Genomic DNA, 55,790 nt, shown 5'->3' on the forward strand with positions numbered 1-55,790 from the left:
CTCGGTGGTGCGGCGCTGTTCGCGATGGGGCTGGGGCTCGGCGTGCCGCTGCTCGTGGTCGGCATCGGTGCGGGTACGGTGCTGCCGCGCGCGAGATCGCGTCGAGCACGCGCCCGACGTCGGACAGCGCGGTCTGCGTGGAAGCTTGCGGCGCGGCGGGCGGGCCGCCGGCCGGTGGCGAGGACGACGCGCCGGTGCCCGGCGTGCCGACCTGCGAGGTCGCGCCGCCGCCGGCGGGCGCCGATACGGTGCCGGTCAGCAGGCTGTCGAGGCGGCTCGCCAGCAGCGCGGCCGCAACGGAATCGATACCGGTCATGATCGGAGCCTGCTCACCTCAGCCACATCGTTGCGAATCCGGGAGCGGCACGCCGGTGCCGCCCGCGGGAACGGCGCGCGTGCCGCGTGCGGTAACGGGCACGGGCGCCCCGCGCCCCGTCTCCCCGAAAAGCGGGCCCTACCCGCGCGCGCGGTAGAGATCGGTCAATACCTTGGTCGAGCGCCGCGCCTCGAACAGCGCGGACAGCCGCGCGACGTCCGGGCTCGCGAGATCGCGGATCGCGGCGTCGTCGGCCAGGATGCGGCGAATCAGGTCCAGCTTGCGGCCGAGATCCGATTCGTCGAGCGCGACGCCCGGATCGGCTTCCTTCAGCCCGTCGACGAGCTGCATGAATTCGGCCTGCAACCCCGGCAACGCGGCCCAGTCGGCGTCGCGCGCGGCGCACAGCATCCGGCCCGACACGGCTGCGAGTGCCTCGTAACGTTCGAAGTATTCGGCCTTGAGATTCATCGTGCTGCTTCCACTGCCTGTTGCGCGGCCATCCGCGCGACTTCCGGGGCGATGCCCGTCCATGCTTCCTCGAGCGTTGCGAGCAGCCCGTCGACCTCGACCAGCATCGCGTCGCTCGCCTGTGCGTTCGCTTCCAGCAGGCGCCGGCCGATATACGCATACAGCGCGTCGAGCCGGCCCGCGATCTCGCCGCCCGCGTCGCGGTTCAGCGACGCCTGCAGGCCGCTCTCGACGATCCGGATCGCCTTGCCGATCGCTTCGCCGCGCGCGGACACGTTGCCCTGCTGCAGGTGCATGCGCGCCAGCGCGATCGCCTGCCGCGCGCCCTGGTACAGCATCGCGATCAGCCGGTGCGGGGAGGCGCCCATCACCCCTGTCTCGACGCCGACACGCGCGTATGCACTGGCTCCAGCGTGTCCTGGGGAAAACATGCGCTTCTCCTTGTCATGCCTTGGCTATACGGGAGCCGCCGCCGTGCATCGCACGACGCGGCCTTCTCCGGAGTTATCGGAAGGGAATTGAAAAGCTTTAGGCGCGCGGGGCCGCCGCCGGGCGCGGGATGCCGGCCCGCCGGCCCCGGCCGGCAAGGGCGGAGGGCCGTCGCCGGGATGCCCGTCCCCGGATGGCCGCCCCGTCACACCGACATCTGCATGATGTCGTTGTAAGCGCTCACCAACTTGTTGCGGACCTGAAGCCCGAACTGGAAGCCGACGTTGGCTTTCTGCATGTCGACCATCACGTCGTTCAGCGACACGTTCGGCGCGCCGACCTCGAACGCCTGCGCCTCGCCGAGCGCGTGCTGCTGGTCGCCGCTGATCTTGTCGAGCGACGCCTTCATCGCGCTCGCGAACGTGCCGGCCGTCGCCGCGCCCGAGCCGGCAAGCGCCGCCGTCGGGCTCGCGACGCCGCCCGACGCCTGCGCGGCCATCGACTGCATCTGTTGCAACACCGAACCGATTCCGCTGACGTTCGCAGCCATGCTGTCCCCAGACCATAAGAGAAGAGACCCGGACGCACCGGGCGTTTCCGTCGGCGCCGCACCACGCGCACCATGCCGGATCGCAAAAAAGGATAGCAGCGCGCCGCGCGGCAAAGCCGAGAAAGTACGGGGGAAACCCCGCTCTTTTCGGTCGATCGGAGTACGGCCCGGATCACGATAATCGCATCGTGTCATTGTCCGCCCGCTCGCCCGAGCGAGCTCAGTCGTCCCGCTCCGGAGAAACTCGACGCATGGATTCGCAGGCCAACTCGCTGATCAACCCCGACGCCCGCGCGGGCCTCGCCAGCCCGGCGCCCGGCGCCGCCGCGGCCGCCGCGTTGCCGGGCGCGGGCGTCGCCGGCGCGGACTTCGGGCTCGGCGGCTTCGCGGAGCGCATTCCCGGCATCTCGCGGATGAAGGGCAACCCGAAGCTGCCGTTCCTGATCGCCGCCGCGCTCGCGATCGCCGCGATTACCGCGCTCGTGCTGTGGAGCCGGACGCCCGACTACCGCGTGCTGTACAGCAACCTGTCGGACCGCGACGGCGGCGCGATCATCACCGCGCTCCAGCAGGCAAACGTTCCCTACAAGTTCGCCGATGCCGGCGGCGCGATCCTCGTGCCGTCGAGCCAGGTACATGAAACGCGCCTGAAGCTCGCCGCGATGGGCCTGCCGAAAGGCGGCTCGGTCGGCTTCGAGCTGATGGACAACCAGAAATTCGGCATCAGCCAGTTCGCCGAACAGATCAACTACCAGCGCGCGCTCGAAGGCGAACTGCAGCGCACCATCGAATCGATCAACGCCGTGCGCGGCGCGCGCGTGCATCTCGCGATCCCGAAACCGTCGGTATTCGTGCGCGACAAGGAAGCGCCGAGCGCGTCGGTGTTCGTCGACCTCTACCCGGGCCGCGTGCTCGACGAGGGCCAGGTCCAGGCGATCACGCGGATGGTGTCGTCCGGCGTGCCCGACATGCCCGCGAAGAACGTGACGATCGTCGACCAGGACGGCAACCTGCTGACCCAGCCGGCATCGGCGTCCGGCCTCGACGCGAGCCAGCTCAAGTACGTGCAGCAGGTCGAGCACAACACGCAGAAGCGCATCGACGCGATCCTCGCGCCGATCTTCGGCGCCGGCAATGCGCGCTCGCAGGTCAGCGCGGACCTCGATTTCTCGAAGATCGAACAGACGTCGGAAAGCTACGGCCCGAACGGCGTGCCGCAGCAGGCCGCGATCCGCAGCCAGCAGACCAGCAGCGCAACCGAACTCGCGCAGGGCGGCGCGTCGGGCGTGCCTGGCGCGCTGTCGAACACGCCGCCGCAGCCGGCTTCCGCGCCGATCGTCGCCGGCAACGGCCAGAACGCGCCGCAGACGACGCCGGTCAGCGACCGCAAGGACCAGACGACCAACTACGAGCTCGACAAGACGATCCGCCATCTCGAACAGCCGATGGGCAGCGTGAAGCGGCTGTCGGTCGCGGTCGTCGTCAACTACCAGCCGGTCGCCGACGCGAAGGGCCACGTGACGATGCAGCCGCTGCCGCCCGCGAAGCTCGCGCAGGTCGAGCAGCTCGTGAAGGACGCGATGGGCTACGACGAGAAGCGCGGCGACTCGGTGAACGTCGTGAACAGCGCGTTCTCGACCGCGAGCGATCCGTACGCCGACCTGCCGTGGTGGCGCCAGCCCGACATGATCGCGATGGCGAAGGAAGCCGCGAAGTGGCTCGGCATCGCGGCGGCCGCGGCGGCGCTCTACTTCATGTTCGTGCGCCCGGCCATGCGCCGCGCGTTCCCGCCGCCCGAGCCGGCCGCGCCGGCGCTCGCGGCGCCGGAAGATCCGGTCGTGCTCGACGGCCTGCCGGCGCCTGTCAAGGCCGACGACGAGCCCGATCCGCTGCTGCTCGGCTTCGAATCCGAGAAGAACCGCTACGAACGCAACCTCGACTACGCGCGCACGATCGCCCGCCAGGATCCGAAGATCGTCGCCACCGTCGTGAAGAACTGGGTGTCCGATGAACGCTGAAGGCTTGACCAAGAGCGCGCTGCTGCTGATGTCGATCGGCGAGGAAGAGGCCGCTGAGGTATTCAAGTTCCTCGCGCCGCGCGAGGTGCAGAAGATCGGCGCCGCGATGGCCGCGCTGAAGAACGTCACGCGCGAGCAGGTCGAGAGCGTGCTGCAGGACTTCGTGAAGGAAGCCGAGGAGCACACCGCGCTGTCGCTCGATTCGAGCGAATACATCCGCTCGGTGCTGACCAAGGCACTCGGCGAGGACAAGGCCGGCGTGCTGATCGACCGCATCCTGCAGGGCAGCGACACGAGCGGCATCGAGGGCCTGAAGTGGATGGACTCGGGCGCGGTGGCCGAACTGATCAAGAACGAGCATCCGCAGATCATCGCGACGATCCTCGTGCACCTCGACCGTGACCAGGCGTCCGAGATCGCGTCGTGCTTCACCGAGCGGCTGCGCAACGACGTGCTGCTGCGGATCGCGACGCTCGACGGCATCCAGCCGGCCGCGCTGCGCGAGCTCGACGACGTGCTGACCGGCCTGCTGTCCGGCAGCGACAACCTGAAGCGCAGCCCGATGGGCGGCATCCGCACCGCGGCCGAGATCCTGAACTTCATGACGAGCGTGCATGAGGAAGGCGTGCTCGAAAGCGTGCGCCAGTACGACGCCGATCTCGCGCAGAAGATCATCGACCAGATGTTCGTGTTCGAGAACCTGCTCGACCTCGAGGATCGCGCGATCCAGATGGTGCTGAAGGAAGTCGAATCGGAAACGCTGATCATCGCGCTGAAGGGCGCGCCGCCCGCGCTGCGCCAGAAGTTCCTCGCGAACATGTCGCAGCGCGCGGCCGAACTGCTCGCCGAGGATCTCGACGCGCGCGGCCCGGTGCGCGTGTCCGATGTCGAGACGCAGCAGCGCCGCATCCTGCAGATCGTGCGCAACCTCGCCGAGAGCGGCCAGATCGCGATCGGCGGCAAGGCGGAAGACGCGTATGTCTGATTCGGCGAGCGATCGCGCGGGCACCCTCACCGCCTACCAGCGGTGGGAGATGGCGTCGTTCGACCCGCCGCCGCCCCCGCCGCCGCCCGACGACGCGGCAGCGGCCGCCGCCGCGCTCGCCGAGGAACTGCAGCGCGTGCGCGACGCCGCGCACGCCGAAGGCCATGCGGCCGGCCACGTCGAAGGCCAGGCGCTCGGCTACCGGGCCGGTTTCGAACAGGGCCGCGAACAGGGCTTCGAGGCCGGCCAGGCCGATGCGCGCGAACAGGCCGCGCAGCTCGCGGCGCTCGCCGCGTCGTTCCGCGAGGCCGTGTCGAGCGCCGAGCACGACCTCGCCTCCGACATCGCGCAACTCGCGCTCGATATCGCGCAGCAGGTCGTGCGCCAGCACGTGAAGCACGACCCGGCCGCGCTCGTCGCGGCCGTGCGCGACGTGCTCGCGGCCGAACCCGCGTTGTCCGGCGCGCCGCATCTCGCGGTGAATCCGGCCGACCTGCCCGTCGTCGAAGCCTATCTGCAGGACGATCTCGATACGCTCGGCTGGAACGTGCGCACCGATGCGTCGATCGAGCGCGGCGGCTGCCGCGCGCACGCCGCGACCGGCGAGGTCGACGCGACGCTGCCCACGCGCTGGCAGCGCGTCGCCGCCGCGATCGGCAAGGTGAGCACGTGGTGACGCGGTCGCCCGAATCGCTCGCGCATGACGGCATGACGCCGCTCGAGCGCGAACTCGCGCTCGCGTCGTTCGGCCCCGCTGGCGCGCACGACACCGCACACGACACGAAACCGCATGCGGCCGCTTCAACGGCTGCCGCACCCGACGCCGCGCCGCGCGCGCCGCACAATCCGCATCTCGCGCACTGGCGCACGCACCTGAACGGGCTCGCGGCGCGCAGCCACCGCGCGCTGCCGCTGCGGCCGTGCGGGCGCCTCACGCGCGCGGCGGGCCTCGTGCTCGAGGCGATCGGGCTGCGCCTGTCGGTCGGCGCCGAATGCACGATCGAATTGCCGCCCGGCAGCACGCTGCCGCACGCGGAAGCGGAAGTCGTCGGCTTTGCCGGCGACCGCCTGTTCCTGATGCCGACCACCGACGTTGCCGGCGTGCTGCCCGGCGCGCGCGTGTGGCCGCTCGAAAGCGCGCCCGTCGCCGATCCGCTCGCGGGCGCGAAGCGGCTGCCGGTCGGCTGGGAGATGCTCGGGCGCGTCGTCGACGCGTCGGGCCGCCCGCTCGATGGCCTCGGCCCGCTCGCATCGAAGGTCGATGCGCCGCTGTCGGCGCCGTCGATCAACCCGCTCGAACGCGAACCGATCCACCACGTGCTCGACGTCGGCGTGCGCGCGATCAACGCGCTGCTCACCGTCGGCCGCGGGCAGCGAATGGGCCTGTTCGCGGGCTCCGGCGTCGGCAAGTCGGTGCTGCTCGGCACGATGGCGCGCTATACGAGCGCGGAAGTGATCGTGATCGGGTTGATCGGCGAACGCGGCCGCGAAGTGAAGGAATTCATCGAACAGATCCTCGGCGAGGACGGGCTCGCGCGCTCGGTCGTCGTCGCGGCGCCGGCCGACGTGTCGCCGCTGCTGCGGATGCAGGGCGCGGCCTACGCGACGTCGCTCGCCGAATATTTCCGCGACCAGGGCAAGCACGTGCTGCTGCTGATGGATTCGCTGACGCGCTACGCGATGGCGCAGCGCGAGATCGCGCTGGCAATCGGCGAGCCGCCCGCGACCAAGGGCTATCCGCCGTCGGTGTTCGCGAAGCTGCCCGCGCTCGTCGAACGCACCGGCAACGGGCCGGAGGGCGGCGGCTCGATCACCGCGTTCTACACGGTGCTGACCGAAGGCGACGACCAGCAGGACCCGATCGCCGATTCGGCGCGCGCGATCCTCGATGGCCACATCGTGCTGTCGCGCACGCTCGCCGAGGCCGGCCACTATCCGGCAATCGACATCGAGGCGTCGATCAGCCGCGCGATGACCGCGCTGATCGACGAAACGCATCTCGACCACGTGCGGCAGTTCAAGCAGATGCTGTCGCGCTACCAGCGCAATCGCGACCTGATCGCGGTCGGCGCGTACGCACCCGGACGCGACGCGCAGCTCGACCGTGCGATCGCGCTCTATCCGCGCATCGAGGCGTTCCTGCAGCAGGGCTTTCGCGAATGCGCGCCGTTCGCGTCGAGCCTCGCCGGGCTCGATGCGCTGTTCGACGCTTACGGAGGCTGATCAAGATGGCTCACGGCTTTCCCCTTCAACTGCTGCTCGACCGCGCGCAGGAAGACCTCGACTCGGCCGCGAAGCAGCTCGGCACCGCGCAGCGCGACCGCACCGCGGCTACCGAGCAGCTCGATGCGCTGCTGCGCTATCGCGACGAATACCACGCGCGCTTCGCGCAATCCGCGCAGCACGGGATGCCGGCCGGCAACTGGCGCAATTTCCAGGCGTTCATCGACACGCTCGACGCCGCGATCGCGCAGCAGCGCAACGTGCTGGCCGCGGCCGAAGTCCGCATCGACGAGGCACGCCCGAACTGGCAACAGAAGAAACGCACCGTCGGCTCGTATGAAATCCTGCAGGCGCGCGGCGTCGCGCAGGAAGCGCGGCTCGACGCCCGGCGCGAACAGCGCGACGCCGACGAACACGCCGCGAAGATCCTGCGCATGCGGGCCGACGCGGCCCGCTCGTCGTAACCGACCACCGCATTCGAACGAGAGAACCGCCATGCCTCCCCTGCCCCTGCTCGGCGCGCTGATCGACACCGCCGGCGCCGCACTCAAGGCCGCCCGCGGCGCGGGTTCGTCCGGCACCGCCGCCGGCAACGACGCCGCGACCGCCACGGCCGCCGTGCCGTTCGCGCAGACGCTGAAGCAAAGCGTCGCCACGCGGCGCGACGCGGCGAATCCCGCCACGCCGGATGCTTCTACGACGCAGGCTTCGTCGAAGCCGGCTGCCGGCACGAAGCCGTCCGGCACCGACGACGATCAATCGACCGACGCCGCGACCGCCACCACCAACCCCGACGCCGGCGCGCTCGCGGCCGCCGCGGCCGTGCAGGCACAACTGCAGGCGCGCACGGACAATGCGACGCCGGCCGATGCCGCCGCTATCGCTACGGCTACGGCTACCGCTACCGCCGCCACTACCGTGCAAAAGACGGCCGTGTCCGGCCAACCCGATGCGACGGCCGCGCTGGCGGACCACGCGGCCGGGGATGCGGCCGCCCAGCCGGCCACGCCGGCGTCGAGCCGCGACGCGCTGCAAGCGGCGCTCGCCAAGCTGACCGGCGGCTCGGGCGCGATCGCGACGCCCGCAAGCGGCACGACGGCTTCGACATCGGTACCGGCATCGTCTGCATCCTCTGCATCGACCGCCGCCGCACCGCTGACGCCGAAGGTGCCGACGTTCGACCGCACGCTCGCCGACGCGAAAGGGGCGCTCGCCACGCAGCAGACGCCGACGCAGGCCACCGCGCAGGCGCTGCAGGCCGACGCGAACGCGCAGACCGGCGCGCAGCATGCGCTCGCGGCCGCCAGCGACGCAACGGACCCGGCCGCCAGCGCGACGCTCGCGGCCGGCGCATCGGCTGCGGCCGCGGCGCAGGCGAACCTGCAGTTGTCGCCGGCGGCGAGCGCGATCGCCGCGGCCAACACGCACGTGCTCGCCCCGCACGTCGGCACCGCCGACTGGACGGACGCGCTGAGCCAGAAGGTCGTGTTCCTGTCGAACGCGCACCAGCAGAGCGCCGAGCTGACGCTCAACCCGCCCGATCTCGGGCCGCTGCAGGTGGTGCTGCGCGTCGCGGACAACCACGCGCACGCGCTGTTCGTGTCGCAGCATGCGCAGGTGCGCGACGCGGTCGAAGCCGCGCTGCCGAAGCTGCGTGAAGCGATGGAAGCGGGCGGGCTCGGGCTCGGCAGCGCGACCGTCAGCGACGGCGGCTTCGCATCGCAGCAGCAGAACCCGCAACAGACCTTCGCCGGCGGCCAGTCGCCGCGCCGCGGGCACGGCGGATCGTCAGCCGTCGATGCACCCGCCGACGCTGCGCAATCCGCACCGGCCGCCGCGAGCGTGAGCCGCGCCGGCCTCGTCGATACGTTTGCATAGGGCCTGTTCCCGCTAATAACGGGCTTGCGAGCGTGCGTTGCCGGTCGTCCCCCAAGGGGGTTTCCTTCGGGCGCATGCAAGAGGTGAGGAGCACCGTTTGGCCGGTCCGAACGCGCCGACGGAAGTCCCCTTGCCGCCGCGCGGCCCGGTGCACGCTCAGCGGCCGTGCACCGCCGCGGCCGCCTCGCCGCGCGGCACGCCGCCCCTGCGCGCCGCGACGATGAAGTCCGCCGCGCGTTCGCCGATCATCACCGACGGCGCATTCGTGTTCCCGCCGACCAGCGTCGGCATCACCGACGCATCCACCACGCGCAGCCCTTCGACGCCGCGCACGCGCAGTTGCGGATCGACGACCGCGCGCGCATCGGAGCCCATCCGGCACGTGCCGACCGGGTGATAGATCGTGTCGGCATGCGCGACGATCGTCGCGCGCAGCTCGGCTTCGCTCTGGTCCGCCCGCGTGTACAGCTCGCGCCCGCCCTGCGATGCGAGCGGCGCCTGCGACAGGATGCGGCGCATCGCCTGCGTGCCGCGCACGAGCAGGTCGAGATCGCGCGTATCGCTGAAGAAACGCGGATCGATCAGCGGCGCGTCGCGCGCATCGCCGCTCGCGAGCGCCACCGTGCCGCGGCTGAACGGCCGCAGCGCGCATACGTGCAGCGAATAGCCGAAGCCCCAGTGCATCTTGCGGTTGTGGTCGTCGACGAGCGCCGTGCAGAAATGCAGCTGCAGGTCGGGACGCTCGAGCGACGGATCGCTCTTGATGAAGCCGCCGGCCTCCGCGACGTTGCTCGTCATCATCCCCGTTCGGCTCGAGAAATAGCGCGCGAGCGCGGGTGTCATCTTCGCGATCCCGCGCAGGCACACACCGACCAGTTCAGACGAATTCACGCGCGTGTTGATGATGAAGTCGATGTGGTCGATCAGGTTCGTGCCGACGTCCGGCGCATCCTGCACGACCGCGATCCCGTGCCGGCGCAATTGCTCGGCCGGGCCGATCCCCGAGCACATCAGCAGTTGCGGCGAATTGAACGCACCGGCCGACAGGATCACTTCCGCGCGCGCGCCGAGCGTCTCGACGCGGCCGTTGCGCGATATCGCGACGCCGACCGCGCGCTTGCCGTCAAAGCCGACGCGCAGCACCGTCGCGTCGGTGATCACGTGCAGGTTCGGCCGGTTGCGGCCATAGATGTAAGCGCGCGCGACGCTGCAGCGCGAACCGTCGCGGTGCGTGACCTGGTAGAAGCCGACGCCTTCCTGCGTCGCGCCGTTGAAGTCGTCGTTCAGCGGATAGCCGGCCGCGTGCGCGGCCTGGATGAATCGTTCGGAGAACGGATTGCGAAAGCGCAGATCCGACACCGACAGCGGGCCGTCCGCACCGTGCCACGCATCGGCGCCGCGCTCGTTGCCTTCCGCGCGGCGGAAATACGGCAGCACGTCCTGCCAGCCCCAGCCCGTTGCGCCGAGTTGCGCCCACTCGTCGTAGTCGCCCGGGTGGCCGCGCGTATAGATCATCGCGTTGATCGCGCTCGAGCCGCCCATCCCGCGCCCGCGCGGCTGGTAGCCGCGCCGCCCGCCGAGGCCCGGCTGCGGCACCGTCTCGTAGCCGTAGTTCGTGCCGAGCTTGAACGGCACCAGCGCCGCGATGCCGACCGGCATGTTGACGAGCAGGTTGCGCTCCGTATGCGAGCCGGCTTCGATCAGCGCGATCGTCGCGTCGGGGCAGGCATCGGCGAGACGGCCTGCCAGGCTCGAGCCGCCCGAACCGCCGCCGACGATGATGTAGTCGTATTGCATGTCACGTCTCCGTCGTGTCATGGAAGGCGCCCGGCACTGCCGCGCGACCGCGTCCCCTCTTGTAGTGTTCGGGCATTGTAGGAATGGCCGACATGCGCGCGGCGCGCGGATTCAAGAGCGATTCCTCTAAACGCCCGCGTGAACTAAATTTAAGATGTATCGATTCGCTTCGCGCGACGCGCCGGCCACGAGAAGCCGATCCGTCGCGAAACGGGAGAGACGACGATGCAGCGCCAGGTTCTGCAGGCCGTGTGTCGACCGGGTTGTCCGGATACACCGCACGCGGCCCGCATTTCATTTCAAACGACTGCCCGCGCGGGGACCTGCAGCGACATGCGCGCGGCCGATCGAAATCGAACGGCACGCGTGGTCGCCGACCGTTTGGACGGCTGTCCGCCGCAGCGGCGCGATGCGCTGCGACCCGCATTGGCGTGCGCGTTGCACTGCCCCGCTTCGCTGCACCGGCAAGCGCTCGCGCTGCAGCGTCGTGCGCCCGGCAACAGTCGTATCGCGCGGCGCGCGAACACGCCGCTGCGCGGTTTTCGGATGCGGATACCGTCGCGCGGATACGACGCCCGCCCCACGCTGCAACCGGTTTTCGAGCATGCGTCGCATCAGGCCCCGCGCCGCGCGACGCGCACCACCCCGATCCGCGTCGCCGCGCTCGCCGAGCGCTCGCGTGCGGCGTGACGGCTGGCCGACAAGCCAGACCCAACTGGAGGAGACAACATGAAGAACGACCTGCCCGAACTGGCCCCGCAAGCACTGTCGTCGGCCGACGCGCTGACGTCGCTGCTGCGCGACCAGCGCGCGGCCTACCTGCGCGCACCGTACCCGGCATGGGAAACGCGCGCGCAGCACCTGCGCGCGCTGCGCACGATGCTGATCGACAACGCGGACGCGCTCGCCGAAGCGATCAGCGCCGATTTCGGCCATCGCGCGAAGCAGGAAGTGCTGCTGTCGGAAATCTGGATGGCGAAGGAAGAGATCGACGACGCGCTCAAGCACGGCAAGCGCTGGATGAAACCGATCCGCAAGCCGATGAACAAGTGGCTGCGCCCGGCGCGCGCGAAGGTGATTCCGCAGCCGCTCGGCGTGGTCGGCATCGTCGTGCCATGGAACTACCCGGTGCTGCTCGCGGCCGGCCCGCTGATCTGCGCGCTCGCGGCCGGCAACCGCGCGATCGTCAAGATGTCCGAACTGACGCCGCGCACGTCGGCGCTGTTCGAGCAATTGATCGCGAAGACCTTCACGCGCGACCACGTCGCGGTCGTGAACGGCGATGCGGAGGTCGGCGCCGCGTTCAGCGGGCTGCCGTTCGATCATCTGCTGTTCACCGGCTCGACGCAGGTCGGCCGCCATGTGATGCGCGCGGCCGCCGACAACCTCACGCCCGTCACGCTCGAACTCGGCGGCAAGTCGCCGGCGATCGTCGGACCGAATGCACGCTTCGACGCGGCCGTCGACGCGATCGTCGCGGGCAAGACGCTGAACGCGGGCCAGACCTGCATCGCGCCCGACTACGTGTTGCTGCCGCGCGGCATGGAAGCCGCGTTCATCGAGCGGGCGCGAGCACGATTCGCGAAGATGTATCCCGACCTGTCGGCCAACGGCGACTACACGACGATCGTGTCGCCGCGCCATTACGCGCGGCTGCAGCAACTCGCGAGCGATGCGCAGGCGGCCGGCGCGCAACTGCACCCGCTGTCCGACGCGCAGTCCGACCCGGCGTCGCGCCGCTTCGTGCCGTGCGCGATCACGCAGGTGCCGGCCGCGTCGCAACTGATGCAGGAGGAAATATTCGGGCCGCTGCTGCCGCTCGTGCCGTACGAGCGGCTCGACGAGGCGATCGCATACGTGAATGCGCGCCCGCGTCCGCTCGCGCTCTATCTGTTCGACGAGGACGGCGGCACGATCGACCGCGTGATGCACGAAACGATCTCGGGTGGCGTGTCGGTCAACGAAACGCTGATGCACATTGCGTGCGGCAGCCTGCCGTTCGGCGGCGTCGGTGCGAGCGGCATGGGCGCGTACCACGGCTACGACGGCTTCGTGACGTTCTCGAAGATGAAGCCCGTGCTCACGCAGGCGCGCCTGAACGCGCGCAACCTGCTCGCGCCGCCGTACGGCAAGCGCTTCGCCGCGCTGATCAAGCTGATGCTGAAGTTCTGAACCGGACGGGCCGCGCACATCGCGCCGCGGCCCGCACACGCCTGCCGCGCGGTGCCGGTGCCGCGCGCGCCGTCACACGGGCCAGAGCGGCCCTTCCTGCATCGCGCCGATCTGCTCGCGCAGTTCGAGCACACGCGCTTCCCAGTAACGATGCGTGTTGAACCACGGAAACGCGGCCGGGAACGCGGGATCGTCCCAGCGCCGTGCGAGCCATGCCGCGTAGTGGATCAGCCGCAGCGTGCGCAGCGCTTCGACGAGATGCAGCTCGCGCGGCTCGAATTCGCAGAAATCCTCGTAGCCGGCCAGCAGGTCCGCCAGCGCGCGCGACGCGCCTTCGCGATCGCCCGGCAGCAGCAGCCACAGATCCTGGATCGCGGGCGCCATCCGGCTGTCGTCGAAATCGACGAAATGCGGGCCGCCATCGGTCCACAGCACGTTGCTCGGATGACAGTCGCCGTGCGTGCGCAGCAGGCGAATCTCGCCCGCACGTTCGAACGCGGCCTCGACACCTTCGAGCGCGAGCGTGACCGCCGTCTCGTACGCGGGTCGTACGTCATCCGGAATGAAATCGTGCGAGAGCAGGTAATCGCGCGGCTCATGGCCGAACGTCTTGATGTCGAGCACGGGACGCGCGACATACGGCTGCGTCGCGCCGACCGCATGAATCCGGCCGATGAAGCGGCCGAGCCATTCGAGCGTGTCGCTGCGGTCGAGATCGGGTGCGCGGCCGCCGCGCCGCTCGAAGATCGAGAAACGAAAACCGTCGAACGCGTGAAGCGTGCGGCCGTCGAAAGTGCGCGCAGGCACCGCCGGAATCTCGCGCTCGGCGAGTTCGGCGACGAACGCGTGCTCTTCGAGGATCGCATCGTCCGACCAGCGCGCCGGGCGGTAGAACTTCGCGACGACCGGCGGGCCGTCTTCGATGCCGACCTGGTAGACGCGGTTTTCGTAGCTATTGAGGGCGAGCAGGCGCCCGTCGGTGCGCAGGCCGGCCGGCATCAGCACGCTGTCGAGCGCGTCGAGCACGCACTCGGGCGTGAGGCCGGCGAACGGCGGGCCGGCGGGAGAAGCGGGAGCGGAAGTGGCGTCTGTCATGCCCCGCATTGTGCCGCCAGCCGGGCCGAAAGACGAGCGTCCGGTGCGGTGTTCGCTTAGTGGAGCGCCGCGCCGGCCGGCAGCACGGATTCGCCGGTGTCGATCAGATCCTCGAGAAAGAACGGCTCGGTGTTGAGTTCTTTCGACTCACCCGGCACGCCCGCGTACCAGGTCACCATGGCCATGTCGCCCAGGATGCGCTGGACGATGCCGCGCGCGCCCTTCGGCACCGCGATATGGGTAGTGCAGACAATCGACCCGACATGCATGATGGTTCCCCACTCTTGAATCTTGAAACCCGGCCCGCTGGCGAGCCGGCAAATGCGCGATCCGCGCCGCTCTCGACGGAGCGTTGCGCGTAATCCCATTGTTCACGGTTTATCGAAGCGCGAAAAGAAGAAGAAGCAGGCGAAGTGCCGCGAATTCGTCGAATGTCTCCAATCAACCACTGCGCCGCGCGTGCGCTTGCACGGGCGGACACCCCCATCATACCCTGTCGAATGTGACTGCCCGCCGAATCCGCCCGGCGCCGCGGCGCGCACGCGATCGACGCAATGCGCACATCGTTTGCCGCGTGCCGGGCCGCCAGGAGATTTCGCGTGACCGAGCCTGCCGGAACCGCGCCGCTTGCCTCGCACGCTACAGCCTCCTTCCCCCGTCTCGAACACGGCTCGCGCAGCCACCGCGCACAAGCGTCGCCCGGCATCGCTGCAACGCGTCTTTCGCCATGCGGGGCCGCCGACAGTTGTTGCGCCGGATGCCGACCTTGCAGTACCTTTGACGTTCATTCGCGTTCAACCGCATTCCGACACGATGCATCCGCTCACGTCCGCCCTCGCAAAATCCCGGCCGCAGTTCGACGCGCGGCCGCAGGCGTGCGCGCATCCGTCGGTCCTCCCGCCTCCTGTCGCACCGCCGCTCGTCGGCGCCGCGCCGCCCCCTCCGGCGGCACGCGCCGGCTGACCAGCCGGCTTCCGTTTCGTCTTTCATTCGCCCGTCGGCTTCGTTCGTGCGTCGTGACGCACGGCTCCCTGCTGCACGCGCGGATGGAACGTTCCGATCCGTTCGACAGGTGGATTCACATGGTTTCGTTCAAACGCGCGCTTGCCGCGCATGGAGCGACGTCGCTCTTCGTGCTGCTGTGGAGCAGCGGCGCGATCTTCGCTGAACTCGGTCTGCGTCACGCATCCGCGTTCGTCTTTCTCACCGCGCGTTTCGCGCTCGCGTCGCTCGTGCTGCTCGCACTGGCCTTCATGCGCAAACGCTGGCTGCCGCCGCACAGCGAGCGGCGCATGGCCGCGCTGACCGGCTTGCTGATGATGGGCGGCTATTCGATCTTCTACCTGCTCGCGCTCGAGCGCGGGATCGCGCCGGGCGTGCTCGCAACGATCCTCGGCGTGCAGCCGATCCTCACGCTGGCGATCGTCGAGCGACACTGGCAGCCCGTACGCGTCGCGGGGCTCGCGCTGTCGCTGGCCGGTCTCGCGCTCGTCGTATGCCGCGGCGTGGGCGATGCCGGCCTGCCGCTCGCGGGCATCGCGTGCGCGCTCACGGCGCTCGTCGCACTGACCGTCGGCTCGCTGCTGCAAAAACGCGTACGCGCGGCACCCGCCGACGTGCTGCCGCTGCAGAATGCGATCGGTCTCGCGCTATGCGTGGCGATCGTGCCGTTCCGGCCGATTTCGTTCGACCTGAGCTGGGCGTTCGTCGTGCCGCTCCTGTGGCTCGGCATCGTGATTTCGGTAATCGCGCAACTGCTGTTCTACCGGTTGATGCAGCGCGGCGATCTCGTCAACGTGACGAGCCTGTTCTATCTCGTGCCCGTCGTCACCACGCTGATGGATGCCGTGTGGCTCGGCAACCGGCCCGAACCGGTCGCGCTCGCCGGTATGGGCGCGATCATCGCGGGGCTCGCGCTCGTGTTCCGCGCACCGGCCGCACGCACGCAACCCGACCGCACGTAAACAAGTGGCGGGTCGCCGCGCCCGCAGGTGCGGCGGCCCGCATCGGACACATACGGCAATTCCGCGGGAATCGAAAGGAACGGGAAAGATACACGCAAGGCGTTCGTCGAGCTTGCGGGAAAAATGCGCGACGCCCGAGACTTTCCGCTGATTTTTAATGGTTCGGATAGCGAAAACATCGCCGGGTTGCCTATACTCGAATTGACCGCCCCGCTCGCAATCGGGTCGGACCAATACTAGAAATACCCGGCATGGGGCCGGAGTAACCGCTAAAGCGCTAACTCCGGCCGACACTGGAGACACGCATGACAACCTATTTCACGATCGGCGACTTCATTCTGTTGATCCCGATGGCGCTGGCCGGAGCGCTATTTCTCGGCGCGGTACCGTGCGCAACCGAATTCCGCCACAACCTGCTGCGCGTGCTGGGCGTCATCCTCGGCGTCGGCGTCGCGGTATTGCTCGTCGAAGGCCTGCCTGCACTGCTCTAGCAGCACACCGCGTGCCTGACGCGCATCGCTGCGCCGCAGCGATGCGACCTGCTGCCTGCAAGCCCGCGATACCGGCACGCGATGTTTCGCATGCCGTATCGACTGCCGGTCAGATCGCCTGATCGGTGGACGGTTTTTCCCACAGATTGATGCCGCCTTCCGTCGCGTAACGATCGATCTCCGCGAGTTCCTCCGACGAGAATTCGAGGTTCTTCAGCGCACCGACGTTTTCACGCACCTGCTCGGCACGGCTCGCGCCGATCAGCGCGGACGTCACGCGGCCATTGCGCAGCACCCACGCAAGCGCCATCTGCGCGAGGCTCTGGCCGCGCCGTTCGGCGATCGCGTTGAGCTTGCGCACATGCTCGAGGTTGTCCGCGCTCAGGTGATCCTGCTTCAGCGAACCGCCGCCCGGCTTGTTCACGCGCGCGTCGGCCGGCACGCCGTTCAGGTACTTCGACGTGAGCAGCCCCTGCGCAAGCGGCGTGAACGCGATGCTGCCCGCGCCGACGTCGTCCAGCGCGCCGAGCAGGTCGCTCTCGATCCAGCGGTTCAGCATGTTGTACGAAGGCTGGTGGATCAGCAGCGGCACCTTGTACTGCGCGAGCAACTCGGCCATCTCGCGCGTCTTCGCCGCCGAATACGACGAAATGCCGATGTAGAGCGCCTTGCCCTGCTGCACGGCCGACGCGAGCGCGCCCGCCGTTTCCTCGAGCGGCGTGTGCGCGTCGAAGCGGTGCGAATAGAAGATGTCGACGTAGTCGAGCCCCATCCGCTGCAGGCTCTGGTCGAGACTCGCGAGCACGTACTTGCGAGACCCGCCGCCGCTGCCGTACGGCCCCGGCCACATGTCCCAGCCGGCTTTCGTCGAGATCAGCAGTTCGTCGCGATACGGCAGGAAATCCTCCTTCAGCAGCCGGCCGAAGTTGGTTTCGGCGCTGCCGTACGGCGGCCCGTAGTTGTTCGCGAGATCGAAGTGGTTGATGCCGAGGTCGAACGCGGTGCGCAGGATCTCGCGCTGCGTCGAGATCGGCGTCGAGTCGCCGAAGTTGTGCCACAGGCCGAGCGACAGCGCGGGCAGTTTGAGCCCGGATTTGCCGCAGGTGCGGTATTGCATGTCCACATAACGTTCGGAAGCTGCTTCGTAGGCCATGAGTATTTCCCGTCAGGACGTCGGAGGGAGGGGCGCGCGCCGGCCGCGCACAGGGCGCGACGGCGGCGAAGAAAACGCTCGACGGCTATGGTAACGAAGGCGGCCGATGCGCGCACGGCGATGGACGCGGCCGCGGTCGTCGCCTACACTGCGGCGTCTCGAATCACCGTTTCAGCGAGGTTGGTATGTCCCGCGTCATCTCGGTTGCGCTGCTCGTCGGTGGCGTCGTGCTGCTGTATTTCGGCGGCCAGTCGTTCCATTCGATCAACGACAACATGTCGCGCCTCTTCACCGGCTCGCCCGCCACGAAGACGATCCTGCTGATCGTGGGCGGCGCCGTCGCTTCGTTCGTCGGCCTGATCGGCCTCGCGATGCCGGGCGGCAAGCGCTGATCGCGCAGCCGCGCGAACGGCCCGCGTCACCCTGATCGGGCCGCGCAAAACGAAACGGGCGGCCAGGCCGCCCGTTGCTTCATTCGCCCGCGATGCGCCGCATCGCGTGATCGTCGCGGCCTCGCCGCGCCGACCGGTCCGCACCTAGAACTGCACTTCCGGCTTCGCCGCCGAGCGCGTGCCGGGCACCGGCCGGTTTCTCGCGCCGTGGTACGTGTACACGAGCGAGAACTTCACCTGGTCGGAACGGTTCTGCCCGGCCGAGTGCAGTGTGTTGCTGTGGAAAAACACGACGTCGCCCGCCTGGAGCGACGGGCACGTGGCCGCGTCGATCATCTTCCGGTTCTCCGGCAGGTCGCTGCGGAAGAACTTCGCATCGTCGAACGCTTCAGGCCCGAATTCGGCCGTATGCGAACCCGGCACGAGCCACAACGCACCGTTCTCGTTCGTTTCCGGCCCCAGCGCGAGCCATACCGACACCATGTCCGAACGCTCGAACGCCCAGTAGCGGAAGTCTCGATGCCAGCCCGTCAGGCTGCCGTACGCGGGGTGCTTCGTCATCATGCAGTTGTGATGCGCGCGCGACAGCACGGGCTCTTCGCCGAAATACTCGCGCATCCACGCGCCGATTTCGGGTGCGACCGCGCGCTCGGCAAATGCCGGGTCGCGCGAGTACGCATCGAGCAGCCGCCGCACCGTGTGCCCGCCCGGCGCATGCTTCGACTCGGGTGCGCCCGGGTAGCGCAGGTCCGCCTCGAATTCGATCGGCTCGGCAGCCTCCTGCAACTGCCGCGCTGCAATCCGTTTAAGCGCCGCGCATTGCTGCTCGCCGACGAGGCCACGCGCGACGACGAACCCGCGTTCGCGCAATTCCGCGACTTGCGCGCGGATCGATTCCGACTGCAATGGAGACGACATGGGATGCCAGACGTTTATTGTGTGAATGTGACGATTGTAAATCGGCGCCGGATGCCGCGAACAGCGCCATTGTCGTACGCAGGGGCATGCCAATCGCCGATTTGATCTGGCGCAAGGGAACTGTGCGGCACGGCGTTGGCCTCACCGACAGGCGGTATGCGGCACACGCCTTGCGGCACAAGGGTTTATCGCGACTTTTGCCCGTCATGAATCCCCTGTAGCCTGTCGCGGCCTGTCAATTCTGGCGGGCGCGGCGCGCAGCGGCTTTCGATATGATCCGTTGCGTCATCCGAGGCCGTTCATACCAGTGCGCTCTTCAAGGGCGCCATCCATACAAGCGAAGCATCGTTCACATGCCATTCCGTCTGACTTCCCGTCTCAACCGCGCTGCGAAGCGCGTCGCGCCGTCCGCTCCTGCCCGCCCGCTGCGCCATCACCGCGCACGCACGCAGGCGCTGGCCGAGCGCGCGCCCGCGCATGGCCGGCTCGACGGCATCCGCGCGTGGTTCCACGCGTTTTTCTCGATGATGAGCGCGCAGACGTTCGCACGCCGTGCCGGCCTGCGCTCGCTGCTGCAGAAGCCGTCGTCGCTGCGCGCGCTCGCGCTGCGCCGCGCGCTCGGCCCGCAACGCCGCGTCAACCGCCCGCGCCGCCTCGCGGCCAGCAACGGCTGGTTCGGGTTCGGCGCGCGCTGAAGCAGCGCCGGCGGGCACAGCCCGCCATGATCGCCGCCGTTGCGCCGGCGATCGGAATCCATAAAAAACCCCGGCAATGCCGGGGTTTTTCGTTTCGGGCGAACGACGCTTACGCGACGCGTGCCGTCGGCTCCACGCCGGCCGCTTCGGCCAGCGCGAGCGCCTTGTCGGTCGCTTCCCACGAGAATTCCGGCTCTTCGCGGCCGAAGTGGCCGTAAGCGGCCGTCTTCTCGTAGATCGGGCGCAGCAGGTCGAGCATCTTGATGATGCCCTTCGGACGCAGGTCGAAGTGCTCGCGCACGAGCTTCGTGATCACCGCATCCGACACGCGGCCCGTGCCGAACGTGTTGACCATCACCGAGGTCGGCTCGGCAACGCCGATCGCGTACGACACCTGGATCAGCGCGCGCGACGCGAGGCCGGCGGCGACGATGTTCTTCGCGACGTAGCGGCCTGCATACGCAGCCGAACGGTCGACCTTCGACGGATCCTTGCCCGAGAACGCGCCGCCGCCGTGCGGTGCGGCACCGCCGTACGTATCGACGATGATCTTGCGGCCCGTCAGGCCGCAGTCGCCCTGAGGGCCGCCGATCACGAACCGGCCGGTCGGGTTCACGAGGAACTTGATGTCGCCCTTGATCAGGTCGGCCGGCAGCGTCGGCTTGATGATTTCCTCGATCACGGCTTCGCGCAGCGCGGGCAGCTCGATGTCCGGTGCGTGCTGCGTCGACAGCACGACGGTGTCGATCGAATCGGGCTTGCCGTCGACGTAGCGGACCGTCACCTGCGACTTCGCATCCGGGCGCAGCCATTGCAGGCGGCCGTCGCGGCGCAGGCTGGCCTGGCGCTCGACGAGACGGTGCGACAGGTAGATCGGCAGCGGCATCAGTTCCGGCGTTTCGTCGCACGCGTAGCCGAACATCAGGCCCTGGTCGCCCGCGCCCTGGTCGAGGTTGTCGTCGTGGGCACGATCGACGCCCTGGGCGATGTCCGGCGACTGCTTGTCGTACGCGACGAGCACCGCGCAACCCTTGTAGTCGATGCCGTAGTCGGTGTTGTCGTAGCCGATGCGCTTGATCGTGTCGCGCGCGATCTGGATGTAATCGATGTTGGCCGTGGTGGTGATTTCACCGGCCAGCACGACGAGACCCGTGTTGCACAGCGTTTCCGCCGCAACGCGCGAATATTTGTCCTGCTCGAGGATGGCGTCGAGAATCGCGTCCGAGATTTGGTCCGCGACTTTGTCCGGATGGCCTTCGGAGACGGATTCGGACGTGAAGAGATAATCGTTTGCCACTTTTTCAGGCTCCTGTGTGGTTACGGTTGGTTTCACGTAGCCAGCTTCGTTGGGCCTGAAGCGGCGACGCTTTAGCGGATTACCAGGACCGGGCAGCGCGCTTCGCGCCAGCCGGCTTCGCCCCGCAAGTTGTCAGTTAACTCGGCGAAGCCCGTATTATAGCGGCTTTCCTGAATTGTCACAGAGCGCCGCCCGTGCTGTTTCTTCCGCTGTCTTACCACCCTGCTCGCAACGCGCCGGCCATCCGGCCCCACGGAGGTGCCGCATGCTAGGCCGCCTCGGCACGCATCTCGCCATCGGCTTCCTGAAGCTGCTCGCCCTGTTGCCGTACGGCCTGACCGCGCGGCTCGGCGACGGTCTCGGCTGGCTGCTGTACCAGATCCCCAGCCGGCGAAAGCGCATCGTACACACCAACCTGAAACTCTGCTTCCCGGACTGGAGCGACGAACGGCGCGAGGAAGTGGCCGGCCTGCATTTCCGCCATGCGATCCGCAGCTACGTCGAGCGCAGCTACCAATGGTTCGCGTCGGAACAGGCCTACCGCAAGCTGTTTACGGTCGAGAGCGAGGTCGACCTCAGCGATCCGGACATGCCGCCGACCCTCTTGCTTGGTTTCCATTTCGTCGGCATCGAGGCCGGCTCGATGGCGCTCAATCTCGCGCTCGGCCGCATGTGCGGCTCGCTTTACACGCCGATGAAGAACCCGGAAATCGAGGCTGCGGCCAAAGCCGGCCGCAGCCGTTTCGGTGCGGAGCTGGCGAGCCGGGCAGACAGCGCGCGTACCGTGCTGCGCTGGCTGCGCGATCGCAAGCCGGTCATGTTGGGCGCCGACATGGACTACGGGCTGCGCAACTCGACGTTCGTGCCCTTCTTCGGCGTACCCGCCTGCACGCTGACGGCTGTCGGCCGGTTCGCAAAAACCGGCCACGCGCAAGTTCTGCCCTTTATCGGCGAGGTGCTGCCGAACTACAAGGGTTACCGGCTGAAGGTGTTCAAGCCGTGGGATCACTACCCGACCGGCGACGACGATCTCGACGCGCGGCGGATGAACGAATTCCTCGAGGAACAGATCCCGCTGATGCCTGAGCAGTACTACTGGGTCCACAAGCGCTTCAAGACGCGCCCGCCCGGCGAACCGAGCCTGTACTGACCCTGCCGGGCGAAACCCGCGGGCGCGCCGTCATGCGCGCGCCTGCGCCCTCGCCACCTTCGGCGCGCCTTTCGCGCGCGCCTGCCAGAGATCGAACGCAGCCTGCTGTGCGAGCCATAGATCCGCACGCCCGCCGCTGTCCTCGCCCAGCCATGCTTCGAGACGCAGCGCCATTTCCGGCGAGATGCCGGCATGGCCGTGCAGGATCCGCGACAGCGCCGCGCGCGTCACGCCGAGCTGCGCGGCGGCCTCGGTAACGGTCAGGCCGAGCGCCGGCAGCACGTCATCGCGCAGCGCTTCGCCCGGATGGGGCGGATTGAAGATGCGTGTCATGGCTTAAATCACCTCAGTGGTAATCCTGGTAATTCACCAGGACGACATCGGAGCCCTCAAACCTGAACGTCAGGCGCCAGTTACCGCTCACGCTCACCGCGTATTAACCTTCCAGCCCGCCGGCAAGACCGTGCAACCGCCAGCCCGGCACGTTCATGTCGAACGGCCGGCTCGCCACGTCGAGACGGGCAAGCTGGCGCCGCAGTCTTGGAGCATGGTCCGGCAGGATGCCCGCCTTGCTCCCGTTCATGAAAAACGCTTCCAGCCCCTTGTGCTGCCATGACTTGATCATGGACCTCCCACACTGAAGTCGCGATGTCGACAGCATGGCCTACAGGCGTATAGCCAGACTACACGAATCGCTTGATCACCTTGTCAATTTGACCCGTACGAAAACGCTCATCCGGGTCGTCCCGTGCTTTCACCGTGCATCGGGCACGCATGGTCAAGCCTCGCCTGCGCTGCGACAACGCCCACCACACCGCGTCAATTTGTCCCCTCGCCACTGACGCGACCAGTCGACCGATCGACAGATACCGCCCATCCCGTCTCCACTGGCGACGCGAAACGCCCGCCCGCGCGGGACGCCCCTGTCGGCTGCATGTATCATTTACGGCTGAGATCAGCACGACGAACGAGGCCGCCCGGCATGGCCGCGGGCCGTTCGCGTCGTGCTGGCCACCTTGTTCGCCATGGAATTCCGGACCCAGTGAAACTCTCGTTCACCAAGATGCACGGCGCGGGCAACGACTTCGTCGTGCTCGACGGCTATTCGCGCGCGTTGCCGCCGCTCACCGAAGCGCAGGTGCGCGCGCTCGCCAACCGGCACTTCGGCATCGGCGCCGATCAGTTGCTGCTCGTCGAAAAACCGACCGTCGAAGGCGCGGATTTCAAGTACCGGATCTTCAACTGCGACGGCGGCGAAGTCGAACACTGCGGCAACGGCGCGCGCTGCTTCGTGAAATTCGTCAGCGACCGCGGCCTGACCGACCAGCGCAGCGTGCGCGTGCAGGTCATGAAGGGCCTGATCACGCTGACGCTGCAGGACAACGGCGAAGTCGTCGTCGACATGGGTGCGCCCGTGTTCGCGCCGGCACAGGTGCCGTTCGATACGGCCGGTCCGGGCGCGTCGGGCCTCGTCGGTCGCACGGAAGGCCGCGACACGCTGTGGCCGCTCGACGTCGGCGGCGCGACGCGCTGGATTTCGACGGTGTCGATGGGCAATCCGCATGCGGTGCAGGTCGTCGACGATGTAGAAGCGTATCCCGTGCTGGAAGAAGGCCCGCTGATCGAGCGCCACGCGCGCTTCCCGCAGCGCGTGAACGCCGGCTTCATGCAGATCGTGTCGCGCAATGAAGTGAAGCTGCGCGTGTACGAACGCGGCGCGGGCGAGACGCTCGCGTGCGGCACGGGTGCGTGCGCGGCGGTCGCGGCCGGCATCCGGCGCGGCCTGCTCGATTCGCCGGTGACCGTGCACACGCACGGCGGCACGCTGACGATCGGCTGGGACGGTGCGCGCGACGAAACCGCCGCGCTGATGATGGCCGGGCCCGCCACGACCGTGTTCGAAGGCGAGATCGACCTGAACGCCTGACCCTGCAACGTCCTTGATAATTGAACGCTCCAGCCACATGAACGATCGCGAAGTCGCCGACTACCTGCTCGCCAATCCCGAATTCTTCGCGCAGCACGCCGAACTGCTCGCGACGATCCGTCTCGCGAACCCGCACGGCAAGGCCGCGATCTCGCTGCAGGAGCGGCAGATGGAGATGCTGCGCGACAAGAACAAGCATCTCGAGCGCCGCCTCGCCGAACTCGTGCGCTATGGCCACGAGAACGACAGCCTGTCCGCGAAGTTCAGCCGCTGGACCGCGCGCGTGATCGCGGAACGCGATCCATACGCGCTGCCGCGCACGATCGCCGACGGCATCGCCGACGTGTTCGACGTGCCGCAAACCGCGCTGCGCGTGTGGGACGTCGCCGACACCTACGCGCAGGCCGACTTCGCGCGCCAGGTCGGCGAGGAAGTGCGGCTGTTCACGAACGGCCTGTCGACGCCGTACTGCGGCGCAAACACGGGCTTCGAAGCCGCGCAGTGGCTCGCGCCCGCGGTAGCCGCCTCGGCCGCGAATGCGGCGGAAGGCGCTGAAGCCGCGCCGGCCGGCGACGGCTCGGCCGCATCGGTCGCACTGCTCGCACTGCGCGCGCCGCTCGCCGGCGCCGACGCGCCCGCGTTCGGCCTGCTGGTGCTCGGCTCGCCCGATCCGCGCCGCTTCCACGACGGGATGGCCACCGACTTCCTCGCGCAGATCGCGACGCTCGCGAGCGCGGCGCTCACGCGCCTGCTGCCGCACTGACCGCGCACGCGATGACAGACGATCCGGTCGCCGCCTACCTGTCGAACCTGAAGCACGTCAGGCAGCTGTCGGAACATACGCTGCGCGCGTACACGCACGAACTCGACGAACTGAAGAAGCTCGCGGCCGGCCGGCCGCTCGACACGCTGACGGCCGTCGACATGCGCGGCGCGGTCGCGCGCGCGCATGCGGGCGGGCTGTCCGCGCGCTCGATCTCGCACCGCCTTTCGGCATGGCGCGCGTTCTACCGCTGGCTCGCGCAGCGCATCGAGATGCCCGCGAACCCGGTTGCCGCGGTGCGCGCGCCGAAGCGCCCGAAAACGCTGCCGAAGGCGCTGTCGGTCGACGACGCGTCGGCGCTGATGGACGCACCGCTCGCCGGCACGACCGAGAGCATCCGCGATCACGCGATCCTCGAACTGTTCTATTCGTCGGGGCTGCGCCTGGCCGAGCTGATCGGGCTCGACGTCATGTACACACAGGCCGACGGCTACCGCTCGGCCGGCTGGCTCGATCTCGCCGAAGCCGAGGTCACCGTGCGCGGCAAGGGCAACAAGGAGCGCAAGGTGCCGGTCGGCCGCAAGGCGATCGATGCGCTGAATGCGTGGCTCGCGGTGCGCGGCGAATTCGTGAAGCACGACCCGCATCCGCTGTTCGTGTCGGTGCGCGGCAACCGGATGTCGCCCGGCGTCGTGCGCGACCGCGTGAAGCGCGCGGCGCTCGCCGCGGGCATTCCCGCCAACGTCCATCCGCACGTGCTGCGCCACTCGTTCGCGACGCACGTGCTGCAGTCGAGCGGCGACCTGCGCGCGGTGCAGGAACTGCTCGGCCACGCGAGCGTCGCCGCGACGCAGGTCTATACGTCGCTCGACTTCCAGCATCTCGCGAAGATTTACGACAGCGCGCATCCGCGCGCGAAGAAGCGCGACTGACGCGCGTCCCGTGTTACCCGCCGCGCGCGGCGACCGGCAACGGTCGGCGTCGGGCGCGGCCCATTTCGATCCCATCATGCAAACCGTCACACTCAAGCCGTCCAAGGAAAAATCGCTGCTGCGCCGCCATCCCTGGATCTACGCCAATGCGATCGACCGCGTCGACGGCAAGCCCACGCCCGGCGCAACCGTGATCGTGCGCACGCACGACGGCCGCTTCCTCGCGCGCGGCGCGTACAGCCCGCAGTCGCAGATCCGCGTGCGCGTGTGGAGCTTCGACGAGAACGAGCCGATCGACCACGCGTTCTTCAAGCGCCGCGTGCAGCGCGCGGTCGCGCACCGCACGACGATGGTGTCGGGCACGGGCGCGGTGCGGCTCGTGTTCGGCGAAGCCGACGGGCTGCCGGGGCTGATCGTCGACTACTACGTCGCGGACACCGCGGAAGCCGGCGCGGCGCCGCGCGGCCAGCTCGTCTGCCAGTTCATGGCCGCGGGCGTCGAAGCGTGGAAGGACGCGATCGTTGCGGCGCTCAGCGGCGCGACGGGCTGCCCGAACGTGTACGAGCGCTCGGACGTGTCGATCCGCGACAAGGAAGGGCTCGAACAGACGACCGGCGTGCTGGCCGGCGATGCGCCGCCCGCGACGCTGATCGCGAACGAAAACGGCGTGCGCTATCACGTCGACGTGCCGAACGGCCACAAGACGGGCTTCTACGTCGACCAGCGCGACAACCGCGCGCTCGTCGCGCAGTACGCGGCCGACCGCGACGTGCTGAACTGCTTCTGCTACACGGGCGGCTTCTCGCTCGCGGCGCTCAAGGGCGGCGCAAAACGCGTCGTGTCGATCGACTCGTCGGGCGATGCGCTCGCGCTCGCGCAGCAGAACGTCGTCGCCAACGGCTTCGATGCCGAACGCGCGACCTGGCTCGACGCGGATGCATTCAAGACGCTGCGCCGCCTCGTCGACGAAGGCGAACGTTTCGACCTGATCGTGCTCGATCCGCCGAAGTTCGCGCCGACCCGCGACAGCGTCGATCGCGCGGCGCGCGCGTACAAGGACATCAACCTGAGCGGCTTCAAGCTGCTGCGCCCGGGCGGCCTGCTGTTCACGTACTCGTGCTCGGGCGCGATCGACATGGACCTGTTCCAGAAGATCGTCGCGGGCGCGGCAGCCGACGCGAAGGTCGACGCACGCATCCTGAAGCGGCTCGGCGCGGGCGTCGATCACCCGCTGCTCGCCGCGTTCCCGGAAGGCGAATATCTGAAGGGCCTGCTGTTGCAAATCGTCTGATCGCCCCGATCTTGGCGGACACCCTGGTCCGCCGGCCCGCCTGGCGGGCCAGCGCTTTCGCCTGTCGTCCGGACGACGGGCGGGGGCTTGACAGGTATGTTTCAATGGATGGTTGTGCGCCCCGGCTCGCAGCGCGAGGGCGCGACGCACATCCTGGTTTTGACCCCGATTCACGAACCACAGGCGACCGACATGGCCACTCCCGTCACCATCCTTACCGGCTTTCTCGGCAGCGGCAAGACGACGCTGCTCAAGCGCATCCTGAACGAACAGCACGGCATGAAGATCGCCGTGATCGAGAACGAGTTCGGCGAAGAGAACATCGACAACGAAATCCTCGTGCAGGATTCGAACGAGCAGATCATCCAGATGAGCAACGGCTGCATCTGCTGCACGATCCGCGGCGACCTCGCACGCGCGCTCGGCGATCTGGCCGCGAAGAAGCGCGAAGGCAAGCTCGACTTCGACCGTATCGTGATCGAGACGACCGGCCTCGCGAACCCGGGCCCCGTCGCGCAAACCTTCTTCATCGACAGCGAAATCGCCGACGATTTCCTGCTCGACGCGGTCATCACGCTCGTCGACGCGAAACACGCGGACGCGCAGCTCGACGAACACGAAGTCGTGCAGCGCCAGGTCGGTTTCGCCGACCGCCTGTTCATCACGAAGTCGGACCTCGTCGACGACCAGACCGTCGCCGATCTCAAGCACCGCCTGATGCACATGAACCCGAGGGCCGCGATCAAGGTCGTGAATTTCGGCGAAGCCGACATCAAGGAAATCTTCGACCTGCGCGGCTTCAACCTGAACGCGAAGCTCGAGATCGACCCCGACTTCCTCGCCGAGGACGATCACGCGCACCACCACCACGATCACGACCATGATCACGATCACGCCGATTGCGACCACGATCACGGTCAATGCGCGCACGATCACGACCACGGCCACCACCATCACCACCACGCGCACCACGACGACAAGATCAAGTCGTTCGTGTACCGCAACGACCGCCCGTTCGACCCGAACAAGCTGGAAGACTTCCTCGGCGGCATCCTGCAGATCTACGGCGAGCGGATGCTGCGCTACAAGGGCGTGCTGTTCATGAAGGGCGTCGACCGCAAGGTCGTGTTCCAGGGCGTGCACCAGATGATGGGCAGCGACCTCGCCGCCAAGTGGCTGCCGGCCGAAAAGAAGACCAACAAGATGGTCTTCATCGGCGTCGACCTGCCGCAAGACCTGATCACCGACGGCCTCGACGCCTGCCTCGCCTGACGCGCGCGGGCGCCGCATTTGCGGCCCTTTTTGCCCCTTTGCGCCCCGCCCGCGCCGCCGCTTTCGCGGCGGCCCCGGCGGCGGCGTGCGGGCAGGGTTTCGCCGTCATCGCTTTTTCGCGATTTGCGCGTTATATTTTCTAGATATTGGCGCAGCCGACGGGGATCGACCCGATACGGCGCCCGCTTGCGATTCAGTTACAATACGTGCCCGCTGGAGTACGGCAACAAACAGGCCCGGTTCTTGCTGAACCAGTTTTCCGGGCATCGCAACCGCGCCGGATCGCCAATCCGCCACCCGGCCGCGGCCGATGCGATCTGCCGCGCAGCACACCGGTTCGCCGCGCGCGCAAATCCGCGCCAGGCCTATCCTGGTATTTGAGAACCGGTTTTCCAGAGGCTTTCGGCCCCGCGGCGGCAAATCGCAAATGATTGCAAGCGCGGTTGCGGGTAATCCCAAAGTGCAGGCAATATCTCTTGATTTGCCGCACATTGAAGAAGCAAGCAGATGACGAAGAAACTCTTGACCGAAGCCGAAATCCTGAAGATGAGCGACAAGGATTACATGAATGAGGATCAGCTCGCCTTCTTCAAAAATCGGCTCGAACAGTTGCAGGCGGACATCCTCAAGAATGCAGGCCAGACGACCGAGAACCTGCGCGAAACGGTGATCGTCCCCGATCCCGCCGATCGCGCGACGATCGAGGAAGAGCACGCGCTCGAGCTGCGCACGCGCGATCGCGAACGCAAGCTCCTCAAGAAGGTTCAGCAGTCGCTCGCCCGCATCGATTCCGGCGATTACGGCTGGTGCGAGGAAACCGGCGAGCCGATCGGCATTCCGCGCCTGCTCGCGCGTCCGACGGCCACGCTGTCGCTCGAGGCGCAGGAGCGCCGCGAGTTGCGCCAGAAGCTGTTCGGCGACTGATCGAGCGGCGTTCCGCTCCGACACGCTGCTTCCCGAAAGCGCGCGGCCTGCCGCGCGCTTTTTGTTTTTCCGGCACCGGTTCCCCACCGGCCGATTTGCCTCCCGCCTCTTGATATCTCCGCGCCCGCCCTAAAATGAAACGGACGCGCGCCGGGCCGCTCCCCGGCGCACTGCGATTCACGCGGCGGCGCCTCGCGCTGCCCGACTCTTCCCCGTTTTTCTCAAGGAACGCAGATGGAGCAATTTCACGGCACGACCATCGTTTCGGTCCGGCGCGGCGACAAGGTCGCGCTCGGCGGCGACGGCCAGGTAACCCTCGGCAACATCGTCATGAAGGGTGGCGCGCGGAAAGTGCGGCGGATCTATAACAACCAGGTTCTGGTCGGATTCGCGGGCGGCACCGCCGATGCGTTCTCGCTGCTCGACCGCTTCGAGGCGAAGCTCGAGAAGCACCAGGGCAACCTGACCCGTGCGGCCGTCGAACTCGCGAAGGACTGGCGCACCGACCGGATGCTGCGCCGCCTCGAGGCGATGCTGATCACGGCCGACGCGACCACCACGCTCGTGATCACCGGCAACGGCGACGTGCTCGACCCCGAAGGCGGCATCTGCGCGATCGGCTCGGGCGGCGCGTACGCTCAGGCCGCGGCCCGCGCGCTCGCCGAGAACACCGAGCTGTCGCCGCGCGAGATCGTCGAGAAGTCGCTCGGGATCGCCGGCGACATGTGCATCTACACGAACCACAACCGCATCATCGAAACGATCGAGTAAGGACCGCCCCATGAGCACCATGACCCCTGCCGAGATCGTCTCGGAACTCGACAAGCACATCATCGGCCAGAACAAGGCGAAGAAGGCCGTCGCGGTCGCGCTGCGCAACCGCTGGCGCCGCCAGCAGGTCGCCGATCCGCTGCGCACGGAAATCACGCCGAAGAACATCCTGATGATCGGGCCGACGGGCGTCGGCAAGACCGAAATCGCGCGCCGCCTCGCGAAGCTCGCCGATGCGCCGTTCATCAAGATCGAAGCGACCAAGTTCACCGAAGTCGGCTACGTCGGCCGCGACGTCGACAGCATCGTGCGCGACCTGATCGAGATCTCGGTCAAGCAGACGCGCGAATCCGAGATGCGCAAGGTGCGTAGCAAGGCGACCGACCAGGCGGAAGACCGCATCCTCGACATCCTGCTGCCGCAACCGCGCGCGGTGGGCTTCGGCGGCAATGCCGAACACGCGAACGACGACAACAACGCGACGCGCCAGACGTTCCGCAAGCGCCTGCGCGAAGGCCAGCTCGACGACAAGGAAGTCGAGCTCGACCTCGAGCAGCCGTCGGTCGGCATGGACATCATGGCGCCGCCCGGGATGGAAGAGATGACCGAGCAGATCCGCTCGATGTTCTCGAACCTCGGCAGCGGCAAGAAGCAGCGCCGCAAGGTGAAGATCAAGGAAGCGCTGAAGCTGCTGACCGACGAGGAAGCGGCGAAGATGCTCAACGACGAGGAAGTGAAGACGAAGGCCGTGCAGAACGCCGAGCAGAACGGCATCGTGTTCCTCGACGAGATCGACAAGATCACGTCGCGCAACAATGAAGGCAGCGGCGGCGAAGTGTCGCGCCAGGGCGTGCAGCGCGACCTGCTGCCGCTCGTCGAAGGCACGACGATCAACACGAAGTACGGGATGGTGAAGACCGATCACATTCTGTTCATCGCGAGCGGCGCGTTCCACCTCGCGAAGCCGAGCGACCTGATTCCGGAACTGCAGGGCCGCTTCCCGATCCGCGTCGAGCTCGAATCGCTGTCGGTGGAAGACTTCGAGGCGATCCTCGATGCAACCGACGCGAGCCTCGTCAAGCAGTACCAGGCGCTGCTCGCGACCGAAGACGTGCAGCTCGAATTTGCCCGGGACGGCATCCGCCGCCTCGCGGAAATCGCGTATTCGGTCAACGAGAAGACCGAGAACATCGGCGCGCGCCGGCTGTACACGGTGATCGAGAAACTGCTCGAGGAAGTGTCGTTCTCGGCCGGCAATCACGCCGGCGAGCGCGTGACGATCGACGCGACGTATGTCGACCGCGCGCTCGGCGAAGTGGCGCAGGACGAGGATCTGTCGCGCTACGTGCTGTAACGCGGCACCCGGCATCCGACGAAAAACGGGCGGCTCCAGTGGAGTCGCCCGTTTTATTTGGAGCGGGCGCGGCGGCCTGCCGACGCCGGCCCGTCAGCGGTCGTACTCGACCGACACCGTAAACTGCATGTCGAACGGATCCGACCAGCTCAGACTCGCGAACGAAAAATCGGTGCTGCCCGTCCAGCCGGCCACCGACGGAAACGCCACACCCTGATCGCCAAGCACGTTGAGCGTCACGGCGGTGCCCGGCTGCGCGGGCGTGGCGCGCGCGGTCCCGTTGACGAAGACCGCCGACGCCTGCCCCGCCGGTGTCGCGCGAATTTGCACGTTGCCGCGTTTGACGTACGGCAGCCCCGCTTTCGAGGTCCAGCCGAGCGGGAAGGTCGCGCCGCCCGCGAACGTGCCGGCCGTGCCCGGCGTCAGCATGTCGCGCGTCGACTGCGCGGGGTCGTGCCACTGATACTGGCGCAGCGCGTCGGGCAACGGCGACGGAGTACGCAGCCGGACCGTATAGCTCTTTGCCGGCGCGGCCGTGCTGCCGTTCTGGTAGAGGTCGATCGTATAGGCGCTGAACGGCTTGATGTCGGCCAGCTCCGCTGCGCTCAATTGCGGCTTCGACCACGCGGTGTTGTTGCGCGGCGCGTCGCCCGGCCACGTGAACACGCCCTGGTTCGCCGGGTCCTGCGCGACGCCGGCCAGCCGATAGTTGTTGCGGCATTGGCTGCCCTTCGCGAGCGCGGCGAGCTGGGCCGGCGTCTGCCCGCTAGCGATCTGCGCGCGGATATTGAGCGTGTCGCACGTGCCGCTCGACGGCTGGAGGAACACGCCGTTGTGCAAGCCCGGGCCGTTGACGATCGCGAAATCCACGGCCTTGCCATCAGCATCGACGATTCCGACCTGCAGGTTCAGCGAGTCGACGAAAGCGTTGGTGCCGGTCGACGGATTGGCCGGATTCAGCCAGTCCCACTTCTGCGCGTTCGCATTCACCTTGCTCAGCACCGCGCGCCGGTTGCCGATCACGCGCCAGCCGGCGTCGCCGCTCGTTCGGGCGCCCTCCTTCACCGCCAGCTGCACATGCTGCTGCATGCCGTCGCGAATGCCGTCCGCGCGCGTCCACGACAGCTTGACCCACATCGTGTCGCCGGCCACCACACGAATCACTTCCGGCAGGCTGAAGCTCGCGTTGTTCATCGCATCGTCGGCCACGATGCCCGGCGCCGTGCCGAACTCCTGTTGCGACGACATCCCGTTGTTGAGGTAGGCCGCGGGCACGCCGGCGTTCAACGCGCCGGACGCGACGTCGTCGACGACGAGCCGGCTGCAGGCCGGCACGCCGCCGCCGAGACGCGCGACGGCGGTGGTGCCGGCGAAGCATTGGTTGAACGCGGCCTGCAGCGATGCGAGATCGCTGGCGCTCGGCAGGCTCGACAGCGGCACGCCGTTGATGGTCGCGACGGCCGGCAGGCTGGCCTTGTCGCCGGCTTGCGGTGCGACGCCGGGCGCGAGCCGAAGCTGCGCGGGCGTATCGCTCGAAGTGCCCGCCACCGAGCTGATCTGCACGCCGCCGTCCGGCAGCACGTTGACCTTCAACTGGTCGAGCAGCCGGTCGAGCCCAGGCGCGCCGGCGGTCAGCGACCCGGCGATCAGGTCGGCGCCGGTGTTGCCGGTCGCGGCCAGCACGTCGGCCAGCGCAGCGGAGTAGGCCTGCACGGTGCCGGCGACGGCCTGCGCCGTCACCTTGCTCTGCAGCAGTCCGGTGTTGCCCAGCAATTTCGTGGGATTGTCGCCAACGATCGTGGCGGCGATCGCATTCGTGAGCGGCGTGATGTTGATCGTCTGCGTGCCCGCGGTGGCGCTGAGCGAGATCAGCGTCGCCTGCGAATCGGCGACATTGCCGACGGCCGACAGCGCGAAGGGCGCGGTCATGCCGGTCACCGTGCAATGGAACGCACCGGTGGTCGCGTCGGCCGGACAGTCGGCCGATTTGCCCGTCGCGTCGACGAGCGTGACGGTCGCCCCCTGCATCGCGGCACCCGCCGCCGCGACGCCGCTGACCGTCTGCGCGGCCGGCGGCGGCGAGCCGCCGGACGACGAATCGCTGCCGCCCCCGCAAGCAGTCAGGACCAGTGCGGCAATACCGAGTACGACAGGTGTGCGTTTCATTGCTTTTCCCCGAGGACCTTCTGGTTATTGCGTGACATACGCGCCGCGCACGCACGCTGAATGGCGGGGATTCTCGCAAAACCGATTTTCCGGATCATCATCCAGGTAGATGAAAATCGCGATCGCGCATACCCCTGTTCGCAAAGGACCTGTGATAGCCTGACCGAACATTCGGGGTTCGAAGCAAATCATCAGACCAAAGACCGATGCGCCGCGATTGCCACGCGAGCCAACGGGAAGCGGGGAAGAACAATGCAAAGAGACCACCTCATCGGCGACCTCTATGAGGCCGCGCTGCGCCCGGACAGCTTTCTCGAAGTATTTCATCAGGTATCCGAATCACTCGGCGCAAACGTTTTTCACATGTTCAGTTGGGACTCCGCGCACAATGCGCCGCAGTTCTCGATCTACTCCCCGCGCGCGGAACTGGAAAGTGTCGTCGCGCTCTACGACCAGTACTACGGCGCACTCGATCCGCGCCGCAGCTTTGTCGAGCAGGCACCGCTCGGGCAATTCGTCTGCTGTCAGGATCACCTCACCGAGCAGGATGTCGCGCGCAGCGAATTCTTCCAGGACTACCAGATTCCGTCAGGCATTCGTTATCTGATGGGCGTCCGCCTGGCGCGCCAGGGCGGCGACGACATCCTGCTCGGGTTGCTGAGGGCTTGCGGCCGCCCGCCTTACTCGCCCGAGGAACGCACGGCGCTGTCGGGCATGGCCGGACATCTGCAACGCGCGATCAACCTCTGGCAGGATGCGAACGTGCTGCACCGCGACGCCGCGCTCGGCGCCGAACTGATGGAAGAGCTGGGTCTGGCCGTGTTCGCGCTGGACCGGCATGCGCGTGTCGTCTTCGTCAATCGGGCAGCGGAGTCGATGTTGCGCGCGACGACCTGTCTCAAGCTCGAGCATGGACACCTGAGTGCCGCGAGCGCGCCGCACAACGATGCGCTGAAGGCCGCGCTGGCACGCGTCGCGAAGACCCGCAACGGCGAGAGCCTCGCGCTGGCGGGCTCGCTGGACGGCGCCCACGAAATCTTTCTCGGCATCGCCGCGCTGGCCGGGCCGGCGCTCCATGCCGCGTTCGGCGGCGCGACGATGCTCGTGACGGCCAGACGGCGAAGCGCCGCGCCGCTCGTCGTCGCGCAACAACTGCGGCAGGCGTTCGGCCTGTCGAGTGCCGAAGCCGCGGTGGCGGAGGCGTTGATCGGCGGCAAAACACCCGAGGAATGCGCGGCGAGCGCCCGGGTGTCGCTCGCCACCATCCGCACCCAGTTGCGCGCGATCTACGAGAAAACGCATTCGCGAAACCAGGCCGAGGCTGTGGGAAGAATGCTGTGGGTACTTCCGCGGCGCCCACGCGAAAACTGACGCAACGAATCGGCAGCTGTCGCGCCCCCGGCCGCCGGTGCGCTCCCGCGGCGATCCTCGCGGCGAACCGCTACCGCATGCGCCCTCGCGCGAACGGCTTGCCGCGCGAAACCGCGCGCGCCGGACTTACTGCCGCACCGGCTTCTTCGCGAGCTTGCGCTGCAGCGTGCGGCGGTGCATGTTCAGCGCGCGCGCGGTCGCCGAGATGTTGTTGTTGTTCTCCGCGAGCACGCGCTGGATGTGCTCCCATTCAAGCCGGTCGACCGACAGCACGACCGGATTCTCGAGCGCCTCGTCGGCCTGCACTTCGGTCGCGTTGGTCTGCAACGCGGCCAGGATCGACTCGACGTTCGCGGGCTTCGCGAGATAGTTGTCGGCGCCTTCCTTCACGGCCTGCACGGCGGTCGCGATGCTCGCGTAGCCGGTCAGCACCAGAATCCGCGCATCGGGCTGCAGGTCGCACAGCGGCGCGATCAGGCTCAGGCCCGAATCCTCGCCGAGATGCAGGTCGACGGTGATGAACTGGAACTTGCCGCCCGCGGCGAGCCTGAGCGCCGTCTCCTTGTCGTGCGCCTGCTGGACCGCGTAACCGCGCCGCTCGAGGCCGCGCGCGAGCGTGCCCGCGAACACCTCGTTGTCGTCAATCACCAGGAAATTGTTCTCGCTCATGTGGTTTCTCCGTCTACGTGTTGGTTGAGGCTGCCGGCGCCGCGACGCGCACGACCGGCAGGCGCAGCACGGCCCGCGTACCGCGCCCGGCGGTTGCGCCGGCCGCGCGGCTGTCCGGCGTGCCTGCCGTTCGTTCGGCCATGCGTTCGCCCGCGCGTTGGCCCGATGCAGCAGCAGCCTGGCCGTTCGCCGCACCGCCGGCCCGCCCGTTGCCGCCCGCCGCGCGCGGCGTGACATCGGACAGTTCGATCGCGCCGCCGAGCCGCACGGCCGCACTGAACGCGAGATACAGGCCGACCCCGTGCCCGCCCTGCGTGCTGTCGACCGGCATCGCGCCGAGCGATTCGCGCAGCGCGGCCGGAATGCCGGGCCCGTCGTCGCATACCTCGAATTCGATCTCGTCGGCCGCGCGGTCGTGCGCGACCTTCGCGGCCAGCGTCACGCGCTGCGGGCTCGCGCGCGCGGCGTTGTCGAGCAGGATCGTCAGGATCTGGCCGGCCGCGACCGTGTCGTCGAGCGCGACGCCCGCCGGACGCGCGCCGAGCAGCTCGAACTGCACGTGCGGATGCCGCAGGCGCCAGTGTTCGACGAACGTGTCGAGCCAGTCGTCCACCGGCTGGCGGCTCGCGGGCGCGGTCGCGCGGCTGCGCAGGCGCGCAAGCGCCGACGTGCAGAGCGTCATCTGTTCCTCGAGCACCTTCAGGTCGGCCTCGTAGCGGGCCAGCCCCGGATCGGCGCGCGCCGCGTCGCGCAATTCCTCGGCGAGCATCGCGATCGTCGACAGCGGCGTGCCCATCTCGTGCGCGACGGTGGCGGCCTGCACGCCGAGCGCGACCGCCCGCTCGTCGCGCAGCAGGTGCTGCTGCGCTTCGCCGAGCGCCGCATCGCGCTGGCGCAGCGCATTCGACATGCGCGCGACGAACCACGCGATCAGCCCGACGCTGACCATGAAGTTCGCCCACATCCCGGTGCGGTAGTAGTCGAACAGGTTCGCGGGATTGTCCATGTTGAGCGGCACCGAATCGAAGCCGAGCGCCGCATAGCACGCGACCGCGAACGCCGCGAGCCAGATCATCAGGTGCCACGGCAGCACGGCCGCCGCGATCGCGAGCGACGGCAGGTACAGCGACACGAACGGGTTGGTCGTGCCGCCCGACAGGAACAGCAGCGCGGACAGCGCGCCGAGGTCGACCCACAGCTGGCCGAGCAGCTCGAAATTGGTCTCGGGCCGTGCGCGCAGCACGCGCACCCAGGTCAGCGCGTTGAAAACGATTTCGAGCGCGATGACCATCAGCATCGCAGGCAGCGGTAGATGCACGCCGAAATAGGTCTGCACGACGCCGATCGTCACGAGCTGGCCGACGATCGCGAGATTGCGGAGCCAGAACAGGTGACTGAGGTTGACGCGCCCGGTGGTGGTGATTCGTTGCATCCGGGCAGTTTACCCGTTTAGCGGGCGGCGCCTCCAGCGGGGCCGGATCGAAGCGCGGGCACGAAGCGCACCGCGTGCCCGGCCGGCGCCGTCAGCCGGCCGCGCCGGCCATGCGCCGCGCGATCTCGTCGGCCAGGCACTCGGGGCACCGGCAGCGCACGCCGGCCGCGTGCAGCGTGACGACGGTCATAGCCGGCATCGACGCGCACCAGCAGTCGAACGGCTGCGTGTGCGCGCCGCAATCGAAGCCGCGCCCGCAGTGCGGGCAGCGCGCGCGGCGCGGGGCGGAACAGGCGTCGGCGGCGGAATCGGTCATGGCGCAATCGCGGAAACGGGCGTGAAGTCGCCCCACGCGACAAGCATAGCGCGGCGCACGGATTTTGCGCGCCGGCCGCCCGGCCGAGGTTCGTCGCGAGCGCACGCGAACCTGCCCGCCGCCGCCGCCCGCGCACCGTCGCCCGCATCCCACAGCGCCATAGCCGGCGGGCCGCTGCGTGCGGTGTCCGAGCCGCGCCGCCAGCGCTCCGGCCCACCCAAAAACACGATGCTGCGCTGCGCCACTCCTGTACAATTCGCCGTGTTTCAACCGTTCCCAGCCTGAGCCGCCGCCATGTCCGAGCCCATCGACCTCTCGCAGATCGCCCCCACGCTGAAAGCAGAAATCCTCGCCGAGGCGCTGCCGTACATCCGCCGCTACCACGGCAAGACCGTGGTCATCAAATACGGCGGCAACGCGATGACGGAAGAGCGGCTCAAGCAAGGTTTCGCGCGCGACGTGATCCTGCTGAAACTGGTCGGCATCAATCCGGTGATCGTCCACGGCGGCGGTCCGCAGATCGATCAGGCGCTGAAAAAGATCGGCAAGGCCGGCACCTTCATCCAGGGCATGCGCGTCACCGACGAAGAGACGATGGAAGTCGTCGAATGGGTGCTGGGCGGCGAAGTGCAGCAGGACATCGTGACGCTGATCAACCATTTCGGCGGCCACGCGGTGGGCCTGACGGGCAAGGACGGCGGCCTGATCCACGCGCGCAAGCTGCTGATGCCGGACCGCGACAACCCGGGCCAGTACATCGACATCGGCCAGGTCGGCGAAGTCGAGGCGATCAACCCGGCAGTCGTGAAGGCGCTGCAGGACGACGCGTTCATCCCGGTGATCTCGCCGATCGGCTTCGGCGAAGACGGCCTGTCGTACAACATCAACGCAGACCTCGTCGCGGGCAAGCTCGCCACGGTGCTGAACGCCGAGAAGCTGCTGATGATGACCAACATCCCGGGCGTGATGGACAAGGACGGCAACCTGCTGACCGATTTGTCCGCGCGCGAGATCGACGCGCTGTTCGAGGACGGCACGATCTCCGGCGGCATGCTGCCGAAGATCTCGTCGGCGCTCGACGCCGCGAAGAGCGGCGTGAAGTCGGTGCACATCGTCGACGGCCGGATCGAGCACTCGGTGCTGCTGGAAATCCTGACCGAGCAGCCGTTCGGCACGATGATCCGCTCGCATTGAGCACGCGCCGCAAGGCCGCCAGCCCCGACCTGCCGGCCCCGCTGCGGCGCCGGCGCATCTCGCGCAGCCGGCCGCGCGCCGGTGCGCCCGTCTGGCTGTTCGATCTCGACAACACGCTGCACCACGCATCGCACGCGATCTTTCCCGAGATCAACCGTGCGATGACGCAATACATCATCGATGCGCTCAAGGTCGAGCGCGCCGAAGCCGACCGCTTGCGCACCGGCTATACGCAGCGCTACGGCGCCGCGCTCCTCGGCCTCACGCGCCATCACCCGATCGATCCGCACGACTTCCTGCGCGCGGTTCACACGTTTTCCGATCTCCCCGCGATGGTGCGCGCCGAGCGCGGCCTCGCACACATCATCGCCGCGCTGCCGGGCCGCAAGTTCGTACTGACCAACGCGCCGGAGAACTACGCGCGCGCGGTGCTGCGCGAACTGCGCATCGAACGGCTGTTCGAGCGCGTGATCGCGATCGAGCACATGCGCGACCGCCGCACGTGGCGCGCGAAGCCCGACCACACGATGCTGCGCCGGACGCTGCGCGCCTCGCATGCGCGCTTTTCGGATGCGATCCTCGTCGAGGATACGCGCGACCACCTGAAGCGCTACAAGCGCCTCGGCATCGGCACGGTCTGGATTACCGGCCATCTTCCCGGCCACCTGCCGGGTACCGGCCGCCCGCATTACGTCGACCAGCGGATTCGTTCGTTAAAATCGCTGCGACTGGGCACACGATCGGGGCGACAGAAATGCAGCCGACTTACCCGCAGGACCAAGCCGTAACGGAAGGCCAGGCCACACCCTCCCGCCCGCGCCCGAAGCCGGGCGAGCGCCGCGTGATAATCCTGCAGACGCTCGCGGCGATGCTCGAGGCGCCGAAGCGCGAGAAGATCACAACGGCCGCGCTCGCGGCCCGGCTCGACGTGTCGGAAGCCGCGCTGTACCGCCATTTCCCGAGCAAGGCGAAGATGTACGAAGGGCTGATCGAGTTCATCGAGCAGTCGCTGTTCGGCCTCGTCAACCAGATCGTCGCGAAGGAGCCGAACGGCGTGCTGCAGGCGCGCACGATCGCGCTGACGATGCTCAATTTCGCCGCGAAGAACCCGGGGATGACGCGCGTGCTGACGGGCGAGGCGCTGGTCGGCGAGGACGAGCGGCTCACCGAGCGCGTGAACCAGTTGCTCGACCGCATCGAAGCGACCGTCAAGCAATGCCTGCGGGTTGCGCGCACGGAGGCGAATGCGCCGCAGGACGGTGCAACGCCGTTCGTGCTGCCGGCCGATTACGATCCGGCTGCACGAGCGAGCCTGCTCGTCAGCTACGTGATCGGCAGGTGGCATCGCTTTGCGAAAGGCGGGTTCCAGAAATCGCCCGGCGAGCAGGCTGATGCGCATTTGAGGCTGATCCTGCAGTAAGCGAAGCGTTGCCGACAGCACAACCCCTCTCGCGGCTCCGGCACGACCGGCGAGCGCGTGTCGCCGCTGCTCGTGCCCCGGGCGCCTCCATCGCGACCCGCGACGCTTCGCGCCCGAAAACCGGTGGCCGCGTCGCGAAATCCGCGTCCCGCCGAATTCCGCTATACTTTGCCGACTTGCCGCCTCCTCGGCGGCAGGTCGGAAGCGCGCCGATTTGCTGACTCGATTGCGGGCGCGCGAACCGGCCGGGGCCATGATGTGTCTTGTCCCGGCGGTTCACTACAAATGCGGCTAAAGAGGTCGTCAGCCGCGCATCTCCGACTCCGCGCCTCGCCGACACCATTTAGCTGCCCAGTCATAAGGCGGAACGAATGGAATCGATCGGCATCGTCGCTCCACAGACCATGCACTTCGCCGAACCGCTGCGCTTGCAAAGCGGCAGCGCGCTCGGCAACTATCAGCTCGTCGTCGAGACGTACGGCGAGCTCAACGCCGCGCGCTCGAACGCGGTGCTCGTCTGCCACGCGCTCAACGCGTCGCATCACGTCGCCGGCGTCTATGCGGACGATCCGCGCAGCACCGGCTGGTGGGACAACATGGTCGGCCCGGGCAAGCCGCTCGACACCAACCGCTTCTTCGTGATCGGCGTGAACAACCTCGGCTCGTGTTTCGGCTCGACCGGCCCGATGAGCATCGATCCGTCGACCGGCAAGCCGTACGGCGCGCGCTATCCGGTGGTCACCGTCGAGGACTGGGTGCACGCGCAGGCGCGCGTCGCCGACGCGTTCGGCATCGAGCGCTTCGCCGCCGTGATGGGCGGCAGCCTCGGCGGAATGCAGGCGCTCGCGTGGAGCCTGATGTATCCGGAGCGCGTCGCGCACTGCATCGACATCGCGTCGACGCCGAAGCTGTCCGCGCAGAACATCGCGTTCAACGAGGTCGCGCGCTCGGCGATCCTGTCCGATCCCGACTTCCACGGCGGCGACTACTACGCGCACGGCGTGAAGCCGAAGCGCGGCCTGCGCGTCGCGCGGATGATCGGCCACATCACGTATCTTTCGGACGACGACATGGCCGAGAAATTCGGCCGCGCGCTGCGCCGCGCCGACGGGGCGCTCGACGCGTACAACTTCAGCTTCGACGTCGAATTCGAGGTCGAGTCGTACCTGCGCTACCAGGGCGACAAGTTCGCCGACTACTTCGACGCGAATACCTACCTGCTGATCACGCGCGCGCTCGACTACTTCGACCCGGCGAAGGCGTTCGACGGCAACCTGACCGCCGCGCTCGCGCACACGCAAGCGAAATACCTGATCGCGAGCTTCTCGACCGACTGGCGCTTCGCGCCCGCGCGTTCGCGCGAGATCGTGAAGGCGCTGCTCGACAACAAGCGCACGGTCAGCTACGCGGAGATCGACGCGCCGCACGGCCACGACGCGTTCCTGCTCGACGACGCGCGCTATCACAACCTGATCCGCGCGTATTACGAACGAATCGCCAACGAGGTGGGCGCATGAACCAGCAAGCGCTGAATTCCCTGTCCGCGCGCGCGGACTTCCGCACGATCGCACGCTGGGTCGAGCCGCGCTCGACCGTGCTCGACCTCGGCTGCGGCGACGGCTCGCTGCTCGCGCTGCTGATGGAGGAGCTGGACGTCACCGGCTACGGGATCGAACTGAACGACGCGGGCGTGCTCGCGAGCGCGAAGAACGGCATCAACGTGATCCAGCAGAACCTCGAGGACGGCCTGCGCCTGTTCGAGGACCACAGCTTCGACATCGCGATCCTGTCGCAAACGCTGCAGACGATCCACCAGACGGCCGCGATCCTGCGCGAAACGGCGCGCGTCGGCCGCGAGTGCATCGTGTCGTTCCCGAACTTCGGCTACTGGCCGCACCGGCTGTCGGTGCTGCACGGCCGGATGCCCGTGTCGAAATCGCTGCCGTACCAGTGGCACAACACGCCGAACGTGCGCGTGCTGACGATCAAGGATTTCGAGGCGCTCGCACCCGAAGTCGGCGTCACGATCCTCGACCGCGTCGTGCTGCACGAAGGCCAGCCGATTCGATGGGGAGCGAACTGGCGTGGTAGTCTTGCTGTCTACCGCGTCAAGCGCAGCTGAGCCGGGGGGCCGTTGACGGACGCCGGGCCTGGCCCGCGCTGCTCCCCCCGCCGCGCGCTGCCGCCGCAATCAGTCAACGCTACCCAGTTCCAGTCCATGTCGAAAACGCCACACGAGGCGCCCGCACTCACCGCTCACGAGGATCACCCCGGCTGGCGAGCCTATCTGAACACGCACATGCTGATCTGCGTGTTCCTGGGTTTCACGTCGGGCCTGCCGCTGTTCACGCTCGTCTACCTCGTGCAGGCATGGCTGCGCTCCGAGGGCGTGAACCTGAAGGAAATCGGCCTGTTCGCGCTGATCCAGTTCCCATATACGTGGAAGTTCCTGTGGGCGCCGCTGATGGACCGCTACCTCCCGCGCCTGCCCGGCTGGCAGCCGGGCAGGCGGCGCGGCTGGATGCTGCTCACGCAGGTGCTGGTCGCGGGCGCGATCGCCGCGCTCGGCTTCGTGTCGCCGCGCGATTCGATCTGGACGGTTGCCGCGCTCACGACGCTCGTCGCGTTCTTCGGCGCGAGCTCCGACATCGTGATCGACGCGTACCGCCGCGAGCTGCTGCGCGACACCGAGCAGGGCCTCGGCAACGCGGTGCACGTGAACGCGTACAAGCTCGCCGCGCTGATCCCCGGCTCGCTGGCGCTGATCCTGTCCGATCACATGCCGTGGGACGTCGTGTTCGCGATTACCGGCGCGTTCATGCTGCCGGGCATCCTGATGACGCTCGTCGTGCGCGAGCCCGAAGTGGTCGGCGCACCGCCGCGCAACCTGCGCGACGCGATCGTGCTGCCGTTTCGCGAATTCATCCAGCGCGACGGCTGGACCGGCGCGCTGCTCGTCATCGCGTTCATCTTCCTGTTCAAGATCGGCGACACGATGGCGACCACGCTGTCGACGTCGTTCTTCCTCGACATCGGCTTCACGCGCACCGAGATCGGCATCGTCGCGAAAACCACCGCGCTCGTCGCGAGCGTCGCCGGCGGCATCATCGGCGGCATCTGGCTCGTGAAGATCGGCATCGGCCGCGGGCTGTGGATCTTCGGCGCGCTGCAGATGGTGTCGACGCTCGGCTTCGCGTGGCTCGCGCAGCTCGGCCCCGGTTCGCCCGTGCTCGCGGTGCTCTACGACTTCACCGTTTCGGCGAGCCATGCGATCGCATCGGCGCTGTCGGTGTTCGGCATTGCCGTCGCGCCGCAATTCAGCCCGATGACGGTCGCGCTCGCGATCGTCTACGGCGTCGAAACCTTCACGACGGGCCTGACGATGGCCGCGTTCGTCGCGTATATCGCCAGCACGACCGACCTGCGCTACACGGCCACGCAGTTCGCGCTGTTCACGAGCCTCGCATCGGTGCCGCGCACGCTCGCATCGGCCGCGAGCGGCTTCATCGTCGCGAAGATCGGCTGGTTCGACTACTTCATCGTGTGCACCGCGCTCGCGATTCCCGGCATGCTGCTGCTGTTCAGGATCGCGCCGTGGAACGGTGCCGCACGCAACGGCGAGGCCAGCCGTGCTCAGTAACCGCCTGCACCGCGTCGCGCGCGTTGCGGCTTCGCTGAGCGTCGGTGCCGCGGCACTCGCCGCGGGGTTCGCGCACGCGGCCGACGCCGGCGCGACCGCGGCGGGCTCCGCGCCGGCCGCTGCGCAGGCAACGTCATCCACGCCGGCGACTTCGGCCGCGCCCGTCCCGCCGTCCGCCGCCGAAGCCGCGCAGCCGACCGGCGCCGCCGTGTCGGCGAAGGCGTATACGCCGACGCCGCAGCAAGTTCGCTACGGCAACGAGATCGCGTTCCGCACGCTGCTTCCGTCGCCGCTGCTCGAGCAGCTCACCGGGAACGAATACGCGCAGATCGTGCAGGCGGCCGCCGACAGCAACCGTCTGCTCGGCGCGAACCAGCCGCGCGTGAAGCGTCTGCGCGCGATCGTCGCGAAGCTCGCGCCGTATTCGGTGAAGTGGAACGATCGCGTGAAGAACTGGGCGTGGGACGTCAACGCGATCCGCTCGCGCGACATCCGCCTGACTTGCCTGCCTGGCGGCAAGGTGCTCGTGTACGGCGGCCTGCTCGAGCGCATCCGCCTGAACGACGACGAGCTCGGCGTGCTGCTCGCGCACGGCATCGCGCACGCGCTGCGCGAACACGCGCGCAGCAACTTCAGCGCAACCTCGCAGACGTCGCTGCGCGCGGCTACGCTGCCGCCGCTGTTCGGCGTCGGCGATCCGCTGCCGCAGGCACTGAACCTCGGCGAGCGCCTGCAGGCGCTCCACTACGATCCGACCGACGAGACCGAAGCCGACGTGATCGGCGGCGACATCGCCGCACGCGCGGGCTTCGATCCGCGCGCGGCGATCACGCTGTGGGACAAGCTCGCGGTCGCGACACGCGCGAACAAGGCGTCGGGCTTCATCTACACGCACCCATACAGCACGGCCCGGCGCCAGGATCTGCTGAACCGCCTGCCGGACTTGATGCCGCTGTACGCGAAGGCTACGGCCAAGCGCATCGACACGCTGCCCGACTACGCGGGCATCAGCGCGCAACGACGCAAGATCGTGCGGCGCTGAGCGGCGCGCGACGCCGACCGTTTATGCGCCGACGTCCGCCGCGGCCGGCTTGGCCGACGCTGCGCCCGCCGGACGGCTGCCGCTCTCGCGCATCCAGCGCACTTCGTCACCCGGGCTGCGGCCGAACAGCCGCTTGAACTCGCGGCTGAACTGCGACGCGCTCGCATAACCGACACGGGCAGCGGCCGTGCCGGCGCCGACTCCGTCCTGCACCATCATCAGCCGCGCCTGGTGCAGCCGCGCGGCCTTCACGTACTGCATCGGCGACGTCGCCGTCACGTGCTTGAACTGCGCGTGGAACACCGCGAGGCTCATCCCGGCCTCGCGCGCGAGCGTCTCGACGTCGAGGTCGGCCTTCAGGTCGACGTGAATGCGCCGCAGCGCTTTCGCGATGCGGCCGAAGTGATGCTGCTGCACGAGCGCCGCGCGGATCGCGTCGCCCTGCGCGCCCGTCAGCACGCGATACGCGATCTCGCGCATGATTGCCGGCCCCAGCACGCGCGTGTCGTGCGGCGACGCGAGCGCTTCGAGCAGCCGCACCACCGCGTCGGCCAGCGGCGCGTCGAGCGGCGTCGAATAGACGCCGAGCGGCTCGCTGGCGGCCGCGCCGAGCGTCTCGTCGAGCAGGATCGCGAGCTCGGCGATCACCGCGAGATCGACGCGGATCGAGATCGCGAGAAACGGCTCGTCCATGCTCGCGAAGGTCTCGCATTCGAACGGTAGCGGCACCGACAGCACGAGATACTGCTGCGCGTCGTAGACGAACGAGCGGTCGCCGAGATAGCCGAGCTTGCGCCCCTGGCACACGACGATGATGCTCGGTTCGTACAGCACGGGCATGCGCGGCACGGGACGGCTCACGCGGATGAAGCGCACGCCGTCGAGCGCCGCGAGCGTGTCGCCCTCGTTCGGCGCGAGGCGCGTGTGCAGCTCGATCATGCGGCGCTGCACGCGCTCGCCCGTGTCGGCGAAAAGGGGCTGGAAGCTCATCGGCGTGGTCCTGTCCGGAAGAGAATCTGGCTCGAAATGTAGCACCTTGAATACGTTTTGACGGCCGTTCGCGTGCAATTCGAGAGGAATAGGCAAATCTTCCAGACCTTCGTGTATTTCGCCGCGGCGCCGCGCTCCTTACGATGACGTCCTGCCTCGCCGCATCGCCACATGATGCGACGGCAGTCTGTTTCGCCGGATATCCATCCCGGACAAGGAGCCCCCTGCATGAGCACAACCTATGCCTACGCGGCGACCGATTCGCAATCGCCGCTCGCCCCGTTCGAATTCCAGCGTCGCGCGCTGCGCGATCTCGACGTCCAGATCGACGTCCTCTATTGCGGCGTCTGCCACTCGGACCTGCACCAGGCCCGCAACGAATGGCGCAACACGATCTATCCGGTCGTGCCGGGCCATGAAATCGTCGGCCGCGTGACCGCGACCGGCTCGCAGGTATCGCGCTTCAAGGTCGGCGAGCTGGTCGGCGTCGGTTGCCTCGTCGATTCGTGCCGCACCTGCGCGAGCTGCGCCGACGGCCTCGAGCAGTATTGCGAGAACGGCTTCGTCGGCACCTACAACGGCCAGGATCGCGTGACGGGCGACATCACGTACGGCGGCTATTCGACGCAGCTCGTCGTCGACGAGGCGTTCGTGCTGCGCGTGCCGGAGACGCTCGACCCGGCCGGCGCCGCGCCGCTGCTGTGCGCGGGGATCACGACCTACTCGCCGCTGCGGCAGTGGAACGTCGGCCCCGGCAAGAAGGTCGGCATCGTCGGCCTCGGCGGGCTCGGTCACATGGGCGTGAAGCTGGCGCGTGCGATGGGCGCGCACGTCGTGCTGTTCACGACATCGCCGTCGAAGATCGACGACGGCAAGCGCGTCGGCGCGCACGAAGTCGTGATCTCGAAGGACGCAGCGCAGATGAACGCGCACCTAAACAGCTTCGACTTCATCCTGAACACGGTCGCCGCGCAGCACGACCTGAACCCGTTCCTGAACCTGCTGAAGCGCGACGGCACGATGACGCTCGTCGGCGCACCGGAGCACGACCATCCGTCGCCGCAGGTGTTCAACCTGATCTTCAAGCGCCGCCGCCTCGCGGGCTCGCTGATCGGCGGGATCGCGGAGACGCAGGAAATGCTCGACTTCTGCGCGCAGCACGGGATCACGTCGGATATCGAAACGATTCCGATGCAGCAGATCAACGCAGCCTACGAGCGGATGCTGAAGAGCGACGTGAAGTACCGGTTCGTGATCGACATGGCGTCGATCAAGCACTGAGCGTTGCCGGGCGGCATGCACGATCGCCGCGCCGAAGCAAAAACGAAACGGGCCGCATGTTCGACATGCGGCCCGTTCTGCATCCGGCGACCGGACGGTTCGATAGCTACGCGCATTGCGTAGCGCCGGCGGTCACTTCTTGTAGTCGTAGTCCACCGTCAGCGGCGCATGATCGCTGAACTTGATGTCCTTGAAGATCGACGTGCTCTTCGCGGTACCGGCCACGCCCGGCGTCGCGATCTGGTAGTCGATCCGCCACCCGACGTTCTTCGCGTACGCCTGGCCGCGGTTGCTCCACCACGTGTACTGCTCGGGGCGCTGGTCGAGCGTGCGGAACACGTCGACATAACCGACATCGTCGAACAGCTTCGTGAGCCACTCGCGTTCCTCCGGCAGGCAGCCCGAGTTCTTCTGGTTGCTCTTCCAGTTCTTGATGTCGATTTCCTTGTGGACGATGTTCACGTCGCCGCACAGGATCACTTCGCGCTTCTTCTTGAGCTGGGCGAGGTGCGGCATGAACTCGTCCATGAAGCGGTACTTCGCCTGCTGGCGCTCTTCGCCGCTCGAGCCGGACGGCACGTACACCGACACGACCGACAGCTTGCCGTAGCGCGCCTCGACGTAGCGCCCCTCGGAATCGAATTCGCTGCTTCCGAAACCGATGATCACGTCGTCGGGCTCGTGGCGGCTGTACACGCCCGCGCCGCTGTAGCCCTTCTTCTCGGCGTGGTGGAAATAGCTCCTGAAGCCGTGCGGCTCGACGAATTCGGTCGGCAGGTCGTCGGCCGATACCTTGATTTCCTGCACGCACACGCAATCGGCGTTCTGCTCGCCGAGCCAGTCGAAGAAGCCCTTCTTCGCGGCGGAGCGGATGCCGTTCAGGTTGGCGGTAATCACTCGCATCATGTCGGGTTCCGTTCAGTTCGATGTTTTACAGGGTGGCAGCTTAGCGGATCTTCACGCCTTCGAGCTCGGGCTTCGGCGGCGGGAATTCCAGCTTCATGTCGGTCATCGTGCGCAGCAGCAGCTCGGCGATCATCACGTTGCGATGCGTCTTCGAGTCCGCCGGGATCACGTACCACGGCGCATGCTCGGCCGACGTCGCGGCGAGCGCGTCGCGGTACGCGGACTGGTACGCGTCCCAGTGCTTGCGCGCGTCGAGATCGGAGATGTCGAACTTCCAGTGCTTGGTCGGATCGTCGATGCGCGCCTGCAGCCGCGCGCGCTGCTCGTCCTTCGAGATGTGCAGGAAGCACTTGATGATCGTCGTGCCGTTCTCGGAGAGCATTGTCTCGAAATCGCGGATCTGCCGGTAGCGGCGCTCGCATTCCTTGCTGTCGATCGTGTCGAGCACGCGCGGCACGAGCACGTCTTCATAGTGGCTGCGATTGAAGATCGCGAGCTCGCCCGCGGCCGGCACCTGCGCGTGCACGCGCCACAGGAAATCGTGCACGGCTTCGATCGGCGTCGGCGCCTTGAACGACACGACGCGCAGGCCGAGCGGATCGACCTCGCGGAACACCGCGCGCACGGTGCCGTCCTTGCCGCTGGTATCCATCCCCTGCAGCACGAGCAGCACGCGCTTCTGCTGCTGCGTGTGCAGGCGCTCCTGCTGCACGTCGAGTTCGATCGACACGGCCGACAGCCGTTCGCGATCGGCATCCTTCGAACCGGACGAGAACGGCTTCGCGGCCGGGTCGAACGCATCGAGCTTGAATGCGGCGGCTTCCTTCTCGCGCGTGCTGTACGGCACGCGGAAATCGTCGAGCGACGGTTGTTTCGCCATTCGTTCCTCCGTTGGGCGGTGTGATGCATACGATAACGCATCCACCAAACGCGACGGGCCGCCCCGAACAGGTTCGGGGCGGCCCGTCGTCAAGCGCGGCTCACGCGCGCGATCATGTTCAGCCGAGCTTCTTCTTCAGCAGTTCGTTGACCTGCTGCGGATTGGCCTTGCCCTTCGTCGCCTTCATCGCCTGGCCGATCAGCGCGTTGAACGCCTTTTCCTTGCCCGCGCGGAATTCCTCGACCGACTTCGCGTTCGCCGCGAGCACCTCGTCGATGATCGCTTCCAGCGCGCCGGTGTCGGAGATCTGCTTCAGCCCCTTCGCGTCGATGATGCGGTCGGCCGCGCCTTCGTCGTCCGCCTTCTCGTCCCAGATCGTCGAGAAGATTTCCTTCGCGATCTTGTTCGAGATCGTGCCGTCGGCGATGCGCTGCAGCACAAGTGCAAGCTGGGCCGCCGACACCGGAATCGCGTCGATCTCGATGCCGTCGCGGTTCAGCTGCGACGACACGTCGCCCATCAGCCAGTTCGCGGCGATCTTCGCGTTCGCCGCGCCGGCCTTCGCGACCACGGCCTCGAAATACGCGGCCATCGCCTTGCTCGACGTCAGCACGCCCGCGTCGTACGCGGACACGCCATACTGCTCGACGAAGCGCTGCTGCATCGCGGCCGGCAGTTCGGGCATCCCGGACTGCACGCGCTCGATCCAGTCCTGGCCGATCACGAGCGGCATCAGGTCGGGGTCGGGGAAGTAGCGGTAGTCGTGCGCGTCTTCCTTGCTGCGCATCGAACGCGTCTCGCGCTTGTCCGGGTCATAGAGCCGGGTTTCCTGCACGACTTCGCCGCCGTCCTCGATCAGCTCGATCTGGCGGCGCACTTCGTAGTTGATCGCTTCCTCGAGGAACCGGAACGAGTTCAGGTTCTTGATTTCCGCGCGCGTGCCGAACTTCTCCTGGCCGACCGGGCGCACCGACACGTTCGCGTCGCACCGGAACGAGCCTTCCTGCATGTTGCCGTCGCAGATGCCGAGCCATACGACAAGCGCGTGCAGCGCCTTCGCATAGGCCACGGCTTCGGCCGCGCTGCGCATTTCCGGTTCGGTGACGATCTCGAGCAGCGGCGTGCCGGCGCGGTTCAGGTCGATCCCCGTCATCCCGGCGAAGTCTTCATGCAGCGACTTGCCCGCATCTTCCTCGAGGTGCGCGCGGGTCAGGTTGACCGTCTTCTCGTACGCTTCCTTGCCGGCCTTTTCGTTGGCGGGCACCTGGATCGTGATCTGGCCGCCCTGCACGACCGGAATCTCGTACTGGCTGATCTGATAGCCCTTCGGCAGATCGGGGTAGAAATAATTCTTGCGCGCGAAGATGCTGCGCGGCGCGATGGTCGAGCCGATCGCGAGACCGAAGCGGATCGCGCGTTCGACCGCGCCGCGGTTCAGCACCGGCAGCACGCCCGGCAGCGCCAGGTCCACCGGGCAGGCCTGCGTGTTCGGCTCAGCGCCGAACTGCGTCGACGCGCCCGAGAAAATCTTGGAGACGGTCGACAGTTGCGCGTGCGTCTCGAGACCGATAACGACTTCCCATTGAGTCATGGTGCTTATACTCCCGCCGGAACTTGCTTGTGCCAGTCGGTCGCGCGCTGGAACGCGTCGGCGACCTGCAGCATCCGGGCTTCGTTGAAATAGTTGCCGATGATCTGCAGGCCGACCGGGCGCTTCGCGTTCGCGCCCACGCCGAAGCCGCACGGCACGCTCATGCCGGGCAGACCGGCGAGGCTCACCGACAGCGTGTAGATATCCGCGAGATACATCTGCACCGGATCGTCGCCCTTCGCGCCGAGATCCCATGCGACCGTTGGCGATGCCGGGCCCATGATCACGTCGCAGGACTCGAACGCTTCCTGGAAATCCTGCGCGATGATGCGGCGGATCTTCTGCGCCTGCAGGTAGTACGCGTCGTAGTAGCCGTGCGACAGCACGTACGCGCCGACGAGAATCCGGCGCTTCACCTCGGGGCCGAAGCCTTCGGCGCGCGACTTCTTGTACATGTCGAGCAGGTCGCCGTACTGCGCGGCGCGATGGCCGAAGCGCACGCCGTCGAAACGCGACAGGTTCGACGACGCCTCGGCCGGCGCGATCACGTAGTACACGGGGATCGACAGTTCCGTCTTCGGCAGCGATACGGGCACGAGCGTCGCGCCGAGCGCTTCATATTGCTTCAGTGCCGCGTCGATCGCCGCGCGCACGTCGTCGGCGAGACCGTCGCCGAAATACTCGTTCGGCAAGCCGATGCGCAGGCCCGCGAGCGGCTTGCCCGCATCGTTGCCGGCCGCCCACGGCTGGCCGAGGTGGCGCGTGAAATCCTCGTCGTCGCGCTCGAGGCTCGTCGAGTCGCGCTCGTCGAAACCGGCCATCGCGTTGAGCAGCAGCGCGCAGTCGGACGCGCTCTGCGCCATCGGGCCGCCCTGGTCGAGCGACGACGCGAACGCGATCATCCCGTAGCGCGACACACGGCCGTAAGTCGGCTTGATGCCCGTCACGCCCGCGAACGACGCGGGCTGGCGGATCGAGCCGCCGGTGTCGGTGCCGGTCGCGGCCGGCGCGAGGCGCGCGGCGACGGCAGCCGAGCTGCCGCCCGAGCTGCCGCCCGGCACCGCGTTCGTGTCCCACGGGTTCTTCACCGCGCCGAACGCCGAATTCTCGTTCGACGAGCCCATCGCGAACTCGTCCATGTTGGTCTTGCCGAGCGTGACCATGCCGGCCGCCTGCAGGCGGGCGACGACGGTCGCGTCGAACGGGCTTTCATAGTTTGCGAGCATCTTCGAGCCGGCGGTCGAGCGCCAGCCGCGCGTGACGAACACATCCTTGTGCGCGATCGGCAGGCCGGTCAGCGCGCCGCCCGCGCCGCGCGCGAGTTCGGCATCGGCGGCTTTCGCCTGCGCGAGGGTCAGATCGGCGTCGACGTGGACGAACGCGTTCAGGCCGCGCGCGGCGTCGATCCGTTTCAGGTAGTGCTGCGCGAGCTCGACGGCCGAGCATTCCTTGGCGGCGAGCGCGGCGCGCAGTTCGGTCAGGCTTTTTGCGTGCATTGAGTGGTTTTCCTGGGAATTCTGGGTGGCGCGCGGCGCTGGCCGGCGCGCTTGTCGTCGAATGCTTACTCGATCACCTTCGGCACGAGATAGAGACCGTCCTGGACGGCCGGCGCCGGGCGCTGGTTGTCGTCGCGATGGACGATTTCCGTCACGGCGTCGTCGCGCAGGCGCTGCGCGACTTCCTGGATCTGTTCGATCGGGTGGGCGAGCGGCGCGATGCCGGCGGTGTCGACCGCCTGCATCTGCTCGACGAGGCCGAAGAATTCATTGAGCTGGCCGAGCATGTGCTCGGCGTCGGCGTCGGCCATTTCGAGTCGCGCCAGGTGCGCGATGCGTTTCACATCGGTCAGGGTCAGGGCCATGCGATCACCGGAAAAAACAAGGCTGCGCAGCGCATTGAAAGCAGCGCTGCTGCGGGGGGTTGGAGGGTGCGATCCCACCCTCAAAAATCGGGACCGAAGCGGCAAAAATACCGCCCGTTTCGATTCAAATACCGTGAAATTATAAGGTATCATTACGCGTTCGACCCAAACCCGGCAGCCTTTTCCCGCACCGTTTCGCCCCACTTCGGCAAGCCGTGCGTGCTTCGTGCGATCCCCGGTAGACATCACTCGCAGCTTCGTGCGCCGCGGCGGCCGCTTCCGCCACGCTTCCCGAGGCTGTTATTTTTTCCGCTGCCCGCCCTCAGCGTTCGCTATGCAGGGCCGGCCCAGAGCGAAACAGGATTCTGAATGTTCGGTTTTTTGCGCAGCTACTTCTCCAACGATCTCGCGATCGATCTCGGCACCGCAAACACCCTGATCTACATGCGCGGCAAGGGCATCGTGCTCGATGAACCGTCCGTCGTGTCGATTCGTCAGGAAGGCGGCCCCAACGGCAAGAAGACGATCCAGGCGGTCGGCAAGGAAGCCAAGCAGATGCTCGGCAAGGTGCCGGGCAACATCGAGGCGATTCGCCCGATGAAGGACGGCGTGATTGCCGACTTCACCGTCACCGAGCAGATGATCAAGCAGTTCATCAAGACGGCGCACGAGTCGCGCATGTTCTCGCCGTCGCCGCGCATCATCATCTGCGTGCCGTGCGGTTCGACCCAGGTCGAGCGCCGCGCGATCAAGGAAGCCGCGCACGGCGCCGGCGCATCGCAGGTCTACCTGATCGAGGAGCCGATGGCGGCCGCGATCGGCGCGGGCCTGCCTGTATCGGAAGCCACCGGCTCGATGGTCGTCGACATCGGCGGCGGCACGACGGAAGTCGGCGTGATCTCGCTCGGCGGCATCGTGTACAAGGGCTCGGTGCGCGTCGGCGGCGACAAGTTCGACGAAGCGATCGTCAACTACATCCGCCGCAACTACGGGATGCTGATCGGCGAACAAACGGCCGAGGCGATCAAGAAGGAAATCGGCTCCGCGTTCCCGGGCTCCGAAGTCAAGGAAATGGAAGTGAAGGGCCGCAACCTGTCGGAAGGCATTCCGCGCAGCTTCACGATCTCCAGCAACGAAATCCTCGAAGCGCTGACCGATCCGCTGAACCAGATCGTGTCGTCGGTGAAGATCGCGCTCGAACAGACGCCGCCGGAACTCGGCGCCGACATCGCCGAACGCGGGATGATGCTGACGGGCGGCGGCGCGCTGCTGCGCGATCTCGACCGCCTGCTCGCCGAAGAAACCGGCCTGCCGGTGCTCGTCGCGGAAGATCCGCTCACCTGCGTCGTGCGCGGTTCGGGCATGGCGCTCGAGCGCATGGACAAGCTGGGCAGCATCTTCTCGTACGAGTGATCGTCTAAGCTGTTTCGTTGATATGACGCACCCGCGGCGTGGCCGGATCGCTCGTTTAGAACGAACCGCCACGCCGTTTGCGCGTCTGAGCATCATTTAACCGATCACACGCGCCCGGCGCCGACCATGGAATACAGTCCGCCGCCCCTCTTCAAGCAAGGTCCGCCCGCGCTCGCGCGGCTCATCTTCTTCGTTGCCCTCGCCATCGCGCTCCTCGTGTCGGACGCGCGCTTCAGCACGCTCGAAATCCTGCGCGGCGTGCTCGGCACCGTGCTCTATCCGCTGCAGCGCGCGGCGCTCGTGCCGCGCGACCTGTTCATGGGCGCGGCCGACATCGCCGTCACCGGCTCGTCGCTGCGCCACGAGAACGACGACCTCCGCAAACGCAACCTGCAACTGTCGACGCAAGCCAACCAGGCCGCCGTGCTCGCGCAGGAAAACATGCACCTGCGCGCGGTGCTCGAGCTGCGCCAGCACATCGCGACGCAATCGACGCCGGTCGAGATCCAGTACGACACGAGCGATCCGTTCACGCAGAAGATCGTGGTCGGGCAAGGTTCGCAGCAGGGCATCCAGAACGGCGCGCCCGTGGTCAGCGAGGACGGCGTGGTCGGCCAGGTCACGCGTGTGTTCCCGCTGCAGTCCGAAGTCACGCTGGTCACCGACCGCGATCTCGCGATTCCGGTGCAGGTGCTGCGCACCGGACTGCGCAGCGTGATCTACGGCACGCCGAAGGGCGATTCGCTCGACCTGCGCTTCGTGCCGACGAGCGCGGATCTCGTCGTCGGCGACGAGCTCGTCACGAGCGGCCTCGACGGCGTCTATCCGCCCGGCCTGCCGGTCGCGAAGGTCGCGCGCGTCGACAAGCTCGCCGATACCGCATTCGCACGCGTGACGTGCGCGCCGGTCGCGGCCGTGCGCGGCGCGCGCCAGATGCTCGTGCTGCATTACCAGAACGACATCCCGCCGCGCCCGGTCGAGCTCGAACCGGCCGCCGACAAGAACGCGAAGGGCGGCAAGAAGGGCGCGAAAGCCGCCGCGAAGGGCGAGAAAGCCGACAAGGCCGACGCGAACGCAAAGCCGGCCGCCGCCGCCCAGCCCGGCGCGAAGCCCGCGCCGGCTGCGCCCGCCACTCCCGGCAAGCCCGACGCCGCGCCCGCGAAGCCCTCGGCCGGGCAACCAGGAGCCCAGCGATGAACCGCCCGCAATACATCCTGCAGCCGGTCAATCCGTACTTCATCGTCTTCAGCCTCGCCGCCGCGTTCCTGCTGAACCTGATGCCGTGGGGCCGCCTGCCCGGCGTGCCCGACTTCGTCGCGCTCGTGCTGCTGTTCTGGAACATCCACCAGCCGCGCAAGGTCGGGATGGGCGTCGCGTTCGCGCTCGGCATCCTGATGGACGTGCATGACGCGGGGCTGCTCGGCGAGCACGCGCTCGCCTATACGCTGCTGTCGTACGGTGCGATCACGATCCACCGCCGCGTGCTGTGGATGCCGATCGGCGTGCAGGTGCTGTATGTCACGCCGCTGCTCGTCGTCGCGCAGCTCGTGCCGTTCGTGATCCGTCTCTTGATGGGCGCCGCGTTCCCGGGCTGGCGCTACCTGGTCGACGGCTTCGTCGAAGCCGCGCTGTGGCCGATCGCGAGCCACCTGCTGCTGATGCCGCAACGTCGCCCGGTCGATCCGGACGACACGCGCCCCATCTGAGCCGGACGACCGTGAATACCCGCCGCCCCCAAACCCGCCGCGCGCCGCGCTCCGGGGCGGCACCTCGCCCGCCCGCGCGCGGGTCGGATAGACGCTCAACCGCATGACCGAATTCAACGACACCCAACAGCAGCTCTCGAAGTTCCGCCTGCGCGTCGCGGCGGCGGGCGTGTTCGTGTTCGTCTGCTTCGGGCTGCTCGCGAGCCGCTTCTTCTACCTGCAGCTGATGCAGCACGGCAAATACGCGCTGCAGGCAGAGGAAAACCGCATCTCGGTTGCGCCAATCGTGCCGAACCGCGGGATCATCACCGACCGCAACGGCGTGATCCTCGCGAAGAACTATTCGGCGTACACGCTCGAGATCACGCCGTCGAAGCTCGACGACACGCTCGACAACACGATCGACAAGCTGTCCGAGATCATCCCGATCGACGCACGCGACCGCCGCCGCTTCAAGAAGCTGCAGGAAGACTCGAAGAACTTCGAGAGCCTGCCGATCCGCACGCGGCTCACCGACGCGGAAGTCGCGCGCTTCACCGCGCAGCGCTTCCGCTTCCCCGGCGTCGACGTGCGCGCGCGGCTGTTCCGCCAATATCCGCTCGGCACGACGGCCGCGCACGTGATCGGCTACATCGGCCGGATCTCGAAGCGCGACCAGGATCGCATCGACGCGATGAGCGACGA

At 67.7% G+C, this 55,790-nt stretch carries 54 protein-coding genes and 2 pseudogenes (1 of these 56 running past the window's edge); 34 read left to right on the forward strand and 22 right to left on the reverse strand.

The features are described 5' to 3' along the window. From ACNQQL_RS28900 to fliE, 4 genes and pseudogenes are all read right to left on the reverse strand, one after another. Positions 1-316 (reverse strand): annotated as a pseudogene (locus ACNQQL_RS28900) (flagellar hook-length control protein FliK); the annotation flags it as partial. Positions 317-454: 138 nt separating this feature from the next. Next, positions 455-787, reverse strand: coding sequence for a flagellar protein FliT (locus ACNQQL_RS28905; RefSeq protein ID WP_072437572.1), 333 nt, complete (start codon positions 785-787; stop codon positions 455-457). Next, entirely contained in the window at positions 784-1,218 is a 435-nt protein-coding gene (gene fliS, locus ACNQQL_RS28910; protein ID WP_034179304.1) for a flagellar export chaperone FliS, read from the reverse strand. The genes ACNQQL_RS28905 and fliS overlap by 4 nt, the downstream gene beginning before the upstream one ends. 203 nt (positions 1,219-1,421) lie before the next feature. Then, positions 1,422-1,766, reverse strand: a complete 345-nt coding sequence (gene fliE / locus ACNQQL_RS28915; protein WP_072437573.1) for a flagellar hook-basal body complex protein FliE — start codon at positions 1,764-1,766, stop codon at positions 1,422-1,424. Positions 1,767-2,017: 251 nt separating this feature from the next. On the opposite strand from fliE, the gene fliF reads away from it, so the two are divergent. The 6 genes from fliF to ACNQQL_RS28945 are packed head-to-tail and all read left to right on the forward strand — an operon-like array spanning position 2,018 to position 8,870. Further along, positions 2,018-3,784, forward strand: coding sequence for a flagellar basal-body MS-ring/collar protein FliF (gene fliF, locus ACNQQL_RS28920; RefSeq protein ID WP_347067449.1), 1,767 nt, complete (start codon positions 2,018-2,020; stop codon positions 3,782-3,784). Then, the gene (gene fliG, locus ACNQQL_RS28925) at positions 3,774-4,769 is read left to right on the forward strand and encodes a flagellar motor switch protein FliG (RefSeq protein WP_072437575.1); all 996 of its coding nucleotides are present in this window, start codon (positions 3,774-3,776) and stop codon (positions 4,767-4,769) included. Before fliF ends, fliG begins: the two co-directional genes overlap by 11 nt. After that, entirely contained in the window at positions 4,762-5,445 is a 684-nt protein-coding gene (gene fliH / locus ACNQQL_RS28930; RefSeq protein WP_072437576.1) for a flagellar assembly protein FliH, read from the forward strand. Before fliG ends, fliH begins: the two co-directional genes overlap by 8 nt. After that, complete coding sequence (fliI, locus tag ACNQQL_RS28935; RefSeq protein ID WP_347067451.1) at positions 5,439-6,992, forward strand: flagellar protein export ATPase FliI; 1,554 nt, start codon at positions 5,439-5,441, stop codon at positions 6,990-6,992. The genes fliH and fliI overlap by 7 nt, the downstream gene beginning before the upstream one ends. Positions 6,993-6,997: 5 nt before the next feature. Beyond that, the gene (fliJ, locus tag ACNQQL_RS28940; RefSeq protein WP_347067453.1) at positions 6,998-7,456 is read left to right on the forward strand and encodes a flagellar export protein FliJ; all 459 of its coding nucleotides are present in this window, start codon (positions 6,998-7,000) and stop codon (positions 7,454-7,456) included. Positions 7,457-7,487: 31 nt separating this feature from the next. Further along, a complete protein-coding gene (locus ACNQQL_RS28945) occupies positions 7,488-8,870 on the forward strand; it encodes a flagellar hook-length control protein FliK (protein ID WP_347067455.1) in 1,383 nt (460 codons plus the stop codon). Between the two features lie 156 nt (positions 8,871-9,026). Here ACNQQL_RS28945 and ACNQQL_RS28950 read toward each other — a convergent pair whose 3' ends face one another. Beyond that, positions 9,027-10,667, reverse strand: coding sequence for a GMC family oxidoreductase (locus ACNQQL_RS28950; RefSeq protein ID WP_072437580.1), 1,641 nt, complete (start codon positions 10,665-10,667; stop codon positions 9,027-9,029). A gap of 366 nt (positions 10,668-11,033) precedes the next feature. Here ACNQQL_RS28950 and ACNQQL_RS28955 point away from each other — a divergent pair, with 366 nt between their 5' ends. Both ACNQQL_RS28955 and ACNQQL_RS28960 read left to right on the forward strand, forming a co-directional pair. Next, positions 11,034-11,357, forward strand: a complete 324-nt coding sequence (locus ACNQQL_RS28955) for a hypothetical protein (protein ID WP_347067457.1) — start codon at positions 11,034-11,036, stop codon at positions 11,355-11,357. A gap of 39 nt (positions 11,358-11,396) precedes the next feature. Next, positions 11,397-12,839 (forward strand): coniferyl aldehyde dehydrogenase, encoded by a 1,443-nt coding sequence (locus ACNQQL_RS28960; protein WP_347067459.1) that lies wholly within the window; start codon positions 11,397-11,399, stop codon positions 12,837-12,839. Between the two features lie 72 nt (positions 12,840-12,911). Here the strand turns inward: ACNQQL_RS28960 and ACNQQL_RS28965 are convergent, their stop codons facing one another. Further along, entirely contained in the window at positions 12,912-13,934 is a 1,023-nt protein-coding gene (locus ACNQQL_RS28965) for a serine/threonine protein kinase (RefSeq protein WP_347067461.1), read from the reverse strand. Between the two features lie 56 nt (positions 13,935-13,990). Continuing rightward, the gene (locus tag ACNQQL_RS28970; protein ID WP_004198969.1) at positions 13,991-14,203 is read right to left on the reverse strand and encodes a hypothetical protein; all 213 of its coding nucleotides are present in this window, start codon (positions 14,201-14,203) and stop codon (positions 13,991-13,993) included. A gap of 813 nt (positions 14,204-15,016) precedes the next feature. On the opposite strand from ACNQQL_RS28970, the gene ACNQQL_RS28975 reads away from it, so the two are divergent. Together ACNQQL_RS28975 and ACNQQL_RS28980 are read left to right on the forward strand one after the other, a co-directional pair. Further along, entirely contained in the window at positions 15,017-15,898 is an 882-nt protein-coding gene (locus ACNQQL_RS28975; protein ID WP_347067478.1) for a DMT family transporter, read from the forward strand. A gap of 305 nt (positions 15,899-16,203) precedes the next feature. After that, positions 16,204-16,389, forward strand: a complete 186-nt coding sequence (locus tag ACNQQL_RS28980; RefSeq protein ID WP_014895742.1) for a hypothetical protein — start codon at positions 16,204-16,206, stop codon at positions 16,387-16,389. Between the two features lie 109 nt (positions 16,390-16,498). On the opposite strand, the gene mgrA is transcribed toward ACNQQL_RS28980, so the two are convergent. Beyond that, entirely contained in the window at positions 16,499-17,542 is a 1,044-nt protein-coding gene (gene mgrA / locus ACNQQL_RS28985; protein WP_347067481.1) for an L-glyceraldehyde 3-phosphate reductase, read from the reverse strand. 185 nt (positions 17,543-17,727) lie between these two features. Here mgrA and ACNQQL_RS28990 point away from each other — a divergent pair, with 185 nt between their 5' ends. Beyond that, entirely contained in the window at positions 17,728-17,934 is a 207-nt protein-coding gene (locus tag ACNQQL_RS28990) for a DUF3185 family protein (protein ID WP_034179318.1), read from the forward strand. A 144-nt stretch (positions 17,935-18,078) separates the two neighbouring features. Here ACNQQL_RS28990 and ACNQQL_RS28995 read toward each other — a convergent pair whose 3' ends face one another. Beyond that, complete coding sequence (locus ACNQQL_RS28995; protein ID WP_347067484.1) at positions 18,079-18,852, reverse strand: phytanoyl-CoA dioxygenase family protein; 774 nt, start codon at positions 18,850-18,852, stop codon at positions 18,079-18,081. 353 nt (positions 18,853-19,205) lie between these two features. On the opposite strand from ACNQQL_RS28995, the gene ACNQQL_RS29000 reads away from it, so the two are divergent. Beyond that, positions 19,206-19,547 carry a hypothetical protein gene (locus ACNQQL_RS29000; RefSeq protein WP_072437584.1) on the forward strand — a complete coding sequence of 114 codons (342 nt, stop codon included), beginning with the start codon at positions 19,206-19,208 and terminating at the stop codon, positions 19,545-19,547. A gap of 109 nt (positions 19,548-19,656) precedes the next feature. On the opposite strand, the gene metK is transcribed toward ACNQQL_RS29000, so the two are convergent. Next, positions 19,657-20,844, reverse strand: a complete 1,188-nt coding sequence (metK, locus tag ACNQQL_RS29005; RefSeq protein ID WP_006482984.1) for a methionine adenosyltransferase — start codon at positions 20,842-20,844, stop codon at positions 19,657-19,659. A gap of 265 nt (positions 20,845-21,109) precedes the next feature. Between metK and ACNQQL_RS29010 the strand changes: the two genes are divergently transcribed. Continuing rightward, on the forward strand, positions 21,110-21,994 hold the full coding sequence (locus tag ACNQQL_RS29010; RefSeq protein WP_347067486.1) for a lipid A biosynthesis lauroyl acyltransferase: 885 nt from the start codon (positions 21,110-21,112) through the stop codon (positions 21,992-21,994). 30 nt (positions 21,995-22,024) lie between these two features. Here the strand turns inward: ACNQQL_RS29010 and ACNQQL_RS29015 are convergent, their stop codons facing one another. Together ACNQQL_RS29015 and ACNQQL_RS29020 are read right to left on the reverse strand one after the other, a co-directional pair. Next, positions 22,025-22,327 carry a HigA family addiction module antitoxin gene (locus tag ACNQQL_RS29015; RefSeq protein WP_105389518.1) on the reverse strand — a complete coding sequence of 101 codons (303 nt, stop codon included), beginning with the start codon at positions 22,325-22,327 and terminating at the stop codon, positions 22,025-22,027. 13 nt (positions 22,328-22,340) lie between these two features. After that, positions 22,341-22,619 (reverse strand): annotated as a pseudogene (locus tag ACNQQL_RS29020) (type II toxin-antitoxin system RelE/ParE family toxin). Between the two features lie 357 nt (positions 22,620-22,976). On the opposite strand from ACNQQL_RS29020, the gene dapF reads away from it, so the two are divergent. From dapF to hslU, 8 genes are all read left to right on the forward strand, one after another. Continuing rightward, on the forward strand, positions 22,977-23,921 hold the full coding sequence (gene dapF / locus ACNQQL_RS29025; RefSeq protein ID WP_347067489.1) for a diaminopimelate epimerase: 945 nt from the start codon (positions 22,977-22,979) through the stop codon (positions 23,919-23,921). A 37-nt stretch (positions 23,922-23,958) separates the two neighbouring features. After that, a complete protein-coding gene (locus ACNQQL_RS29030) occupies positions 23,959-24,684 on the forward strand; it encodes a DUF484 family protein (protein ID WP_310135693.1) in 726 nt (241 codons plus the stop codon). 11 nt (positions 24,685-24,695) lie between these two features. Beyond that, positions 24,696-25,616, forward strand: coding sequence for a tyrosine recombinase XerC (gene xerC, locus ACNQQL_RS29035; RefSeq protein ID WP_347067491.1), 921 nt, complete (start codon positions 24,696-24,698; stop codon positions 25,614-25,616). A gap of 76 nt (positions 25,617-25,692) precedes the next feature. After that, positions 25,693-26,907 carry a class I SAM-dependent rRNA methyltransferase gene (locus tag ACNQQL_RS29040; protein WP_347067493.1) on the forward strand — a complete coding sequence of 405 codons (1,215 nt, stop codon included), beginning with the start codon at positions 25,693-25,695 and terminating at the stop codon, positions 26,905-26,907. 96 nt (positions 26,908-27,003) lie between these two features. After that, positions 27,004-28,179: a CobW family GTP-binding protein gene (locus ACNQQL_RS29045; protein WP_175749039.1), complete on the forward strand. Its 1,176-nt coding sequence runs from the start codon at positions 27,004-27,006 to the stop codon at positions 28,177-28,179. Positions 28,180-28,686: 507 nt separating this feature from the next. After that, a complete protein-coding gene (gene dksA, locus ACNQQL_RS29050) occupies positions 28,687-29,103 on the forward strand; it encodes an RNA polymerase-binding protein DksA (protein ID WP_006477498.1) in 417 nt (138 codons plus the stop codon). Between the two features lie 234 nt (positions 29,104-29,337). Then, the gene (gene hslV / locus ACNQQL_RS29055) at positions 29,338-29,874 is read left to right on the forward strand and encodes an ATP-dependent protease subunit HslV (RefSeq protein ID WP_006755256.1); all 537 of its coding nucleotides are present in this window, start codon (positions 29,338-29,340) and stop codon (positions 29,872-29,874) included. A gap of 10 nt (positions 29,875-29,884) precedes the next feature. Further along, positions 29,885-31,228 carry an ATP-dependent protease ATPase subunit HslU gene (gene hslU, locus ACNQQL_RS29060; protein WP_347067496.1) on the forward strand — a complete coding sequence of 448 codons (1,344 nt, stop codon included), beginning with the start codon at positions 29,885-29,887 and terminating at the stop codon, positions 31,226-31,228. Positions 31,229-31,321: 93 nt separating this feature from the next. On the opposite strand, the gene ACNQQL_RS29065 is transcribed toward hslU, so the two are convergent. After that, entirely contained in the window at positions 31,322-33,394 is a 2,073-nt protein-coding gene (locus ACNQQL_RS29065) for a hypothetical protein (RefSeq protein ID WP_347067498.1), read from the reverse strand. A 252-nt stretch (positions 33,395-33,646) separates the two neighbouring features. On the opposite strand from ACNQQL_RS29065, the gene ACNQQL_RS29070 reads away from it, so the two are divergent. Continuing rightward, a complete protein-coding gene (locus tag ACNQQL_RS29070; RefSeq protein WP_347067527.1) occupies positions 33,647-34,765 on the forward strand; it encodes a helix-turn-helix transcriptional regulator in 1,119 nt (372 codons plus the stop codon). 126 nt (positions 34,766-34,891) lie between these two features. Here ACNQQL_RS29070 and ACNQQL_RS29075 read toward each other — a convergent pair whose 3' ends face one another. The 3 genes from ACNQQL_RS29075 to ACNQQL_RS29085 form a co-directional block, all read right to left on the reverse strand. Continuing rightward, positions 34,892-35,434 (reverse strand): response regulator transcription factor, encoded by a 543-nt coding sequence (locus tag ACNQQL_RS29075; RefSeq protein ID WP_011546464.1) that lies wholly within the window; start codon positions 35,432-35,434, stop codon positions 34,892-34,894. A gap of 13 nt (positions 35,435-35,447) precedes the next feature. Beyond that, a complete protein-coding gene (locus tag ACNQQL_RS29080) occupies positions 35,448-36,866 on the reverse strand; it encodes an ATP-binding protein (protein WP_347067501.1) in 1,419 nt (472 codons plus the stop codon). A 91-nt stretch (positions 36,867-36,957) separates the two neighbouring features. Next, positions 36,958-37,182: a cysteine-rich CWC family protein gene (locus tag ACNQQL_RS29085; protein ID WP_347067503.1), complete on the reverse strand. Its 225-nt coding sequence runs from the start codon at positions 37,180-37,182 to the stop codon at positions 36,958-36,960. 294 nt (positions 37,183-37,476) lie between these two features. On the opposite strand from ACNQQL_RS29085, the gene argB reads away from it, so the two are divergent. The 7 genes from argB (at position 37,477) to ACNQQL_RS29120 (ending at position 44,478) form a co-directional block, all read left to right on the forward strand. Further along, a complete protein-coding gene (argB, locus tag ACNQQL_RS29090; protein WP_006754950.1) occupies positions 37,477-38,376 on the forward strand; it encodes an acetylglutamate kinase in 900 nt (299 codons plus the stop codon). Then, positions 38,373-39,164 (forward strand): pyrimidine 5'-nucleotidase, encoded by a 792-nt coding sequence (locus ACNQQL_RS29095; protein ID WP_347067505.1) that lies wholly within the window; start codon positions 38,373-38,375, stop codon positions 39,162-39,164. Before argB ends, ACNQQL_RS29095 begins: the two co-directional genes overlap by 4 nt. Further along, the gene (slmA, locus tag ACNQQL_RS29100) at positions 39,131-39,796 is read left to right on the forward strand and encodes a nucleoid occlusion factor SlmA (RefSeq protein WP_347067507.1); all 666 of its coding nucleotides are present in this window, start codon (positions 39,131-39,133) and stop codon (positions 39,794-39,796) included. Before ACNQQL_RS29095 ends, slmA begins: the two co-directional genes overlap by 34 nt. A 371-nt stretch (positions 39,797-40,167) precedes the next feature. After that, the gene (gene metX / locus ACNQQL_RS29105; protein WP_347067509.1) at positions 40,168-41,313 is read left to right on the forward strand and encodes a homoserine O-succinyltransferase MetX; all 1,146 of its coding nucleotides are present in this window, start codon (positions 40,168-40,170) and stop codon (positions 41,311-41,313) included. Next, positions 41,310-41,918, forward strand: a complete 609-nt coding sequence (gene metW / locus ACNQQL_RS29110; RefSeq protein WP_034179337.1) for a methionine biosynthesis protein MetW — start codon at positions 41,310-41,312, stop codon at positions 41,916-41,918. Before metX ends, metW begins: the two co-directional genes overlap by 4 nt. A 96-nt stretch (positions 41,919-42,014) precedes the next feature. Then, on the forward strand, positions 42,015-43,436 hold the full coding sequence (locus ACNQQL_RS29115) for an AmpG family muropeptide MFS transporter (RefSeq protein WP_347067511.1): 1,422 nt from the start codon (positions 42,015-42,017) through the stop codon (positions 43,434-43,436). Continuing rightward, a complete protein-coding gene (locus ACNQQL_RS29120; protein ID WP_347067513.1) occupies positions 43,426-44,478 on the forward strand; it encodes a M48 family metallopeptidase in 1,053 nt (350 codons plus the stop codon). The genes ACNQQL_RS29115 and ACNQQL_RS29120 overlap by 11 nt, the downstream gene beginning before the upstream one ends. A 21-nt stretch (positions 44,479-44,499) precedes the next feature. Here ACNQQL_RS29120 and ACNQQL_RS29125 read toward each other — a convergent pair whose 3' ends face one another. After that, positions 44,500-45,468, reverse strand: a complete 969-nt coding sequence (locus tag ACNQQL_RS29125; RefSeq protein WP_310135724.1) for an AraC family transcriptional regulator — start codon at positions 45,466-45,468, stop codon at positions 44,500-44,502. 228 nt (positions 45,469-45,696) lie between these two features. Here ACNQQL_RS29125 and ACNQQL_RS29130 point away from each other — a divergent pair, with 228 nt between their 5' ends. Beyond that, positions 45,697-46,749, forward strand: a complete 1,053-nt coding sequence (locus tag ACNQQL_RS29130) for an NAD(P)-dependent alcohol dehydrogenase (protein WP_347067515.1) — start codon at positions 45,697-45,699, stop codon at positions 46,747-46,749. Between the two features lie 132 nt (positions 46,750-46,881). Here ACNQQL_RS29130 and ACNQQL_RS29135 read toward each other — a convergent pair whose 3' ends face one another. From ACNQQL_RS29135 to gatC, 5 genes are all read right to left on the reverse strand, one after another. Continuing rightward, positions 46,882-47,655: an exodeoxyribonuclease III gene (locus ACNQQL_RS29135; RefSeq protein ID WP_072437600.1), complete on the reverse strand. Its 774-nt coding sequence runs from the start codon at positions 47,653-47,655 to the stop codon at positions 46,882-46,884. A gap of 40 nt (positions 47,656-47,695) precedes the next feature. After that, complete coding sequence (locus tag ACNQQL_RS29140; protein WP_347067518.1) at positions 47,696-48,535, reverse strand: polyphosphate kinase 2 family protein; 840 nt, start codon at positions 48,533-48,535, stop codon at positions 47,696-47,698. A gap of 118 nt (positions 48,536-48,653) precedes the next feature. Further along, positions 48,654-50,126: an Asp-tRNA(Asn)/Glu-tRNA(Gln) amidotransferase subunit GatB gene (gatB, locus tag ACNQQL_RS29145; protein ID WP_072437602.1), complete on the reverse strand. Its 1,473-nt coding sequence runs from the start codon at positions 50,124-50,126 to the stop codon at positions 48,654-48,656. 5 nt (positions 50,127-50,131) lie between these two features. Then, a complete protein-coding gene (gene gatA, locus ACNQQL_RS29150; RefSeq protein ID WP_347067520.1) occupies positions 50,132-51,622 on the reverse strand; it encodes an Asp-tRNA(Asn)/Glu-tRNA(Gln) amidotransferase subunit GatA in 1,491 nt (496 codons plus the stop codon). A 65-nt stretch (positions 51,623-51,687) separates the two neighbouring features. Next, positions 51,688-51,987 carry an Asp-tRNA(Asn)/Glu-tRNA(Gln) amidotransferase subunit GatC gene (gatC, locus tag ACNQQL_RS29155; RefSeq protein ID WP_072437604.1) on the reverse strand — a complete coding sequence of 100 codons (300 nt, stop codon included), beginning with the start codon at positions 51,985-51,987 and terminating at the stop codon, positions 51,688-51,690. A gap of 369 nt (positions 51,988-52,356) precedes the next feature. On the opposite strand from gatC, the gene ACNQQL_RS29160 reads away from it, so the two are divergent. The 4 genes from ACNQQL_RS29160 to mrdA all read left to right on the forward strand — a co-directional run. Further along, positions 52,357-53,400 (forward strand): rod shape-determining protein, encoded by a 1,044-nt coding sequence (locus ACNQQL_RS29160; protein WP_004189550.1) that lies wholly within the window; start codon positions 52,357-52,359, stop codon positions 53,398-53,400. 126 nt (positions 53,401-53,526) lie between these two features. Further along, a complete protein-coding gene (gene mreC / locus ACNQQL_RS29165) occupies positions 53,527-54,597 on the forward strand; it encodes a rod shape-determining protein MreC (protein ID WP_347067523.1) in 1,071 nt (356 codons plus the stop codon). After that, on the forward strand, positions 54,594-55,106 hold the full coding sequence (gene mreD, locus ACNQQL_RS29170; protein WP_006482567.1) for a rod shape-determining protein MreD: 513 nt from the start codon (positions 54,594-54,596) through the stop codon (positions 55,104-55,106). The genes mreC and mreD overlap by 4 nt, the downstream gene beginning before the upstream one ends. Positions 55,107-55,209: 103 nt before the next feature. Further along, the coding region annotated (gene mrdA / locus ACNQQL_RS29175) for a penicillin-binding protein 2 (RefSeq protein ID WP_347067525.1) crosses the window boundary (this coding region is incomplete at its 3' end): on the forward strand, positions 55,210-55,790 show 581 of its 2,151 nt. Its footprint extends 1,570 nt past the window's final position.

This window comes from Burkholderia sp. LFS061, from assembly GCF_047978125.1.
GTDB lineage: Bacteria > Pseudomonadota > Gammaproteobacteria > Burkholderiales > Burkholderiaceae > Burkholderia > Burkholderia pyrrocinia_C.

Bases quoted from the DNA above. Each gene is read 5' to 3' on its own strand.
- ACNQQL_RS28905 (WP_072437572.1), bottom strand. From the start codon at position 787: ATGAATCTCAAGGCCGAATACTTCGAACGTTACGAGGCACTCGCAGCC.
- fliS (WP_034179304.1), bottom strand. From the start codon at position 1,218: ATGTTTTCCCCAGGACACGCTGGAGCCAGTGCATACGCGCGTGTCGGC.
- fliE (WP_072437573.1), bottom strand. From the start codon at position 1,766: ATGGCTGCGAACGTCAGCGGAATCGGTTCGGTGTTGCAACAGATGCAG.
- fliF (WP_347067449.1), top strand. From the start codon at position 2,018: ATGGATTCGCAGGCCAACTCGCTGATCAACCCCGACGCCCGCGCGGGC.
- fliG (WP_072437575.1), top strand. From the start codon at position 3,774: ATGAACGCTGAAGGCTTGACCAAGAGCGCGCTGCTGCTGATGTCGATC.
- fliH (WP_072437576.1), top strand. From the start codon at position 4,762: ATGTCTGATTCGGCGAGCGATCGCGCGGGCACCCTCACCGCCTACCAG.
- fliJ (WP_347067453.1), top strand. From the start codon at position 6,998: ATGGCTCACGGCTTTCCCCTTCAACTGCTGCTCGACCGCGCGCAGGAA.
- ACNQQL_RS28945 (WP_347067455.1), top strand. From the start codon at position 7,488: ATGCCTCCCCTGCCCCTGCTCGGCGCGCTGATCGACACCGCCGGCGCC.
- ACNQQL_RS28950 (WP_072437580.1), bottom strand. From the start codon at position 10,667: ATGCAATACGACTACATCATCGTCGGCGGCGGTTCGGGCGGCTCGAGC.
- ACNQQL_RS28960 (WP_347067459.1), top strand. From the start codon at position 11,397: ATGAAGAACGACCTGCCCGAACTGGCCCCGCAAGCACTGTCGTCGGCC.
- ACNQQL_RS28965 (WP_347067461.1), bottom strand. From the start codon at position 13,934: ATGACAGACGCCACTTCCGCTCCCGCTTCTCCCGCCGGCCCGCCGTTC.
- ACNQQL_RS28970 (WP_004198969.1), bottom strand. From the start codon at position 14,203: ATGCATGTCGGGTCGATTGTCTGCACTACCCATATCGCGGTGCCGAAG.
- ACNQQL_RS28975 (WP_347067478.1), top strand. From the start codon at position 15,017: ATGGTTTCGTTCAAACGCGCGCTTGCCGCGCATGGAGCGACGTCGCTC.
- ACNQQL_RS28980 (WP_014895742.1), top strand. From the start codon at position 16,204: ATGACAACCTATTTCACGATCGGCGACTTCATTCTGTTGATCCCGATG.
- mgrA (WP_347067481.1), bottom strand. From the start codon at position 17,542: ATGGCCTACGAAGCAGCTTCCGAACGTTATGTGGACATGCAATACCGC.
- ACNQQL_RS28990 (WP_034179318.1), top strand. From the start codon at position 17,728: ATGTCCCGCGTCATCTCGGTTGCGCTGCTCGTCGGTGGCGTCGTGCTG.
- ACNQQL_RS28995 (WP_347067484.1), bottom strand. From the start codon at position 18,852: ATGTCGTCTCCATTGCAGTCGGAATCGATCCGCGCGCAAGTCGCGGAA.
- ACNQQL_RS29000 (WP_072437584.1), top strand. From the start codon at position 19,206: ATGCCATTCCGTCTGACTTCCCGTCTCAACCGCGCTGCGAAGCGCGTC.
- ACNQQL_RS29010 (WP_347067486.1), top strand. From the start codon at position 21,110: ATGCTAGGCCGCCTCGGCACGCATCTCGCCATCGGCTTCCTGAAGCTG.
- ACNQQL_RS29015 (WP_105389518.1), bottom strand. From the start codon at position 22,327: ATGACACGCATCTTCAATCCGCCCCATCCGGGCGAAGCGCTGCGCGAT.
- dapF (WP_347067489.1), top strand. From the start codon at position 22,977: ATGGCCGCGGGCCGTTCGCGTCGTGCTGGCCACCTTGTTCGCCATGGA.
- ACNQQL_RS29030 (WP_310135693.1), top strand. From the start codon at position 23,959: ATGAACGATCGCGAAGTCGCCGACTACCTGCTCGCCAATCCCGAATTC.
- xerC (WP_347067491.1), top strand. From the start codon at position 24,696: ATGACAGACGATCCGGTCGCCGCCTACCTGTCGAACCTGAAGCACGTC.
- ACNQQL_RS29040 (WP_347067493.1), top strand. From the start codon at position 25,693: ATGCAAACCGTCACACTCAAGCCGTCCAAGGAAAAATCGCTGCTGCGC.
- ACNQQL_RS29045 (WP_175749039.1), top strand. From the start codon at position 27,004: ATGTTTCAATGGATGGTTGTGCGCCCCGGCTCGCAGCGCGAGGGCGCG.
- dksA (WP_006477498.1), top strand. From the start codon at position 28,687: ATGACGAAGAAACTCTTGACCGAAGCCGAAATCCTGAAGATGAGCGAC.
- hslV (WP_006755256.1), top strand. From the start codon at position 29,338: ATGGAGCAATTTCACGGCACGACCATCGTTTCGGTCCGGCGCGGCGAC.
- hslU (WP_347067496.1), top strand. From the start codon at position 29,885: ATGAGCACCATGACCCCTGCCGAGATCGTCTCGGAACTCGACAAGCAC.
- ACNQQL_RS29065 (WP_347067498.1), bottom strand. From the start codon at position 33,394: ATGAAACGCACACCTGTCGTACTCGGTATTGCCGCACTGGTCCTGACT.
- ACNQQL_RS29070 (WP_347067527.1), top strand. From the start codon at position 33,647: ATGCAAAGAGACCACCTCATCGGCGACCTCTATGAGGCCGCGCTGCGC.
- ACNQQL_RS29075 (WP_011546464.1), bottom strand. From the start codon at position 35,434: ATGAGCGAGAACAATTTCCTGGTGATTGACGACAACGAGGTGTTCGCG.
- ACNQQL_RS29080 (WP_347067501.1), bottom strand. From the start codon at position 36,866: ATGCAACGAATCACCACCACCGGGCGCGTCAACCTCAGTCACCTGTTC.
- ACNQQL_RS29085 (WP_347067503.1), bottom strand. From the start codon at position 37,182: ATGACCGATTCCGCCGCCGACGCCTGTTCCGCCCCGCGCCGCGCGCGC.
- argB (WP_006754950.1), top strand. From the start codon at position 37,477: ATGTCCGAGCCCATCGACCTCTCGCAGATCGCCCCCACGCTGAAAGCA.
- slmA (WP_347067507.1), top strand. From the start codon at position 39,131: ATGCAGCCGACTTACCCGCAGGACCAAGCCGTAACGGAAGGCCAGGCC.
- metX (WP_347067509.1), top strand. From the start codon at position 40,168: ATGGAATCGATCGGCATCGTCGCTCCACAGACCATGCACTTCGCCGAA.
- metW (WP_034179337.1), top strand. From the start codon at position 41,310: ATGAACCAGCAAGCGCTGAATTCCCTGTCCGCGCGCGCGGACTTCCGC.
- ACNQQL_RS29115 (WP_347067511.1), top strand. From the start codon at position 42,015: ATGTCGAAAACGCCACACGAGGCGCCCGCACTCACCGCTCACGAGGAT.
- ACNQQL_RS29125 (WP_310135724.1), bottom strand. From the start codon at position 45,468: ATGAGCTTCCAGCCCCTTTTCGCCGACACGGGCGAGCGCGTGCAGCGC.
- ACNQQL_RS29130 (WP_347067515.1), top strand. From the start codon at position 45,697: ATGAGCACAACCTATGCCTACGCGGCGACCGATTCGCAATCGCCGCTC.
- ACNQQL_RS29135 (WP_072437600.1), bottom strand. From the start codon at position 47,655: ATGATGCGAGTGATTACCGCCAACCTGAACGGCATCCGCTCCGCCGCG.
- ACNQQL_RS29140 (WP_347067518.1), bottom strand. From the start codon at position 48,535: ATGGCGAAACAACCGTCGCTCGACGATTTCCGCGTGCCGTACAGCACG.
- gatB (WP_072437602.1), bottom strand. From the start codon at position 50,126: ATGACTCAATGGGAAGTCGTTATCGGTCTCGAGACGCACGCGCAACTG.
- gatA (WP_347067520.1), bottom strand. From the start codon at position 51,622: ATGCACGCAAAAAGCCTGACCGAACTGCGCGCCGCGCTCGCCGCCAAG.
- gatC (WP_072437604.1), bottom strand. From the start codon at position 51,987: ATGGCCCTGACCCTGACCGATGTGAAACGCATCGCGCACCTGGCGCGA.
- ACNQQL_RS29160 (WP_004189550.1), top strand. From the start codon at position 52,357: ATGTTCGGTTTTTTGCGCAGCTACTTCTCCAACGATCTCGCGATCGAT.
- mreC (WP_347067523.1), top strand. From the start codon at position 53,527: ATGGAATACAGTCCGCCGCCCCTCTTCAAGCAAGGTCCGCCCGCGCTC.
- mreD (WP_006482567.1), top strand. From the start codon at position 54,594: ATGAACCGCCCGCAATACATCCTGCAGCCGGTCAATCCGTACTTCATC.